This is a genomic window from Paenibacillus sp. 1SOY10, from assembly GCF_056836745.1.
In genome coordinates this window covers 1-57,671 of record NZ_JBXENK010000001.1, presented here as the reverse complement: position 1 = coordinate 57,671, position 57,671 = coordinate 1, and the positions used below count along the sequence as shown (strand labels likewise).

Sequence of the window (57,671 nt, the reverse complement as noted above, 5' to 3'; positions counted from 1 at the left end):
TGCCGATATGCACGAGCTTGGGGTTCCCCCCTTCCGCAAGCTGTTTGTAGCCGGAAGACTTCAGCATATGAAGCACCTTATGCATACCGTCGATATTCTGCTCGGTGACATAGTTAGAGCTTGTTCGCGGATAAGAGATTACCTTATGCCGCTCATAAAGCGCCTGCGCAATGTCCAGCGTCTTCTTGGCCGAATAGCCGTATTTGGCGTTCGACTCCCGTTGCAGCAGGGTCAAATCGTATAGCTTATAAGGATACTCTTTGGTATCCTTAACCTCGTATTCGGTAATCCGTCCCGGGTTCCCTTTTACCTTCTCGGCAATGGCTGCGGCCTTTTCTCCATCTGTCAGCCGTTCCCCTTGCCAGCTTCCTGTATATTTACGGGTCTCCTGCTCAAACTCCGCCTTAATCTCATAGTAAGTCAGAGAATCAAAGTTCTCGATTTCCTTCTGCCGATCATAGATCAAAGCCAGGACCGGGGTCTGTACCCGACCCACGGACAGCAGTGTACGGTGCTTGGTCGTAAACGCCCGCGTGGCGTTCATACCGATGAGCCAATCCGCTTCGCTGCGTGCTCTGGCGGCCATCGTTAAATTGTCGAACTCCGAAGCATCATACAACTCGGCGAAGCCTTTGGCTATACTTTCGCTGGTCAGGTCTGAAATCCACAAGCGTTTGACAGGTTGGGACAACTTCAACTGTTGCTGAATCAAGGCGAAAATATATTGCCCCTCCCTGGCGGCATCACAGGCGTTAACAATGGCACTACAGCGTTTGGCCAAATCACCGATGATCTTCAATTGATCTTTGGTTCTCGGGTTAGGCACAATTTTGAAGCTTTCAGGTAAAATGGGCAAGTCGCCGAAATTCCAGCGCTTGTACTTATCATCGTAAGCATCCGGCTCAGCCAGCTCCAGCAAATGGCCGATCGCCCAAGTAATAATATACCGTTCCCCCTCCAGGTAAGAGCGGTTGTTTTTTGCTTTGGGTTCAATCACCGCAGCAATCGTTCGTCCCATATCCGGTTTCTCGGCAATAACGAGCGTCTTCATGCTTCCATAGTCCCTCTTTCGTTTGTTGCTATGCTTCCATATCCGAAAAAAAAGAGCCGCGCTCTGCGCAGCTCCAGTAAGCTTTATTTGATTATAACACAATGCCCCAAAATGTTCCTGTAAATTACACCAGCACTGTCGAACCCATCAGATATTTATCTACTTCACGAGCCGCAGCCCGGCCCTCATTAATAGCCCATACTACTAGGCTTTGTCCCCGGCGCATATCTCCGGCAGCAAACACCTTGTCAACGTTCGTCTTGAACTGACCGTATTTAGCCTTGACATTGGTCCGGCGATCTCGGTCTAGACCTAACTGATCAACTAAGGTTGATTCAGGACCGTCGAATCCAATAGCAATCAAGGCCATCTGAGCCGGGAAGACCCGCTCGGTTCCTGGAATCGGTTGATACACCTTACGTCCGGTTTCATCCACGATCCGCTGAATTTGCACGGTATGCAATTCCTTTAAGTTCCCTTGCTCACCCCCAACAAAGCGCGTAGTCATAATGGAGAATTCCCGAGGATCGTTGCCAAATAATGCTTTCGCTTCCTCTTGAGCATAGTCCAGGGTGTAGACATTCGGAAATTGTGGCCAAGGATTGTTAAGTGCATCGCGCTCCAGTGGCGCTTGATTATGTGTGCCAAATTGCGTAATGCTGCGGCAACCGTGACGCAGAGCTGTGGCTACGCAGTCGGAGCCGGTATCACCGCCACCAATTACGATCACATCTTTGCCTTCTGCGGACAGATACTGCCCATCGGTAAGATTAGAATCCAGATAACTCTTGATCGTTCCATTAAGGAAAGGCATGGCGTAATGAACCCCATTCAATTGGCTGCCCTCAATATCAAATTGACGTGGCTTTGTTGCCCCACCGCATAATACAACGGCGTCAAACTCTTCAACCAATTGCTCCGCCTTGATATCTCTGCCAATTTCGGTGTTAGTTACAAACTTTACACCTTCTGCTGCGAGCAGATCGACGCGGCGCTGCACGACGTCCTTATCCAGCTTCATCGTTGGAATGCCGTACATCAGAAGGCCGCCGATCCGGTCAGACCGCTCATAGACAGTTACTTCATGTCCAGCTTTATTCAACTGTGCCGCGCAAGCCAAACCCGCAGGGCCGGAGCCAACAACGGCCACTTTGTGGCCTGTCCGTTTCTCCGGAGGCTCAGGAACAACCCAGCCCTCTTCAAAGCCCTTATCGATGATTGCCTGCTCGATTGTCTTAATGGTTACTGGCTGCCCGATCAGACCCACTGTACAGGAGCCTTCACAGGGTGCAGGACACACCCGGCCAGTAAACTCTGGAAAATTATTGGTCTTGTGCAGACGGTCCAAAGCGTCCTTCCACAAATCCCGGTAAATCAAGTTATTCCATTCCGGAATCAAATTGTGTACTGGACAACCCGATGTGCCGCCAAGCATATCAACGCCCACATGACAATAGGGTGTACCGCAGTCCATGCAGCGGGCCCCTTGGTTACGCAAGTCCTCATCGGACATATGTTTATGAAATTCTTCCCAGTCCTTCACCCGTTCGGACGGGCTCCGGTCACCGGGAAGTTCTCGTTTGAACTCCATGAATCCTGTTGGTGTAGACATTGATCAGTTCCCCCATCCGTAATCTAAGCATCCGTGTATCTAGATGTTAGCATTCGGGAAAACTGTTATTAATGGATTAATAATATGATAATTTGCACTTATCCTCATTTTATTAACGACGCGTGTAAGTTAAAAATCGGTAGTTGAAGGGGTTTTTCTCATCTTTGATCCCCTGCTCCTCATGGACTAATGCGAATTCATTCCAGTCAAAATGCGGGAAGAAAACATCCCCCTGAATATCTTCATCAATACGCGTCACCAGTAAACGGTCTGCTAACGGCAAGAAATGCTTGAAGACCCCCGCTCCGCCGATGACCATCAATTCTTCATCTACCGCAATCTTGCGCGCTTCCTCAATCGAATGCACAACCTCTGCCCCTTCGGCTACATAAGAGGTGTCACCCGTCAATACCACGCTATGCCGACCCGGAAGTGGCTTACTGCCCATCGATTCCCATGTTTTGCGTCCCATCAGCATCGTCTTGCCAATCGTTTGCGACTTGAAGAACTTGAGATCAGCAGGCAACCTCCATGGCAATTGGTTGTTCAGACCGATGGCACCATTGCTGGACATAGCCCATATAAGAGTAATTCCCACGTTCACCGCTCCCTTTCCCTTCAGCGCCGTGTTATACAGCTACCGTAGCTTTAATGGTTGGATGATGCTGATAATCGGTAAACTCAAAATCCTCGTAAACGTAATCGAAGATGGAGTCGGGCTTGCGCTTAATCACCAATTTTGGCAATGGATAAGGCTCCCGTTCCAGTTGAGTCTTGACTTGCTCTACATGATTGTTATAAATATGGACATCGCCACCAGACCAGATGAATTCTCCGACTCCCAGACCACACTGCTGCGCAATCATGTGGGTCAAGAGCGAATAGCTGGCAATGTTGAACGGCAGACCAAGAAATGTATCTACAGAACGCATCGTCAACATGCAGGACAATTTGCCGTCCGCCACGTAAAACTGAAATACGAAGTGACATGGTGGCAGCTTCATTTGATCCACCTCAGCCACATTCCAGGCACTAACAAGATGACGACGCGAATCAGGATTTTGTTTGATGGCTTCTACTACAGCAGCGATCTGATCAATCTTCCGGCCGTCAGGAGCCTCCCAGGAACGCCACTGCGAGCCGTAGACCGGGCCTAAATCGCCGTTCTCGTCTGCCCATTCGTCCCAGATACGGACTCCATTTTCTTTGAGATAAGCAATATTCGTATCGCCACGCAAGAACCACAGCAGCTCATGAACCACCGATTTCAAATGAACCCGTTTGGTCGTTACCAGCGGAAATCCTTCATTCAGATCAAAACGCAATTGTCGACCAAATACGGAACGTGTTCCGACCCCGGTGCGGTCTTCCTTCGAGGTTCCGTTATGTAGTACGTCTTCTAGTAAATCCAAGTAATTTCTCATTGTTCTCGAACACCCCGCTACCTTAATCTATTCCTTCCCTATTATAGCCACACTTGTCCATAATGAAAAGGACAGGTAGCGGGAGAAGAGATATTCCTGATCAAACATATGTTCCTCTTTCTATTGACATCCTTAGTATGGAAGGTTATAGTAAAAGAACCAAATCCAAATAGATTCGCGAGTGAAGCACCTCGCAAGATAAGCGATTTTTGAATCGTTTTCTTGCAGGTGCTTTTTTGCGTGTCTGCTGGGTTTCATTAAAAGTGTTAGGAGTGAGTGTAAATGAAGCATAAGTCAATGATACGCTTGAACGTGCTGTTTCTCAGCATACTGCTTCTCATGTCTGCACCAGAGGTCCAGGCCGCCAAAGGCGGAGAGACATGGGATACCGCCTTGAATAGTATCGACGCCCTGTATGACGGACTGACCACTGTGCAAGCCGGTGTCAAGCTGCAAAGTGCAGAAGTTACCGCCTTACGTAAGAGCAATAACGAGAGACTGTCCGCGATCAAAGTAAAAATCAAGGCCATTGACCAGCCGTTGATTACCCGTTTGACCCAGGAAAGTGAAGGACTGCAACGCAAGCATGCTTCCTTGCTGGACCAATATGCCGCTTTAGGCAAGCAGACTACAGCCGCCAGGAAGCGAAAGGACAAGAAAGCAGTAGATCTGCTTGAACTGAGGCGCAACAAGCTAAAGCCTTCGGCAACCGCGGCCTCTTCAGAGATCAAAGCGAAGAAGGCTGCACTTGCGGCCGCCAAAAAAGCCGCTGCATCCAAGGCCAAGATTGTCAAAGATGCCCTCGTACCTGTTCAGAATTTGAAGAAACAAATTACTGCCGAGAATAAGGTCATCGCCGCCGCTCGCAAACGGCTGACCGCGGCTGATAAGCGTTATAAATCCGCGGTCAAATCCGGTGATGCTGTATTGGCTATCGTTGAATTGAAGACGGTCTATGATCAGACCCGTCAGGTTCATACTTCCCTCAAGACGGTCAATGACTGGGAGAGCAAGATTGCTAAATCTCTTACCGCCGCCTCAGCCAAGCTACCATAGTAAGCTTTGTACGCACCCAATTAAATAATCCTTACTTTTTCCGCCAGATGTAAACCTGGGATGATCAGGAGATACAGTCTGGCGGATTTTATATATTGCTATATCGTAATATTAGGATATAATGATTTAAAGAACGAAAAGAGCTGAGGTGCTTGCTGTGAAGAACAATTTTAACACTTATCAAGAAGCGGCCGACATGCTAAAGGCACTTGCTCATCCGGTACGCCTTTGTATCGTCTGTGGTTTGTTGGATAAAGAACAATGCAATGTATCCTACATGCAGGAATGTCTGGACTTGCCTCAATCTACAGTATCCCAGCATTTGCAAAAGTTACGAAACCTGGGTATTGTCGCCGCGGAGCGAAACGGGTTGGAGGTCAACTATCGTCTTGCCAACAAGAAAGTAGCAAAGCTTATACACGCTTTATTAGAGGAGGAACACGGATGAGTAAGAAGGTTCTTATTGTAGGAGGGGTCGCTGGCGGAGCTTCTGCGGCGACCAGACTGCGGAGGCTGGACGAAAATGCCCAAATTATTATATTTGAACGCGGTCCATACATCTCATTTGCCAATTGCGGGCTTCCTTATTACATTGGGGACACCATTCAAGAGCGTTCGAAACTCCTTGTCCAGTCCCCTGAAGGAATGCAGCAGCGCTTCTACATTGACGTGCGAACAGAAACAGAAGTCATCGGTATCGATCCGGTGAACAAAACGATTCAAGTACTTAGCAAAGGACACGACGAGTATGCCGAGAGTTATGATGCTCTCATCCTCTCCCCCGGTGCCCGGCCATTCCGGCCAGATCTGCCGGGAATTGAAAGCAAGCATATTTATAGCTTGCGGAATATTCCTGATACAGACCGAATCAAACAACGGGTAACTACGCAAGGCGCTTCATCCGCCATTGTCATCGGTGGTGGTTTTATCGGGGTTGAAATGGCCGAGAATCTACGTGATCTTGGACTTCAAGTCACCCTCATTGAGGGAGGCACACAAATTCTGCCTCCCTTCGATAGCGAAATAGCGGGTATGCTCGCCAAAGAAATGGAGGAACAAGGCATTACCCTTTTGATGGAGCAAACCGTGAGCCGCTTTGCTGATTTGGCTGATGGCATAGAGGTTTTTACCTCCCAAGGGAAGGCAATACGTGCTGATCTGGCCATTATGGCTATCGGTGTAACTCCTGATACTGAATTCCTTAAGGGCTCAGGGCTGGAACTGGGACAACGTGGGCATATCATTGTTAATGAGCGGATGCAAACCAATGTCGAGGGCATTTATGCTGTAGGTGATGCCGTGGAGATAACGGACTTCATCAATGGAAGCCGAACAGCCATTCCGTTAGCAGGGCCGGCGAATAAGCAGGGACGCATCGCTGCCGATAACCTCGCTGGATTAAATAGCACTTACCCCGGGACACAAGGCACCTCCATTATCAAGGTATTTGGACTCACAGGGGCGGCTACCGGAAATAATGAAAAAACACTACAACGTCTCGGCATACCGTATCAAACCACGGTTATCCATCCTTTGTCTCATGCTGGGTACTACCCTGGTGCCACTCCCATATCCATTAAGCTCCTCTTCTGTAAAGATGGCAAAGTGCTAGGTGCCCAAGCAGTTGGCTATAACGGCGTAGATAAGCGAATTGATGATATTGCCGCCGTGATTCATTTTCAAGGAACCGTGACCGATTTAGCCGAGCTAGAATTAGCCTATGCTCCTCCCTACTCCTCGGCTAAAGATCCCGTGAACATGGCTGGATATACCGCAGAGAATATTCTAGCAGGACGTACCCGAACCTTTGTCCCTAGGGATTTGCAGGAAAGGAATATGCAGTCCACGATGCTGGTTGATGTTCGCTCTAAACTAGAGCATGCCAATGGTCATATTCCCGGTTCACTGCTCATCCCTGTTGACGAGTTGCGTCTTCGTCTAGATGAATTGGATTCGAGTAAGGAGATTTGGGTCTACTGCCAGGTCGGACTGCGTGGATATACCGCCTCATGCATTCTGCAACAGAAAGGATACCAGGTCCGCAATTTGACTGGCGGCTACAAGTATTACCAACTGTGCGCCTATAAGCCGGGCAAGCTCATAGATTTAGACCAGTCGATGCATTCAGAAATCGCCGCTGGAGCCGAGCAAATTCACACCTCTCAGTCTTCGACCGAGTCTCCGCCCCATGCTGATGTGAAACTGGATGCTTGTGGCCTTAGTTGCCCCGGCCCGTTGATTCAGGTTAAACAGTCCATGGATGCACTGGCAGTCGGTCAGATCCTCCATGTTACTGCCTCTGATCCTGGCTTTTATGAGGACGTGCAGGCATGGGCAACCATGTCCAAACACCAATTGATTCAAGTACATCGGCAGGATAACGGTGTGATTGAGGCTTTTGTGTCCAAGGGTCTGCCCGAAAGCAATGTTCAAACAAACAGTTCACAGGCAACAATGCCCGAAGGCACTTCCATGATTGTGTTCAGCGGTGACTTGGATAAAGCAATAGCCTCCTTTATTATTGCCAATGGGGCTGCAGCTAGCGGCAAGAAGGTTACCTTGTTCTTTACCTTCTGGGGACTTAACATATTGCGCAAGCCAGCGAGTATCAAGGTAAATAAAAGCTTGATCGGCCGTATGTTTGGAGTGATGATGCCTCGTGGCAGCCGTAAGCTCCCGCTATCGCGAATGAATATGTTCGGTCTGGGCGCTAAAATGATTCGTGATGTCATGAAGCATAATCAGGTCTCTTCCTTGGAGGAACTGATGGACAGCGCTATGCGTCAAGGCGTTGAGATTGTAGCTTGCCAGATGTCCATGGATGTCATGGGACTTCGCAAGGAAGAATTGATCGATGGTGTCAAAATCGGTGGTGTAGGTTATTACTTAGGTAAAGCAGATCAATCGGGTATCAATCTGTTCATTTAAATTTCAGAGGCTCCTGGCATTATGGCAGGGGTCTTTTTATTTGCTTCCTGGATTCATGTATAATCGGTAATATAATCCTTAAACCTAGATTGACTCTACAAACCTAAAGGAGTGGTTTTAGTTGAACGAACATATCCGTGTTAATAATGTAGAAAGATTTAGCGGGTTTGGCGAACTATATGACCGTAATCGTCCTAAAGCCCCGGAGGAAATCATCAAAATATTAACTATGTATTTAGGCCATCCCCCACGCCTCGTTGCTGATGTGGGTTGTGGAACCGGTCTCTCCTCCTTTATATGGTTACGTCAAGCAGAGAACATCGTTGGTGTTGAGCCCAGTGATGATATGCGGGCCGTCGCTCTGTCGCGCTGGGAACAACAGGACAAGCCGGAAAGTTTAAATTTTGTGCAAGCTCTGTCGCATGCCCTGCCTTTCCAGGATGACACCGTCGATATCATTACCTGCTCCCAATCCTTCCATTGGATGGACCCACAACCCACCCTGCAAGAGTTTGCCCGCGTCCTGCGTCCCGGAGGCTTGTTCGCCGCATACGATTGCGACTGGCCGCCTGTCAGCCTTCCTGAGCTGGAACAAAGCTATGAACGCTTGATTCGGCTTGCGGATGAATGGGCCGTTCAATTGGCCGAGCCCGAGAAGCAGGCCCATAAGTGGCCGAAGGAAGGACACTTGCAACAAATTCGCGAATCAGAATGGTTTGATTTTACACGTGAAATTGTCTTCCACAACTGGGAGGCTTGCGATGCCGAGCGCTACATCAACATCGCCTTCAGCCAAGGGGGACTCCAAACGGCCTTAAAGCTAGGCACCAGTGAACTTCATTCGGATGCTGAACAGTTTCGCAATCAAGTGCAGGACATCTTTGCGGGAGCTACCAGAGACATTATGTTCAGCTACCGTATGCGTCTAGGAAGAAAAAAAGAGCAGGACCGATAATCGGCCCTGCTTTAAATATGCTTAGGAGTTAAATCCTGCTCTCGAAAGAGCGTTTGAACCGCTATTCGATTAGCGAGAGATCACGTGAATAGGATGACCTTCTACCAGTTCTGCTGTTTCCATAACGATTTCGCCCAAGGTTGGGTGAGCATGGACAGTCAGCGAGATATCTTCCAGAGTTGCACTCATCTCGACCGCAAGACCCAACTCAGCGATCAAGTTAGAAGCTTCAATTCCTACGATTTGCGCACCCAGAACCACGTTGTTTTCTTCGTTAGCAACAATTTTGATGAAGCCATCAGGCTGGTTCAGGGAAGTAGCACGGCCGTTGCCCGCAAACGGGAACTTACCAGCTTTAACTTTGAAGCCTTTTTCCTTCGCTTCCTTCTCCGTGTAACCAACGCTTGCACATTCAGGATCCGTGAAGCATACAGCAGGCATTCCTTTGTAATCAACAACAGAAGGTAATCCGGAGATGACTTCTGCTGCAACCTTACCTTCGTAAGAAGCTTTGTGTGCAAGCGCCAGACCTGGCACAATGTCGCCAATAGCGAAGATTTGTGGGTTAGTTGTGCGTCCTTGATGATCCACCTTAACCAATCCACGATCGGTCAATTCAACGCCTGCCAGCTCAAGACCCAGATCACCATCTGTGTTAGGACGACGACCTACAGTTACTAACAAGTAGTCAGCCGTTACTTCTTTAGCTTCACCATTTACCGAATATTTAACAGTTACGTTTTTATCCGTTTGCTCTGCACTTTCCGCTTTGGCATTCGTAATAATTTCGATACCTGTTTTCTCCATGTTCTTGGCAACCAAACGAGTCATATCCTTGTCGAAGCCAGGAAGAACTGCGTCTGCGCCTTCAATGATCGTTACTTTTGTACCGAACTTGGAATACATTTGACCAAGCTCCGCACCAATGTATCCACCACCGATTACAATCAAGCTGGATGGCACTTCTTGCAAGTCTAAGGCTTCTGTTGAAGACAAGATGCGTCCGCCAAATGGGAATGGTTTCAGTTCAATTGGGCGAGAACCTGTGGCAAGAATACAGTTCTTGAACCGGTAACGCGGCGATTCATGATCGTTAAATGCACGAGCTTCTGTGTTGTTAATGAACATCACTTCACCGTGGAAAATTTCGATCTTGTTGCCTTTAAGCAAACCGTTAACACCTTGGGTCATTTTTTTAACGACACCATTTTTGAACTCTTGTGTTTTTGTGAAATCTACTTTCACATTTTCAGCACTAATCCCGAAAGCTTCGCCATGAGAAGCATTTTCAAATTGATGTGCCGCAGCAATCAAAGCTTTGGATGGAATACAACCGCGATTCAAGCACACGCCACCCAGCTCCGATTTATCTACGATAACTACTTTTTGTCCAAGCTGAGCTGCCCGAATTGCAGCTACATAACCACCAGGACCAGCACCTACGACCAATGTATCAATATCAAGAGAAGCGTCTCCTACTACCATTACATTACACCTCCATGACAAGCAGCTCAGGGTTAGCGAGCAGTTGTTTGATGTAGTTCATAAAGTTTTGTGCCGTTGCACCGTCGATCAGACGGTGGTCGAAGCTGAGGGACAGAGCCATTACAGGCGCTACTACAACTTCACCATCGCGTACAACCGGTTTTTCACTAATCCGGCCTGTACCCAGGATAGCTACTTCAGGGTAGTTAATGATCGGTGTGAAGAACATACCGCCCGCAGAGCCGATGTTGGAGATGGAAATGGTGCTGCCTTTCATTTCGTTAGCGCTAAGCTTACCTTCGCGTCCACGAAGTGCCAGGTCAGAGATGGATTCAGCGATCATCCAGATGCTCTTACGATCAGCATCCTTGATTACAGGGACGATCAAGCCGTTATCTGTATCTGTAGCAATACCGATATCATAATGCTTCTTGTACACGATTTCGTTGTTCACTTCATCGATGGAAGCATTCAGCGCCGGGAATTTACGGGAAGCAGCTACCAGTGCCTTCACGATAAACGGCAGGTAAGTTACTTTAATGCCCTTCTTCTCAGCGACTGGTTTCATACGAGTACGGAAGGATACCAGTTCAGTAACATCCACTTCATCCATAATCGTAACATGTGGTGCGGTATAAGCCGATTTAACCATCGCATTGGAGATCGCTTTACGGATACCCTTGAATGGTACGCGTTCTTCGTCCGCTCCTTGCGGGATTTCAGTAGGAGCAGCAGCCGGAGCTGATGTTGTCGTAGCAGCCTCTGCTGCTGGAACTGCCGCGGAAGAAGCTGCCGGAGCACCACCGTTCTTGAAGGCTTCTACATCTTCGCGAGTAATTTTGCCCGCTTTACCCGTGCCAGGAACTTGGGCAATGTCGATGCCTTGCTCACGAGCAAACTTGCGAACGCTTGGTGTAGCCAAGACTTCACGGTCAGAAGCTACCGGAGCTGCCGATGCTGCTGGTGCCGAGGCACTTGCCGCAGGCGCTGCTGCTTCAGTTGGTGCTGGAGCTGCTGCTTCGGGCTCTTCATGTGCCGGTGCATCACCTTGATCAGGAATATCGCCTTCAGCATCGATGACAGCCACTACCTGCCCTACGCGGAAGACTGCTCCATCGGTACCGAGTACTTCTTGTACTGTCCCGTTAACCGGACAAGGTACTTCTACAACCGCTTTATCGTTTTGAACTTCCATGATAATATCTTCATCTGTTACGGTATCACCCGGTTTGATATGCATTTTGATAATTTCGCCTTCATGCAGACCTTCCCCGAGCTCAGGAAACCGGTATTCAAATTTTGCCACAGGAATTACCTCCCATTTTTTGTCTAATTAAAATTCGAGAACTTTATTGACGCCTTCAATAATACGGGCTGGGGACGGGAGCCATTGATCTTCGATTTGCGCGAATGGATAAATCGTATCCGGTGGCGTAATGCGAAGCACAGGAGCTTCCAAATGTAAAATAGCTTTTTCGTTGATTTGAGCAATAATTTCAGCGGCAATACCTGCCGATTTTTGAGCTTCTTGTACGATAATGACGCGATTCGTCTTCTTCACAGAAGCTACAATCGTATCAATATCAAGTGGTACCAGCGTACGCAAGTCGATAACTTCGGCTTTCACACCGTTCTTCTCCAACTCGTCTGCAGCCTTCACTGCCGTGTGAACCATCATACCGTACGAAATAATCGTCACATCAGAACCTTCACGAACGATGTTGGCCTTACCCAATTCAACGGTGTATTCCCCTTCTGGTACTTCATCACGGAAAGCATGATACAAGTTCAAATGCTCCATAAAGAATACTGGATCATTATCGCGGATTGCCGAGATCAGCAAACCTTTAGCATCATAAGGATTTGAAGGGATAACCAGCTTGATCCCTGGCGTTTGAGCAATCAAACCTTCGAGGGCATCAGTATGCAGCTCAGCCGCTTTTACTCCACCACCAAACGGGGTACGGAATACGATTGGTGCATTGTAACGACCACCGGAACGGTAGCGCAAGCGAGCCGCTTGTACCAAAATTTGATCCAGTGCTTCAAAGATAAAGCCTACGAACTGAATTTCTGCAATTGGACGGAATCCTTGAATACCCAGGCCCACAGCCATACCACCGATCGCTGATTCCGCCAGCGGCGTATCCATTACACGCTCTTCACCAAAATCCTTTTGCAAACCTTCTGTAACGCGGAATACCCCGCCGACATTCCCTACGTCTTCACCGAAAATAATAACGTTCGGATCACGTTCCAACTCGACGCGCATTGCATCCCGAATTGCTTCTTTCATATTCATCTGTGCCATTGCTTGTATCCTCCTCTATAGAACGATCAGACTATTTAAATGTTCAGCTTATTTAAAATCGGCTTTTTGCTCTTCCAGATGTTTCGGCGTATGCTCAAACATGCTGTCGATCAGGCCTGGGATTGTCATTTTTTCAGTTTGTTCCGCTTTTTTAATTTGTTCGTTGACTTTCGCCTTGGCTTCATCTTTTACGCGAGCCGTGTCTTCATCCGTCCAGAGGCCTTTCTTATTCAGGTACTTGGCCAGACGATTAATTGGATCTTTCTCGCCCCATTCGCCTTCCTCTTCTTTTGTCCGGTACTTGGAAGTATCGTCAGACAAGGAATGCGGACGGAAACGATAGGTCACAGCTTCGATCAGTGTAGCCCCTTCTCCGTTGCGGCCACGCTCAGCGGCTTCTTGTACAGCGCTGATGACGGCAAATACGTCCATCCCGTCAATCTTCACACCACGGATTCCGGCAGCAACTGCTTTATGAGCAATCGACAAAGCTGCAGTCTGTTTGGAGAATGGTGTCGTAATGGCATAACCATTGTTTTGCACGAAGAAAATAACAGGCAGCTTGTATACTCCAGCAAAGTTCAGTGCTTCGTAGAAGTCGCCTTCGGAGGAACCACCGTCACCGGTATAAGTAATAGCTACTTGTTTTTGTTTCTTCAATTTATAACCCATAGCAATCCCCATCGCATGCAGCACTTGCGCACCGATGATGATTTGTGGCATAAGTACATTAACGCCTTCAGGAATTTCACCGCCGTGTTGATGACCGCGGGAATACAGGAATGCTTGATACAGCGGTAGACCGTGCCATACAAGCTGAGGCATATCGCGATAGCCCGGGCAAACGAAATCGCCTTTGTCCAAAGCAAATTCACTACCCACCATAGTTGCCTCTTGGCCGGATACCGGTGCGTAGAAGCCCAAACGACCTTGACGGCCCAGGTTAATCGCACGTTCGTCCCAAGTACGGGTAAATACCATACGGTACATAAGTTCTTTTAATTGATCGTCGGTCAAAGCCGGGACTTTATCTTTATTCACAATCTCGCCATCTGGGGAAAGCACGGTTAAAGCTTCAACTTCTTCCGTATACACTTCATAAGGAATCTTGCTCATTTTTTTCACCTCGACTAAATATTTGATTATCTTGTGTCTCTGTTATAGAATTATTATACATCTGTTTCACTCAATAAGTCAAAGGATTTCAAGTTAATTGTGTTATATTTTTATTTTTGTTTATGTAACAGTTCGTTCAAATTAGTATAACACCTTCCTTTTTTCAGGGAATGTCTATGACCCATTTCTCACGATAAATTCTATCTGAATCCAGTATCAAAAGCAAAATTTTACGGAACGGAGCGTGTTTGAACCATGACGGATTCACGTTATCTCAAGCGAACCATTATTAAGGAAGAGATCGAAAGCGAGTTTTTAGGAGAAAAGCGCTATCTTCGCGTTTACCTTCCTCCGGGCTACAACGAAATTATCAGCTATCCTGTCGTATATTGTCAGGACGGCGAGGAGTTTTTTAATTTCGGACGAATCGCTACCCATGCCAACCAACTGATATTAGATGAAGGAATCGATCCCTTTATCATCGTTGGTGTAGAGGTGAACACCACTATACGTACAGAGGAATACGCTCCATTTGGCAACCGCTTTGAGGCCTACACAAGCTGTTTTACGGAAGAAATTATTCCCTTCATTGAACAGAAATATCCGGTTCGCCGCGAACCGGGGGAACGGATTTTAGCTGGCGATTCACTGGGAGCGACCGTTTCCCTGCATTTGGCCTTGAAAAGACCGAATTTGTTTGCCAAAATCATCAGCCTATCGGGAGCGTACTATGAGCCTTCACTGAAATTGCTGGCCCAAGAGACCGATCTGTCCGCTCTATCCCTCTTTATGATTGTTGGCCTACAGGAACAGAACTACACGACAGATACGGGAACCTATAACTTTGTTGAACTGAACCGCAAAGCCAAGGCGTTGTTGGAAGAGCGCGGTGCCAAGGTCACTTACCTCGAGAAGGATGGCAAACATTTGTGGGGCTTCTGGCAACAAGAGCTTCCAGATGCGTTAATCCATTTCTTGAAATAGCGCTTACATCTCTTCATCTGAACAAGGCTGTCCTTAAAGCGGTTAGAGCTTGGGACAGCCTTGTTCATTGTTCTATTCTGCCGCTGAAGGAGTTTGTTCCCTCACGACAACCCGTTCTGAGGCCACCTCGGTTAGCCCGGATTCTGTCCCCATATGAATGTTCCCCGTTTCCAAAGACCGACGAGGCAACTTCCATTTGTAGTGCACCGACAGCATACGAAAGAAGACAACGAGAACAAACAAGAGAATGAGTTCGAATGTGGATTGAAACCAACCGAACCCCACTGCTAAACCGGCCATCATTGCCCATACGGCATAGATTTCCTCCCGAAGTACCAGCGGCTTGCGCCCGGCAAGCAAATCGCGAATGATTCCCCCACCGATCCCCGTCAAGACGGCAGCAACCAATACCGCGCTGAGTGGATGCTTCATTTCTGTGGCATAAAGCGCACCTTGGATAGCAAAGGCGGACAAGCCAATGGCATCAAACAGCACCTCCGTCCGTTTCCAATGCCGAATCCATGGCATTGGCAAGATGAAGGCAATCAATACAGACAATACAGCCAATAAAATTAAATCCCCCTGCGCCCATAAGGTAGTGACCGGAACACCGATTAGCACATTGCGGATAATTCCGCCGCCAAAAGCTGTGACTAGGCCCAGCACCACTACCCCGAGAATGTCATACTTCTCCTCCATCGCCACGAATGCGCCAGACATGGCAAAAGCAATGGTTCCGATGATGCTGAAAATATCGAATATGTGCATGTTCCCGTCTTCTCTTCCTCTTTCTGTTAGCTATTTTCTATCAATCCTCATTGTAGGCCCTCAAGATGAAATTGTGCAAGCCTAAAATCTGAATTATACTAATTTAATGAACCGATTTATGTACGAAAGGAAGAATGAAACATGACCAACAATCGGGTACTCATTTTTGCCGGTGGACGTATTGATCCTGCCCTTGTCCAAGAGATTCGTGAAGACGACTACACTATCGGGGCTGACCGGGGAGCCTTGTTCCTGGTGGAGCATGGCGTAAAGCCAAATTTGGCAGTAGGTGACTTCGACTCGGTCAGCGAGGATGAATTGGCAATCATCCGCAAAAACAGCGGAGAACTCACAACCTGCGACGCGTTGGACAAAGACTTGACCGATACCGAACTTGCTTTCGACCTGGCCATTCGTCTTCAGCCGCAAGAAATCATTCTTATCGGAGTCCTCGGCACTCGTATGGACCACACCCTTGCCAACATACATATCTTGCTACGTGCCGTTCAGCATCAGATTGCTTGCAGCATTTGGGATGAATACAATCATATTACGCTGACCGGCACAACTTGCCAGGTTGAAGACCGAGGTTATACATACGTCTCCCTGCTTCCCCTCACTCCGGAAGTTACGGGTATCACCCTAGACGGTTTCCTATACCCTCTGGACAAGGCTACGCTGAAAATGGGACAATCGCTGGCCGTCAGCAACAAACTTATTGCCTCCACAGGTACGGTTAAAGTAGAAAGCGGTTGGCTCCTGATCATACAGAGTCGGGATTAGTTTAATAAATAAAACAAAATTGTAATCATTCAAAAAAAGCCTGTAACTCCTTGTTAATCAAGGGGTTACAGGCTTTTTCACTCATTAGCATTTATCCTTTTCTTAGAAAAAAGCAATTTTTAATCGTTTTTTAATAATCCGCCTCAAAGCTTTGGTAGACAAGGTATTGAGCAATATCTACCAATTTTTAGAAGATTACAAACCTGTTATACTTCATTACGAACCAAATTAACAAAATTTTGGAGGTACTACAACAATATGAATAAACGCAGCATTTTCCAAAAGGTATTGACAGTCGGACTAGCTTCCGCCATCGGATTCGGAACTTTACTTACCAGCGGAGTTGGGACAGTACAAGCAGCAGAATCTGCAGAAAGCACAGCCGTATCGACAGGAACCAGTGTGGTCAACTACGGCAAGAAATTTTTGGGGACACCTTATAAATTTGGAGCTTCCACCTCAACCAGCCGCGTATTCGATTGCTCGTCCTTTATTAAATATATCTTCAAGAAATATGGCGTCAATTTGCCACGTACCGCTTCGGCACAATCAAAATCAGGTTATGCAGTCTCCAAATCCAACCTGAAAACAGGGGATCTCGTCTTCTTCTCCAGTGGCAGCCGAGCTACCGGAAAGAATGTGACCCATGTGGCCGTTTACATGGGGAATGGCAAAATCCTGCATACTTACGGCAAGCCGGGAGTGACTATTTCAAACCTCAACTCCGGTAACTGGAAGAAAACTTATCTCAAGGCCCGCCGCGTCCTGTAAGGGACAGGCTTACTTATCTTAACATATAGCCGGTACCGCGGATCGTATGCAGCAATTTGGGCATACGACCACGGTCCAGCTTTTGACGTAAATGGCGAATATACACATCCACTACATTAGTCCCCGTTGCAAATTCATATCCCCACACCTGCTGCAAAATCATTTCGCGACTGCAAACCTTACCGGCCCTCCTGGCTAAAAATAAGAGCAAATCGAATTCCTTCGATGTCAGCATTATCTCCTCGCCGTCCCGGTAGACCTTGCGGTTGCGAAGCTCCATGCGTAATGGTCCATATCCCAATTCCGTAGCAGAGCCATCGCCAATCTGCTTGTAAAGGGAGAGCAAATGGCCCATTCTAGCATAGAGTTCAGCCATCGGAACTGTAACATTCACACAATCATTTACCCCACTGGCGAAAGCTTGCACCACGATTTCCGAGTTCCACTCATGAAGTAGCAGAATAATGGGAAAGGGAGCGAACCGGCCAATCCGTTCTAAAACTCGCTCCCATTTTTCTTCGGTAAGATCAGTCCCGAGCAAGACCAGCTCCGGCAATTCATCATTTAAGTGATGAATTGCCTCATCCCCGCTTTGGCACCATCCTACCTGATAGCCGACTTCTTCAAGTCCGGCCTTGATTCTAGTCCCTTCCCCTCCATTCTCCAGGACCAGCAGTATATATCTTCGCATCCGTATGACCACCTTACTTGCAATTACCAAGCTGAAAACCTGACCTTTTGAACATGCATTTATAAGATGTTCAATCAGGCTGCAAACCATTCTATGGTACCTCATTCCAACCATCGGCAATTGGCTGCAAAATATCCCTCCCCCGCCGCGGCCTGCTCACTGGAGAACACCTCTTCAATTTGGTAACGACGATCATTCACAGTCGCACAGGACTCCCGCTCGTAATACTTCATCCCCGTTACCGAATCCACAAGGCCAAGAATGACCGAGGAACGAACCAGCCGCCCGCCTCCAAGGGCATAGTTATTATAATAACGATCGCCAACAGGAATTCCTTGTAGAAAAGCAATGATGCCCACATCGTCTAATGTATTGTTCCACTCCTCCTGCGAGATGGTTGGGAGCGTAAAGGTATAGCGCACTCCCAGCCTAGTGGCGTAATCATTATGGAGATGAATAGCCTGCTCCAAATCCCGTTCAATACTATGTACGATTGCAGAGCGACGCACCCCTTCAAATCTGGAATCATCCTGAAGCAAGGAAATGGTAGTCTCATCCTTCAGTTCATCCTGTCTTCCGCTTAACCAGCGCTTCTCAGCCGCATCATACACCGTTACATGGCTATCCAGCGTAAAAGCTATGCTGTTCCCTCGAGTATCGGCATAAACATAGGGCTTCTTGTCTCCCCAACGATGGATTAGAGACGATTCTTGATCGTATTCGGAACCCGGCCTGGCTGCATATACATAATAGCCATCGTAATCAATTACAACCACCGCTGGAATGAATGCAAGCAGGGCCTGTTGGCCTAGTAAATCATCAGCCACATCAAAATTAACATACATCGTTCGCAGGAAAGCGGCTAGAGCTTGTTCCTTGTCAGCCCGCATCCATTTATCTGATCCGTAGCCGTTCTCAAATCTCTGTAGCTCATTTCGATTAAGCGCCTTACCCCCATCCTGCGTCGCTGTCTTCAATGCCGTTGTATAACGGATATCCAGCCTGTTCATCTCCCGTGCATCTTCAATATGTAAGCTTCCCAGCCATAGCATGGGAGTCACCAGAAGTACAAAGATGATCGCCCAGTCAGTAATCTTCATTCAAGACCATTCCTCCATATGTCATTAAGCCAGAAACCTCCGGAGCAGGCCCACCATATAAAAAATCAGAGAAAATATCCATCGGTCCACGTGAATGATCTGTCAAGGTTACCGAGAAATAATCACCTGCCTGAAGCCTGTATTGCCCTTTCTCCTTCGGCATGCCACCCGTATTCTCTGGAAATAACACAGACAAAATCTCGGGGGAATAGTAAGCATCATATACAACACTGAAATCATTCAAGAACGTATTGGGATTAGCTGGATCGCCATATTCGGGGTGATACTTCTTCCGGCGATGCTCCAGTTCCACCTCATGCATTCCTCCGCCTACTTCCAGTTGTTGAATGAATTCTTCGTACATCACAGGGGAGACATACCCCTTGCTTCTGACTGCATCAGCGAATTGAACCATGGCTTGATAGGCCGCCAAATATTGAATGTCCTCCTGCCGCTGAGCCGTCTGCAAGGCTGGATAAGCAAACAATAACAAGACAGCCAGCAGCGCAGCAGTCATCTTGGACAAAATATGGCTCACTCTTTCATCTCCTACCTTTGATAGAACAACGTATTCTGAATGTTTCCATCTGCATAATAAGTCCGTTTAGCAGTGTATTCCGCTTTTAAATCAAGCACATTTAGTGCAATATTGCGGCTTTCCTCCAGTACATCCACCGAGTCCGTAGCACTGCCAGTTGTCAGTGTCCTACCATCTACGATGACCAGTTGTCCCTGGATACACCATTCCTTCAAGCTGTGTATAATCTGTAATCCGGTATACGTATCCAGATCCCCGCTAGCTTTGGCATCCCCATATATAACAGATAATGCCGAGCCTTGAGCCGCCCCCATCCGCGTATACACACTGCGAACGGAGCTATGCGAATTCACAGCGAGGTGATCAATCGCGGAATGCTGGCGTTGATCAAGGGCCAGAGTCAAGCTGGCTGCCGCCAGACAAAAGCTGATAGAGAACAGTAGCCATAGCATTCCCCTTACGTGATTCATAGACATTCGCCCAACAACTGTACAATAACAATCAAGGCATCACCGTGGTCTGAGTAAATACGACCCCACGCACGACGTTTGACTTATCTTTGATTACCCTCGCCTTGAATTTTCCACTTGGGTTGACATATTCATTCAGAATTTCATTCCATGAATTTCCGATATCTGCATTGCTTGGTCCTATGACCGAACCGTATTTCTCCGAACCCTCTGGATCATTCACATTCAGAATGTCACCATACCATTCTCCTACACTGTTCTTCCCCGTCTTCACCAATACACCGAACTGCTGGCGGTCATTAAATTTCCGCAAAGCGTTAGTAACCTGGGAACCGCTAATAGTCGTATCGTCATAAACTGTAAATGAGGCTTGGGACAGTTCCGTTTGAATGTCGGAAAAATGATTTTGCGCGGTTTTCGTTGCCTCCTGCGCTGACACAAACAAAATCACTACAATTGTAATCAAGGCAATAGTCAGAAAAATCCCTGCCGCTACTTTTAATGCGGATGATGCATTGTTCATAATTCATATTCTCCTTTAATTTATAATTTTTGGATTTGTTCAAAATACAAGCCCATCTGCTCAAAGCTCATCCAGATTAGCGGGATAACCAAATACGCAAATACGAGTGAATACATAGGGGCAAACCCAATCATCCGTCCTAGTCCGGCCTTGGTATCCAGCGACTTCTCGTAATCAAGACGACGACGTTCGAAGTGATACGCCATTTCTGTGTCCAAATCATCGAAGGCATCGGCAATAGTTATTTTCTCAGTCGCCAATATTAATTTATCCGCTAAACGCTGAAATTCGTCCAGGACCACCTCGTCCTTCAGCTCCTGCAAAGCTTGCTCAGCCCCATGTCCGTAATTGAGCAAACATCGCTGCAATGGGGTACGGAAAATCACTGCATAAGAGGCAAGCCAATCCAATATCTCTTCTACGGAAATTCGCTCCAACTCACGTAAGATAGCGATCATCGTCTGGAATTGATATACCTCGTGCTTCATGTCCATCAGCCGCATAAAGCGTTGAAAATGCAAGGCCCACAACGGAAAATAATATCCAGTTATCCCGGCCATCATAGCGAGGCCAATTTCCCACCATTTTAGATATTCACCATTCCATCGTTGCAGTTTATCTATGATTCGGTTCGTAGCTGCAACAATGTCATCAGAAGTAACTGCACTGCCTTCTTGTTTTAGCTGTGCCGTCACCGATTGGGCAATGACATCATAAGTCAAATTCTCCTTCATCCCGATTTCCCGCATGACCGCGGCATCCAGTTCGGCCCCTTGTCGTCCGGCTTCCGCCATATCCTGAGGTACGGCTCCGAAAAACACAGTTTCCCGGGGTGGTTCCGTTATAATTCGTTGCTGAGAGATAAAATGCAAGGCTACGGCAAAACCCAGGGCCAAAAGAAAGCACAAGATAAAGCTGCATATTCTTCTTACCTGGAACCATTCCACGCGTATCCGTTCATTTGTATCCTTCATTAGCCTTGCCAAACGGTAATAAGTCATTGAGTCAGGAGATGGGACAAAGCAGCGCCATATCCAGGCTAATCTGCTATACTCCAGCACAACCGCTTCCCATGGCTTATTCTCGGGTTCTGCCCGGTAAGAGGTCTCCACCTCACTCTTCAGCTTTTGTAGCAGCATATAACAGAGCAAAATAATCAAAAAGATGCCTAGCTTAATCAAAATTCCAGCTTTGCTCAAATAGAACTGATCCATTAACGGAAAATTCCCTCTGGCCCAAATTTCGATAGGCTTGGTGAAAAATACTGGCAACAAGGCAATGATATGTAGTCCCTTAAGCAAATAATCAAGCCGGTTCTTACGAATAAGCTCAAGTTGTATTTCTCCCGTCAAACTGCTGATTCCACGTAAGTAGAGTGAGCCACGTTCACGCTTGCGGTCCCCGTACTCTAATACCAACCGGGAGATGCCCGAGAAGGCCTTAAGAAAACGGTTAGGCGCCGTTTCGTAGTATTTGTCCAATGCCTCATCCGGACGGGCATTCTCTAGCGCTTCACTAATCAAATGAGCATGTACCCCAACCTCATGCCCCGTCTCTTCGCCCGCTTCTTCAATAGCATCTGCCACCATCCCATGCCGGTGGTAGGCATGTCTGACAGCAGTAAAAAAATCAAGCATTTGTTCCAATAGCTTCTTCTCCAGTTGATTGACATAACCATCCAGCAGCAAGCCCTGAATGACCGTAGCGGCAATCAATAATAATAGAAAGAAACTCCAGCTTGGATTTAAGAGCATTAACAATAGAATTCCAAGGCTAAATGAACCGATGGTTCCATAGACAAACTTCATGGTTTGCCGCCTGAGCTCAAATTCGTTATAACGATGAATAATGGCTAGCCGAGTGCGAACCTTCCAAATATAAAGCTTAATGGGCGGGCACTTCATGCCTAACGCATAAGACTTTAACAAGAAGGACGAAAGGACTGTACCAAGCCAGCGCAGAGACTGTATCTCTGCGGTATCAGCCGCTACCGGTCCATCTGCCCAGAGAGATTGCTCCTTCCTTCCCGCATACCGTCCAGCAAGATAAAGCAATAGGCCACCAATTAAAGACAGCATGAGGATAAACAACAGCAACGTCTTAAGCTCCAATCGTCTCCCCCCAATACGTGCTGGCGAATTGGCCGAAAGCAGCCGCGTCCTCGGGCAGCATTTCTCTTATCATCGCTTGTCGGCAACGGCTTGAAATAGGCTGCACAGCCACATATCCTCCTTCACGATACTCAACGATGATTCGTTCAGCATATCCATGGCGAGTTGCGCCTTCAACTACCTTACCGCCTGCTTCCTCTGTAACCTCACTATCGATAGCTGCTTCACTCGGATCTAATCGATAACATTCGGTAATCCGTTCAATATATCGGTTGCCCGCCATATCCCGGCGAAGGTGTATATCGAAATCAATAACGGAGGCCACCTGGAGTTCGGCAATGTTCTCATCCCTGAATACACCCGTCTTAAGTAATGAATTGCGTAACGACTCGATCAAATCCCTGAACGTTTTGGCGTGATGTGTGAAAATCGTAAACAAGCTTGCGACCTGAGCCATCTGCACCATCCAAGCCGCCACCTCATCCGTAGCCACTTCCCCCAAAATATTGACGGTCCCGTCTGTTTTCTTCTGCAAATCCAATCCCGCTTGGCCGCTTACATAGTCCGTTTCCCGAAAGCTTAAAATATTTCGTCCGCTGTATAAACGTCGTAAGTTAAGCTCGAAGGACATCTCTTGTACACGCAAGGTATACGCGGCATAAATGTGCTTGACCATGGCCATCAGCAATGTAGTTTTGCCTGATCCTTGCGACCCTGTAATTGAAGTAATTCGACTGCCCTTCATCAAATATTTAAGCAACTGTACCGGGAGCCCCGCATTATTGCCCTGAATTAATTGTTCAAGAGCAGCGTTCTGTACATCAAATTTGCGAACGAAGAAAGCCCAGGTCTCGGCAAAGGGTGGCCTTACTACCACAACTCGCGAACCATCCTTCATTTCATTGACCTTAAATCCGTTTGCTTCGGATAGTTGTCCGGGTAAATTGAACTTATAAATATTTTGACAGACCCGCTTTAACTCAGCTTCACTGCCAAAGGACAGAAAGGATAAACGAAGGCTTTTACCCTTATAGAAAATCCAGATACTCTCCCAGAAGTGGACAACCCGCTCTCCATCCTCATCCAATGGAAAATCCGGGACGGAATGCATCCATGTATCCTGTGGCTGATCCTCTTCTGAAATGCCGCCCGAAACTCCGCTTACCCCTCCGCTAACGCCATCAATCCGCATTTCTCTAAGCTCATCAATGACTGAAAACCCCTTATATCCTTGATATACACGCTGCACCACAATATCCAGCTTCTCCTGGAAGGAGAGTGAGCGGTACTCCAAATAAAATACCCGGTCCACATCTTCTCCGTTGATTTCATAAACCGGGGTACCATCCCCCGCCTTAGGCCGCTTGGCTTCATCTAGAGCATAGTCTTCGATCATTCGACACAAGCCTTCTGTGCCATGGCGCAAACGGTAAAGATAAAGGATGATATCAAACCGATCCTGAGGTGTGAGCAAATCACGACGCTGAAAAGGAATGATGTTATCTATATTTCCTTCATGAATACCGCAGCTTCCGGTCAAGATATCTCGGATAAATGACTTGACATAACGTTTATCCCGCAGGTCTCCGTAGGTGCAACCCCTTAGTGCTTGCCGCAGTTCTGTTCGGGCCTTGAGCCGTCGATTCCACGCATCCTCACCAATTCCCCAATCGTTGCTATGCGGTCGGCTCAGTTCGTGCAAGCTCTCCTTCACCTGATCAATCAGCACTGGCATACTATAGGGGTCCTGATCACTTCTTCCTTGCCCTATCCGGCCAGACGAAGTGCGGACCTTTAGCCAAAGGTATAGCAGAACAAGCAGCAATATCAGCGCAATCATTAAACCATTGGTCAATCTGTTCAATTCCTCAGGCCCCCTTCTCATGCCTTGAACCGTTGTGGGCCTTAACCTCCGCAAGCTTGAGCAGCTTGCCGCCAAGACGATAAAATTGGTCCAACAACTGCTGATGAGCATATTTGGGCTTGGGTACCCATTTGTATTTACGGAAAAAGGTTAAGATGTCCTGATCATTCCAGGTATCACTGAACTCCGAATGATACGGTATGCCAACTATGGGCAAGCTGGATTTAAATCGGCGTTGAATATTGGCCAGACTCCAATGGGAGTTTGCATCAAATGATGAGATAACTACACATACGCCTGGTTGTTGTCTAGCCAGGTACGGAGCCACATCGGTGAAGAGCATCTCCAACTGTGCTCTCCGCTGCGGAATTACCGCAATCAAAATATCCCCTTCCCGCCGTGAACGCAGGGCCTCACTCAATCGTCGACGGCCTTGAAGGTGCAGCACAACCAAATCGTAAGCCTGTTCGGCCATTTGCAACATAGCCGCGACCTCATGATCTCCCTCCCCAGCCAGAGCCAACCCGCCATGTTGTAGCCCGCCAGCCAAATCAAGCCTTCCCCGCAACAGAGGGAGCGTGTAGTCTGCGAAATTCTCGGGCCTTAGCCTCCCGCTGGCCGCCATACGTAATAAGGCATCCATTCCGAATTCAGCCAATGTCTTATCGGCCAGCCCGGCCTGATGACGCAGTATGGATTGCCTTAATCCCTCCTCAGGCCCGCTTGAGATCCGGCCTTGATTAAGCAGCAACACCCGCTGAGGATAATGCAGTCCCAGCATGATCGCACAGGACGTGGCGATTTCAGCGGCTATGCCCTGACCTCCGTCCCAGAATAACAGCCGGCTCATGCCTGTCTCCTTTCCGCCTGACGCAGCGCTTTTCTGGCCACTGTCGACTCCCAGCCCGCCAATTCATGCAATAGCTGACGTAGAGCTCTTTTGTAAGAACGAGACAGATGGGTAAGACGCAAGCGGCCTGCATGCTCGTTCTCCAACTGAACCGCTAGATTCAACTCGTTCCAAGGGATGCGGATCGCCTCCTCACGCCATTCCAAAGCAAGTCCGTCCATAAAGCTCATAATATAGTCACTGTTCAGGTAGCAGTCCACCGTACGGATATACACCGGACGAATAGTCATCCCCCGCAACTGGGGCCACAAATGCAACAAATTACGGAACCACTGTGCACTAGCCTCTACCTCATAACGGTCATACGAGGTTACCCATACGACCTCATCCGCAGTGGCAAACCACTCAGGGCCAAGACCACTTAATGACTCCAGATCATACAACTCGTAATCATAACCATTATTGATTTTCCCATCTGACTTCTTCATAGAAGCCTGCGCGGCCGTCAGCGGGCCTGCAATAACATCGAAGCCGCAAAATTCAGTCACAGCTAACCGGGAATCATTCCCCCCCAGCGCATATCGGTACTTTCCGTTCTCAGTACCATCCGCCAACAATACCTTTAAGCCCGTTGCTGCCAATGCACTGCATAGATACAGCAACAAATCACGTTTATCACTTTTGCCTACAAACAACCAACGTTTCACATCATGGCCTCCTTTATTTCACCCTATTTCGCCGCATTCAATTGGAAGCTGTCTTCTGCCGCTATCTCTCCCGATCCTACTGAGCCTGATTCAAGGGCTGAGCTCGAAGGGGTACCCGATGTTTGGGTTTGACGGCTGGAGAATTCGGCCGCACGTTGCGGCGACATCGTTAACAGATCACTTTCCAGTCCCTTGCGCGCGTTGGCGCTAAGCACCGCTTCTGCTTGCTGTACGATGTTAGGGTCCTTCTTGATCAGTTGCATGACAGCCTCGTTGGATGGATAGGTTGGTACGGGCTTCTTCTGCAAATAGGGCTCAACATAAGCGAGCGCGTAAATTGATGCTTTATGTAAGTAAGCGTCTACTATGGCACTGGAGAGCGATAAGATTTCTGCTTCTCCAACCGTAAGGGTGACCGTTCCCGAAGCTAACTCTTCAACCTTCTTCTTGGATAGCAGAATATAATCCTGACCCGTCGGGAACTGAATCCGTATATCCACCACATCGCTTCTCTCCAATAGTCCCGGTAGCAGTACAAAGGACATTTCCCTCCATCGCAAGTCATCGGGTGTAGGCTCTTCCTCATACAGCAGCGTTTCCGTTAACAGCGTACGGGGCTGCAAGGAGACCTTTGCATATTTGCCTGAGACCTGCTTCTGTGCACTCAGGACATCAGCCGGAATACTATCTATCGGCAGCTTGACCAGCTTCAAATCCTCCTGCTTGACCGGATGACCGGCTACAATTTCACGAGTGACCACCCAACCTTCCGCTGTCTCCTTAAGAGCAACCTCCCTTAAGTCTTCAAGCTGTTCCTCGTAGGCTTGGGTCAACGCTTGCCTGTCTGCACGTTCTCCCCTTTCCTGAATCAGAGCGTATCCGGTGAACAGGGCCCCGACAGCAGCGGCTCCAATAAATCCAGCAATAAGCATTTGCTTTGTTTTTTGCCTAAGTCTTGGCATATTTCAGCTTCCTTCCTTACCTTTTCGGCTTAATCAAATAACTTGACCTATGCATGATGCGTTGCAGGGCCGTTCCTGTAGTACCACCATAGCGAGGCAACAAATCAGAGCAGATTATTTCCATTACCGCAGAGCTATCCGCTCCCGGCTCAAAGGGCTCCTGCTCGGGAGGCAGACTGTAGACATTTTTGGTGTGCAGCAATTTGCCCAAACGACGGATTGTCGATGGCGAAGCGAAAGGAATGCAAAATCGCAAGTCCAGGGGGAGTTTTCCCCCGACCTTCATCGCTTCTGCGAACCGTGTTAATTCTTCGCTTCTCCAAACCGCGCCAGACCCTACCACAATGGACAAGTCCGCACGCTGGAACTCTTCCAACAGCTCGCTCCCCCTTGCAGCCCCCAAATCGCAGACCACGCAATCCAGACCCTGAGTTAACAAGTCAATAAACTCGGAACGAGCGCATGGTTTGGCGTAAACCACACCAGAGATGCAAAACGTACTGCTTGAAGTAGACCTGGTCGATAACCGATCTTCCTCACTCATATGAGCAAGACGTTGAAACGCCGTTGCTTTGGGGTCCATCTCTGCCATCGCTACCCGCTTGAAATGCCTCGATAGCACGTGGGCCAATGAAATGGCTGTACTTGTCGTGCCCACGCCGGAAGATGCCCCCATCAGAGCTACGACGAGCGTACGTCCGTTGCGAGGATGAACAGCAGAGCTTGCTTGATTTGGCCTACTAGGGTTCTCCATGTAGTTGTTTGAATCGCCGGGCACCGCCTCCCGTAACGCCGCGATTACCATTTCTGCTGAAGCATACCTGTCTTCAGGATTTTGCATAAGCAAGCGACTTACAATAGAAAGCAAAGGGCCGTGTCCCTGAGTACGAAATATACTCGCTGCCTCCTGCGACCAAACGCTAAAGCGGCAGCCGCTCCCCAAATAGAGCATTACAGCCCCAAGCGAGTACAAATCAGAACGAGGATCGCTCTGCCTGCCACCATATTGTTCTGGTGCAGCAAACCCTACCGTTCCAAGCTGTACAGTATCCTCCGTTTTGTTCTCCGCGAACATACGAGCAATGCCAAAATCCACAAATCTTAGCTCGCCCTTGCCGTCAACCAGCACATTGGATGGTTTGACATCCCGGTGAATGATCGGTGGCTGATGGTTATGCAAGTATTGCAATCCCTCCAGCATCTGCAAGCCAAACCGGGCTAACTCTTCCACCTTGAGTCCTTCAGTTCTTGCGCTCACATAGCGGTCCAAATGAACGCCTTCCATAAAATCCATCACGATATACGAATACCCATCCTGGTCAGCGTCCATAAAATCTACGATTCGGGGTAACCGATAATGGTTTAGAGAAATGAGTAACTCCGCCTCCCGAGCCACTAGCAGGGGCTCCCCCGGACGGGTGAGACATTCCTTCACAGCCCAGACCTTCCCGCGCAGCTTCAAATCTGTGGCCAGATAGACCCTGCTCATTCCACCCTGCCCCAGCAGTCGCTCCACCCGGTAACGCCCGGTGAGTACCTTTCCCGGAGCCAGCTTGGAAACGAAGCGCATCTGTTAACCTCCTTCCTGACCGCACGCAAAAAAGGGAAAGCCCTCATATCATCGCTTTGGCCGTTAGGCCAGAAACAATGACATGGGATGCTTTCCCTTTGTACGGTCGATGTATAATTTTGGAATCAGTATAAAACAACTGGGTAGTAAATGTAAAGCTCTTTTTTTGTAAAGCTCTTCTCTACTCATAATTAATGTCATTAATATTTAATCATATATAGTGTGATTTCATCGCGATTATGGAACAATTGCTTGGCTTGCTGGACTTGCAATCTGGCCTCCTGGAACATTCCGGTCACTTCTTGAATCAAAGCCATCGGCTTTTTGGTCAGCAGCTTGACGGTCACAACGACTGTTCCGCCTGGTGCCAGAGCATACAGCAGCTCCGTAACCAATCTGGCCGTCAGCTTCGGACTCCAACTCATATCGCAGACTAGCAGATCGAACTGATTTTCCTTGAACTTCACGTTGTTCGCGTTCCGCTGCAAGAAGGTCAACTTTGGTGAAGACAATAATGATGCATCCAATTTAGCGGTATCTACTGCCGTAACTTTGAGCCCCCGTTCTAGTAGAAATGAGGTCCATCCCCCCGGAGCCGCGCCGATGTCTAACGCTTCATGGAATGAAGCAAACGGAATGCCAAAGGCAACCTCTGCCTCTAATAACTTGAATTTAGCTCGGGATATTTGTCCGTCCTCCTTACGGAAACGGATCGCTCCACCGTTCCAATCCGACAAGTTATCCTGAGGATGAGATACCCCTGCGTATATACTATCTCCGGAAGCAAACAACGAGATGATCCAATCGGCCTCTCGCACGACAAATTCAGCTCCCGCTACATCCTTCAATTCTTCCTGCAAGCGGTCTCTGAGTTCCGCTGCAGATCCTGGCCATAGTGATTGTTCTGATTTCCTGGCCTGTATCGCTATCTTGGCTGCCGGTAAGCGAAAATCAGCCATCAGATATTTACGCAGTGGAACAAGCCAGCTCTCCTCTTGGCTGCTCTCATGCTCTGCCGGAGACCACTCCCAATCCACCAGGAACGTATGACGTAAAAAGACTGGCGGCGTTTGGACTAACCGATGATGGACATCCTCCGGTATAGCCTGCAATGTCGCGATAAACACTTCACCAGGCACCAGCATCGTGCTCTTGACACTGCCGAAGGTGCGGCGCAATTCCTCCTGCGCATAGGGGGCAAAACCGTGATTTGCGGTACAAATCCACTTGGATTCAGGTGGCACCTTGCAGTTCTTGGCAATGTCCTCCAGACGCTCAAATGGTATCGGTCCATTATGCAGCTTCACCTGTGGCGGAAGGTTTGGATATAAAATTTCGTACATGCTCTTTTTGCCTGCCATGCTGGAGGTATGCAGATAAATTTCGCGCGGGAATTTTCCTTCCCGAACCAGGGCTGCTGCCATTTCCGTTCCTGTCGGTTCACCTAGTCCCATATCATAATCAAGCGATAAAATATCAACCTCCGTCAAGCGGAACAGTTCCAGACACTCTTCGACGGTGCGCGCTAACGTAAATCCTTGCGGACACCTGCGAAAATCGTCCATATATACATGAATCAATAGTGTTCTTCCTTTCCCGCGGTATTCAGCACCAGGCTTCCACCCACCGCCTCACTCGCTCCAAATCCTCTCTATAGGTCCCGTCTTTCCCGGTTTCGCTCTCCATAATTAGTGGCGAATTCCGGATGGCATCCATCTGGAGAAGCCAGCGGAAGCCGTCTTCTCCAATGTAGCCTTGACCGACACGGGCATGACGGTCCTTACGTGAAGATACCGGATATTTTGAATCGTTTAAATGAACCACGCATAAACCATCCCAATAGCCAAGCAGCTCAGCTTTGTCAGCAAATTTCTTATCCTCAGCGCCCTGCCACATCCCTGCAGCAAAGGCATGACAAGTATCCAAGCAAAAGCCAATGTGCTGTTGATTGTCGCATAGCTTGCGGATCTGCACTAATTCCTCAAGCGTCATCCCCATGGAACCATGATCTCCTGCCTGGTTTTCAATTAACAGCTTTGCCGATCCTTTCCAGTTAGAGAGTACATCATTTATACATTGTATAATATTTTGGTAACCTTGTAAGGGGCTACCTTGCTTAAATGTGCCAAAATGAACAACGATCCCAATTGAACCGCAGGCCTCAGCAATCTCCAAATCATTACGCAGCGAGTCCACAACCTGGCGATATAACATCGGCTCTGTCTCTGAGCTAACCGCCAAATTGCTGGGATACGGTGTATGTGCGACGGAGACCAGGCCTTGAGTGTAGCAGAAGTTCCGGCAGCTTTCAGCATCCTTTGAGTCAAAGGATTTGAGCTTCAGGCTACGTGGATTTTTGGGAAAAAACTGAAACGCTCCCGCCCCCATGTGAAGGGCCGACTTTGCGGCACTGAGATAACCGTCCCGAATGCTGACATGGCCGCCTAATTGCAGCTCATCGGTCATGCTGGCAGCCCGGGCTGTAGAACACCTTGCGCCCGTTCATCTCACCTTTGACGATGCGGTCCCCGCATCGCGGACAAATCTCTCCCTCCCGGTCATATACCCGACACCACTCATTCGCTCCCCCGGTCAGTTTGTCCTCGGGAGTTAACGGCATTTCCATGTATCCACCCACCTCTGTCGCCTCCATAAGCACCTCACGAACCGCTTGGTACAGGTGGGAGAAGTCTTCATCGCTTAGATTTTGAAGCTTGACTGTTGGTAATAGGCCAGCGGCAAAGGCGATTTCATCCGCATAACAATTACCGATACCGGCTACTACGTCCTGGTTCACCAGTGTCGTCTTCAAGCTGCCGCGCCGTTTGCGCAGAAGGGCTGTGAAGCGGGCTTCATTCATCCTCCGGTCCAACAGTTCCGGCCCTAAATGAGCCAATAAATCCTCGGCCTCCTTGGCACTATGTAAATGCAAATATCCAAGTCGCAATCCAATAAAATAAAGCACCAAATCATCGCCAAAAGTAATTTCAATCTGGGTCGTCCGATCGGGATGGTCTTCCTTGCTGCTTAAATAGAGCAGTCCGCCAAGCATCAGATGAAGCAGCAGTCTTTTTCCGTTATCGAGGTGAAATAGCAGATGCTTCGCCCGCCGCTCAACGAAAATGACCTGTCTCCCCGTCAGTTCCCGGATAAAAATATCGGCGTCCACATTGACGGACTTCTCCCGATTAACTACTACCTTACTTATAGGCGTATCCAGAATTTGTTGTGATAGCTTTATTCGGTAATTTTCCATCTCCGGCAATTCCGGCATGGTTCATCGTTCCCTTCATTCATGAGAGTAATGTATTAGTGGCTGCTCTGCTTAATTTGCTCCGCAACCTCTTCCAGCGTATGACAGACGACATCCGGATGTACGCCACTGGATTCAATATAGCCAGGCAAATTATCAACCGTCGTCACCCCGGTTAGTGCCAAAATTGTACCGCAACCAGCACGAACCCCTGCGGCGATATCGGTATGCATATTGTCCCCAATTACGGCCACCTCTGCCGCCGTTAATCCCAGACGAGCAATGGCATAATTCATTAGCGGTGCTTCGGGCTTGCCAATGATGACCGGTTTCACCCCTGTTGCTGCCTGAATGGCCGCACCTAGCGTACCAGCCCCCGGCATCAAGCCGTCTTGTGAAGGCAGCAGCAAATCGGGATTCGTCAGCACATACCCGGCGCCGCCGCGAATCCAGCGTGCCGCACGAGTCAATGTCTCATATGTAAATTGCCGGTCGATGCCCTGCACTACAACTTCCGGCTGCTCGTCATCCAGCGTAAGCCCGGCTTGCCGGACCGCCTCCAGCAGCCCATTCTCGCCTATCACCGCGACACGTGGCTGCGCCATCTCCGCAGCGATGTATTCTGCAGCCGCGACTGCCGAAGTACAAACCTCCTCCGGCTTTGCCGGGATTCCCATCCTTTGCAAATGGTCGGCCACCTCTACTGGGGTACGGGAGGAATTGTTGGTTACGAACAGAAAGGGAATAGCCCTGCTTCTCAGCAAAGAAATCAGGTCATCCGCTCCCGGTATCATTGTCGGCCCATGGTATAACGTACCATCCAAGTCAATCAGAAAGGCCTTCCAAAGTTGTGGCAATATGTTCATCCTTCCCATGATGCAATGTCTCTATTATTGTACCTAGTATACATACGCTCAGGCAAACTTTTCCGTTGCGCTTTATTGAGGGGTGAAAAATATCCCTCAGGAATAGCGCGTATTCGCCAAGCCTTCCGTCGAACTCTCCCGAACGCTTGCAATGCCCTGTCATTTCCTGCGCTTTCCCGGAAAATAATTATTAAACTCGTCTCAGCACGGGATACAGCACATGCTCCTGAGCCAATACCACACCGGGGAATACCCCCTCTGCTTCTTGCTGCAAACGAAGCAACTGATCATCGGATTTGTAGCGGGAGCTGAAATGAGTGAGCAGCAACCCCTTGGCACCGGCCTCCTTAGCCGCAAGCGCCGCTTGATAAGCCGTACTATGATGATACTCATGGGCCGTCTCCGCAAGCTCCTGCAAAAAAGTGGACTCGTGAACAAGCATATCCGCGTTTTGTGCAAGTTCCTCTACGGCTGTGCAAGGACGGGTGTCTCCAAGAATTGTGACGATCCGTCCTGCCTTGGGTGCTCCAAGTACATCTCGAGCTTGCAAGACATAGCCATCGGGAGTTGTAATGCTCTCCCCCTTCTTCAGTTGTCCATATAAGGGACCTGGGCGAACTCCGTGCCGAGCCAATACAGCCGCATCCAACTTACCCGGCAAATCCTTCTCAATAACCCGGTAGCCATAGCTATCGATGCGATGCTCCAGCAAAGCCGACTCCACCCGAAAGGTATCATCCTCGAAGATAACGCCCCCGTCATGCTCCACGATATCCAGCTTGTAGCTAATTCGGGATTCACTTAGGGCAAGCACTGTTTCTACGAATTTCTTCAAACCCTTTGGCCCGTATATGACCAGCGGCGTATCTCCGCCTTGATAAGCACGGCTGGAGATCAACCCGGGCAAGCCGAATAAATGGTCACCGTGCAAATGAGTAATAAAGATACGCTCCAGTCTGCTCAGTTTGAGCGGGGAGCGCAAAATTTGATGCTGCGTGCCTTCGCCGCAATCGAACAGCCAGAGGGAACGTCTTTCTTCAAGCAGGCGTAAAGCCACTGAGGTCACATTCCGCTCTAACGACGGAACACCTGCATTAGTCCCCAAAAAGTAAAGTTCCATGCCGATCGTCCTTCCGCTTGATAAATTAAACCGCTGAAACCCTCCGAGTTGCGGAGGGTTTCCAAAAAGTATACTTAAGCTTTCTCTACATTAAAGTATTGAGCCTCTGGATGAGCAAACACCATGGCCGAGACCGAGGCCTCCGGCTCCATCATAAAGCCCTCAGTTAACGTAATGCCAATATCCTGCGGCTGCATTAATTCAAATAGCGGTCCTTGATCCTCCAGATCCGGACATGCCGGATAACCAAAGGATACGCGGATGCCTTGATAACGTGCCCCATGGCGCTGCTTCATCGTCATGGTTGCCGGGTCGGGGAATCCCCAGGTATCGCGCATCATATGATGGACCCGTTCTGCGAGCGCCTCGGCAACCTCCAAGGCAACGGCTTGCAGTACGTGGGAGCGCAGATATTCTCCCTGCTCCTTCCACTTCTCCGACAACTCACGTATGCCCTGACCTGCCGTAACGACCAGAAAGCCCACATAATCCATCACACCGCTATCCACCGGCTTCAGGAAATCCGCCAAACATAAGAACGGCTCCGCCTTTTGCCGGGGGAAGCTGAATTTCTTCAGCACTTTACTGGTATCCGCCGGATCGTAAATAAGAATATCATTACCAGATGACTGCGCCGGGAAGAAACGATACATCGCTTGTGTGCGTACGATACCGTCCATCATGGCCTCCAGCAAAATCTGATCCACCGTTTCCTTAAGCTGCACCGCCTTTGCATCTGCTGTGGCCAGCAGTTGCTCCACAGACCCCCGTAAGCCAAGATGGTGCCCCAGCAGCATTTGCATATTAATGTAAGGGGTAATATGACCAATAGGATATTCCCGCAGGACGTGCCGATCTAGATCGGGCGGAAGATATACAGGACCATCCGCTGAAATCTTGGATCGCTCAACGCGGGTTAATACAGGCAGTGGCTTGGCAACAGCCACGACGCTATCCGCTTCCTTCTCCGCTTCCATATCCAGACGCATTTTCTCACGGGCAGCCGGATCCATCAGCTTGTTAGCCAGATCCAGACCGTCCATCGCATCCTTGGCATACACAACCATCCCGTTATATTCCGGACGGATTCGCGTCTTGGTAAATTTGCGTGTCAGGGCTGCGCCTCCCACCATGATAGGCACATCGATGCCGGCATTGCGCAAATCCTGCGCAGTCGTAATCATTTGCTGAGCCGATTTCACCAGCAATCCGGAAAGGCCAATAGCATCCGCCTTCTCTTCCCGGTAAGCTTCAATAATGCGCTCCGGTGGTACTTTTATACCCAAATTCACAATATGGTAACCATTATTGGACAAGATGATCTCCACCAGATTCTTGCCGATATCATGCACATCGCCCTTCACCGTTGCCAGCAGTATTTTCCCTTTTACACTGCTTTCGTTCTTCTCCATAAATGGTTCCAGGTAAGCAACCGAAGCCTTCATCACCTCGGCGCTTTGCAAGACCTCCGCTACGATCAATTCGTTATTGTTGAATAGACGGCCAACTTCTTCCATCCCGGCCATCAAAGGGCCGTTAATGACCTCTAGCGCAGTGTAGCGGTTCAGCGCCTCCTGCAAATCAGGAATAAGCCCTTCCTTGGTGCCCTCGACCACATAGGAGGCCAGACGTTCTTCCAACGTCAAGTTCACAGCCTTTTCAACCTTCTCCACTTTCTTGTTACGGAAAGCCGCGACAAAGGCAGCCAGCGTCTCGTCGTTGGTGTTATAGATCAGTTCCTCCGCCAAGCGGCGTTCTTCCTCAGAGATCCTGGCATAACGCTCCAATTTCTCCGTATTCACAATAGCGTAATCCAGCCCGGCCTTCGTGCACTCGTACAGAAATACCGAGTTCAACACCTCACGACCCGCCTCCGGCAAGCCAAACGATACGTTGCTGACACCCAGCACGGTATGCACTTGGGGCATGGCTTCCTTAATGAGGCGGATGCCTTCAATCGTCTCCCTGGCAGATCCGATATATTGCTCGTCTCCTGTCCCCACCGGGAAAACAAGCGGGTCAAAAATCAAATCCTCCGCGTTTAGTCCATATTTATGAACCAGCAGATCATGAGAGCGCTTGGCTACCTCAAGCTTGTCCTCCCGAGTAATGGCTTGTCCACGCTCATCAATCGTCCCGACAACGACGGCACCGCCATATTTATGAAGAATCGGCGTTACCTGCTCGAACTTCTCCTCACCGTCCTCCAGGTTAATGGAGTTAATGATCGATTTGCCCTGGCAATATTGCAAGGCTAAATCAAGCACCTTCGGATCGGTAGTGTCGATCATCAGCGGTACCTTAACCTTCTTGACCACAAGTTCGAGGAATTTCTCAATATCCTCCGCCTCATCACGATCCGGGTCTTGCACGCAGACATCAACGACCTGAGCACCATTTTTGACCTGGGCACGGGCAATTTCAGAGGCTTCTTCATATTTGCCTTCCACAATCAGGCGTTTGAATTTCCTTGATCCCAGAACATTCGTTCTCTCACCGACAAGGTAAGGACGATTGGCCGATTCAATGTATACGGGCTCGATGCCCGACAAGGCCGGTAAATGATCTCCGTCCAACTCACGCGGACGATATTCACCAAGCGTTCTAGCCAGAGCTTCGATATGAGCCGGGGTTGTTCCGCAGCAGCCGCCGGCAATGTTCAACCAACCGGATTCGGCAAAAGCCGACATTTTGCGAGCAAGCGAATCCGGTGATTCATGATAATGTCCGTTCTCGTCGGGAAGCCCCGCATTAGGATGACAGCTTACCGCAGCTTTAGCAATACTGGACAATGTACGGATATGATCGCGCATAAATTCCGGTCCGGTCGCGCAATTGAGGCCAATGGAAATCGGCTTCAGATGCTCCAGCGAAATATAAAAGGCCTCAATATTTTGTCCGGCCAGCGTTGTGCCCATCGGCTCAATTGTGCCCGATATCATGAGCGGCAGAGTGATCCCCGTCTTGGCAAAAGCCCGCGTAATCGCGATACTCCCCGCCTTCACATTAAGTGTGTCCTGCGAGGTCTCCAGCATAAGCGCATCTACCCCGGCTTCGATCAGAGCAATAACCTGCTCCTCGTAGCTGTCCGTCAAGCCATCAAAGGTAACTCCACCGGTAACAGACAAAGTCTTGGTTGTGGGTCCCAAAATCCCTACCACATAACGTGGATGCTCCGGTGTGCTATACTTTTCTGCAGCTTCAATCGCCAGCTTGGCGGCTGCCAGATTAATTTCGCGGGCCCTATCCGATATATCGTATTCAGCCAGCACGACAGATGCCGCGCCAAACGTATTAGTCTCAATCAAGTCGGCTCCAGCCGCCAGGTACTTCTCGTGAATTCCCCGTATAATGTCCGGACGGGTGAGCACGAGCATTTCATTGCAACCATCCAGGTCTTCTCCACCGAAATCGGCAGGAGCCAGGTTTTCCTGCTGAATCATAGTGCCCATCGCACCATCAAGGATTAAAATTCTTTCTTTTATTCTCTCAAGCAGGCTTGGTTTACTCATGATCATGTCCCTCCCGTAAAACGTTAAGATTTAGTTTAACAGAATGAAGCGTTGAAGAAAAGAGGTCCGGCCTCATCACTTCGGGAGAATTCATGTGCTCTGCTCCGGTCTGCTCATTCGTGTTGGCTTTGCGTTTTGCGCCCAACCTACTATAATGTAATAGCACATGCTCTACCATTGAACTGAACCATAAGAAAGCCAGGTGATTTGATTGATCAGCATCATTATGGTGGCCCTTGTAGCCATCGAGCATATTTATATTCTTATTATGGAAATGTTCCTCTGGACCAGTCCACGTACAATGAAGACTTTCGGCACCACACCGGAACTTGCCCACGCCACCAAGCCATTAGCTGCCAACCAAGGACTCTATAATGGCTTTCTTGCTGCTGGGCTCATCTGGGGGCTGCTTCATCCTCATGCACAGTTCGCCACCCAGATTCAAATCTTCTTTCTTGTATGTATCGTGATTGCTGCGCTATATGGCGGGGCTACAGCTTCACGGTCCATTATTCTGAAGCAAGGAGCACCGGCGTTGATTGCCTTGCTGCTGGCGATCTTCTCCTAATTATCGGCTCAGCCAAAGTAGCCAGGTAGTCAAACAACAACGGCGGTGCAGGATCATTTTATCCTGCACCGCCGTTTATTTATTAGGATTATTTAAATTATTGGACCGTAAATGACTTCGAAGGCATTGAGTGTTGATCCCGAGCTGTCACATGAGAGATTACTTTGTAGGTACCCGGCCCATCAAACGATTGCTCCAGCACATAAGTGCCATTCCCAGCAGAGGTTACGGTAACTTGACCGTGCTCCCCTTCAGTATCATCTTCACGCCAGAATTCAAAAGTCACCTCGTCGGCATCGTCTACCTTTTGCTCTTGATGGGTAACCGTAGCCGTGAAGGTCACCGTCTCCCCAATTTGTACAGGATCAGGGGTTACTTCGAGTTGAACCTTGATCGGTGCCAGAGAGAAATTCTCCATGGCCGTTGATTCCGTACGCGCACAACCGCCAAGTAAAGTCAGCGTCAGGATAAAAGCGGCCAGTAACCACCCGCTTCTCTTCATGAACGATTCCCCTCTCTACGATCGCCTATGCTTTTCAGGTGCGGTATCTTGAAGTTGATCTGTTATTTTAGCCCGGCGATAATATCGTATAGCTCCGTTAAACGGGCAATTTCATAATTAGGTACAATCTCATCATTGCGTGATTTATGCTCGCGGTTCACCCAAACTGCGGTCATGCCAACACTGAGAGATCCCTTGATATCCGTCGTCAGCTTGTCTCCGACCATAAGCCCTTCACTTGGCTTAATGTCCAACAATTCCATGGCATGCTGAAAAATAGATGGGTCGGGCTTCCCCTTCCCAAAGCTGCCAGAAATCAGGATCTCATCGAAATAAGGCGCCAGCTCCGGCACCCCGTCAAGCTTCTCCTGCTGGAGTGCTGGACAACCATTTGTCAACAGCAGCAGCTTAACCTTCCCTTGTAACTCCTTAAGCACCTCAAAGGTTTCTTCATAAATGTGAGGACGGGAGCGACGCTCACGCCCAAACTGTTCTGCCAGTTCCGCCGCCAGCTCCTCATCCTCAACCCCAAGGGCCAGCAGTCCTCTTCTCCATGACTCTTTGCGGTACACGGGAGCCAGTTGCTCCAACTGACGAAACTCCGGTTGTTCACCAGCAGAGAATGTAGCCCATAATCCCTCAAACGGGTTGATTCCAATCATGGTCGTGAACGGGTAGGTCTCATAGGATTCATACAACCCTCTCGCCTCACGTCGAACAGCTTCTTCAAGCTGCTCGGCGTGAAAGCCTGCGCCGGCCTTCTTCACCGCATTTTCACAGGTTGCCGCGAAGGCCTCCTTCACACTGCGGTCATCCCAAAGCAATGTGTCATCCAAGTCAAAACAAACCGCTTTGATCGTCATCTGTTCCTTGTCACCCTCTCGGTCCTGTAAACCTTATATATAGAAGACTATTCTCTCTCAAGCTTGACATGATGCGTATTAGCGTATAACTCCAGCCGTGCGGCCATCGCTTCAACGTCAAACCGGTTACGATTCCGGTAAAATACCCATTTAGGCTCACGCGTCTTCGGTTCGATTACAATTTTGTTTGCGCTAACCTTGATTTTATTAATGTTCCCTGCGTCCAGCATTTTGTCACGGTTGAATTTCGACGTATACAGCCAGCTCTTGTTAATTCGCAGATACGGCTTGCGAAGATAAAGGGCAACGGCAAGCACCATGTACAAAATGATGGTCGTCCAATACAAGAATGAGCTTACTTGTTCGGGTCCACTCATCAGACCCACTGTAGCGTACATCAAGGCTAACAAGAACAACACAACAGGTAAAATAATGTTGCGCCCCTTGAAGACATCCCCATCCCCATTTGCTCCCAAAGAGCTTCGGGAACCTGGATTGCTTTGTCCACGTCCTACATTCGGCCCCTTTCCTTTCTTACTCATTTTCACTCGATTCCGCTCTACTTTGCGGTCAAACGAAGCCATCTACGTTTCCTCCCTATTTATCTACAATCTCAATGGAATCAAGCTGCTGCCGAAAGTTCTTGCGCACGTTCTGCAGGTAGGTTTCCCGAAGTTGGGCCCTTTCCAACACCTCGTCCTGCGTCAGTCCTTCCGTTTTATGCTTGCGAGCCAGTTCATTGATTCGTTGTACCAAAGCATCAATATCCATAAATTCCTCCTGCTTGTTTGTTTGCGGTATTTCCCTTGCAACGTTCAAAATACACTAGGTACTTTGATATTATATAGGGCATTAATTCCTACTTTGACATGAGAAAAAGAGCTTGTCAAGGCGCCCAGGTTCACCACCAGGACTCTCTCCTACAAGCTCCTAACTATAGATGTATACTCCAGATGTATATCCCTGCCAGAATCCATTTTGTTCCATACTATCTGACTTACCTTCTGAATAATACCAATGGCCTTATCGGGCAGGCAGCAGAAGAACATCTCCCGCTTGAATTCTACTGGTCCCCAGTCCGTTGATCTGCTTCAACTTCTCTACATAGATTCGCGTATCCTGATTAGCAGGTTTATGTTCTACAGCGATCTCCCATAGCGTGTCTCCCGACATAACAATCACTTGGGCAAGCTCAGTCTCTGCTAACTTATCATCCGATGAAGCGGCTAACGCTGTTACGACACCGGTGCAAGTGACAACCAAAATGACCAGTAAAGTAATCATCTGGAAGAATCGGCGCTTAGGCCAGGTGCTCTTATGTAAAATTCGCTCGACGACGGGACGACGGAAGGAAGGCTGCTCATAGATGCTTTGATAGGAACTATATTTCAACATAAACTCATACCCCCAAACAAATGTTCTCATTTCATAATTCGACTATATCACGAACGTTTGTTTGATTCAATAGTTTATTGCGAACATTTGTTCTTTTTTTTATTTTCATCCCATGTTAGAACTAATGTTTGTACGAACGGAAGTTCTATGTTATAATTTTTCCAAACGTTACTAAATGGGGTTGATCCGAAAATGTCAAAGGTATCAAGCCGTCAGCAGGCTATTCTTGAATTTATAAGAAATGAAGTGCGGGCTAAGGGATATCCTCCTTCCGTCCGAGAGATCGGTGAAGCTGTTGGACTGGCCTCCAGTTCAACCGTTCATGGACATCTGGACCGGTTGGAGAAGAAGGGCTTTATTCGGCGCGATCCGACGAAGCCTCGGGCCATTGAGCTTCTGGGACAGGATGTCTCGGAGAATTACAACCTGTTCTCTCATAGCGTTGCGCGTGTTCCCGTCGTAGGGAAAGTCACCGCCGGGATGCCAATTACAGCAACAGAGAATATTGAGGATTACTTCCCACTCCCCGAGCATTATGCGGGTGGCGCAGAGATCTTTATGCTTTCCGTCGTCGGCGATAGCATGATCGAAGCAGGCATACATAGCGGAGATTACGTCATTGTCCGCCAGCAGCAAACGGCTAACAACGGAGAGATCGTTGTAGCTATGACGGAAGAAGACGAAGCTACCGTCAAGACCTTCTATAAAGAGAAGGACCACATTCGTCTCCAGCCGGAGAACTCCACGATGGAACCACTGCGGTTGAAGCATGTTACAATTCTGGGCAAGGTCGTCGGATTGTTCCGCGATTTGCATTGAATAACAAATAGGACAAAACGTGATGCTCTATCCGTTTTGTCCTATTTGTTATAGTACGCATACAGCCTCATCCTATGGCCGTCCTCTCCATATTCATTCATCCCAGCGGAGATCCAGCATCTGGGGCGTATACCCCGTTTTTTCTCGACGTCCTCTTGTACTCCATCCCAGGCCAGAGCGTTCCGATATCCACCATAACTTCAATCTGGAGCGCCGCCGTTGGTATCTCTTCAATTCACTTATCGCCATAGCCACAACCTCCTTGGCTATAAGTTGCCCATCTTTGAATAAATCATGTAAACATTTAGTATTTTCAGAAATCAAAAATTTACCTGTACACACTAAAACTTAACCTTCCCTTACAATAATAGCTTCTCGAACAAAAAACCCTTGAGGACCATATCCAGGCCCTCAAGGGTTTTTCCCAATTTTAGTACAATGTCATATATTGATCGCGTTCCCAAGCGTGAACTTGAGTACGGAAGATATCCCACTCGATTTCCTTCAACTCGTAGAAGTGAGTCAAAGCATGTTCGCCGAGCGCTTCGCTTACTACTTCACTGCGCAGCATTTCGCCAAGTGCTTCCTTCAGATCCGATGGCAAGCTAGGAATTCCTTCCTCTACGCGTTCCTCTTCGGACATGATGTAAATGTTCCGGTCTACGGGTTCAACCAATGGAAGCTCTTTGCGGATACCGTCAAGCCCTGCTTTGAGCATAACAGCCAGTGCCAGATACGGGTTGGCCGCCGGGTCCGGGTTACGAACCTCAACGCGAGTGCTAAGGCCGCGGGAAGCCGGAATACGAATCATCGGGCTACGATTGCTGGAGGACCAAGCCACGTAGCAAGGGGCTTCATAACCAGGAACCAGACGTTTGAAAGAATTGACCGTCGGATTTGTAATCGCCGCCATGGCACGGGCATGCTTCAGGATACCAGCCATGTAATAACGGGCTTCTTCGCTAAGACCAAGCTCATCGCTCTCGTCATAAAAGGCATTGACATTATCTCTGAACAGGGATTGGTGACAGTGCATTCCGGAACCGTTCACGCCAAACAACGGCTTAGGCATAAATGTCGCATGCAATCCATGATGGCGAGCTACCGTTTTAACTACCAATTTGAAGGTTTGAATTTGGTCAGCCGCTTTGATCGCACTGGCATATTTGAAGTCAATCTCATGCTGGCCTGGAGCTACCTCATGGTGAGAAGCCTCAATTTCAAAGCCCATTTCCTCCAAAGTCAATACGATTTCGCGGCGGCAGTTCTCACCCAAATCGGTTGGTGCCAAATCGAAATAACCACCTTGGTCGTTAAGTTCAGTAGTTGGGTTCCCCTTCTCATCCGTCTTGAACAGGAAGAACTCAGGTTCTGGACCTACGTTCATCGACGTGTATCCCATCTCTTCAGCTTCCTTCAAGACGCGCTTCAGAATACCGCGCGGGTCACCAGCAAACGGTGTACCATCAGGCATGTACACATCGCAAATCAGACGAGCCACACGATCTTCAGTAACCCAAGGGAAGATAACCCAGGTATCCAGATCCGGGAAAAGATACATATCGGATTCTTCAATCCGGACATAACCTTCGATGGAAGAGCCGTCAAACATCATTTTATTATCCAAAGCTTTCTCCAATTGGCTTACCGGGATTTCCACATTCTTGATGGTCCCTAGCAAATCCGTAAACTGCAGGCGGATAAAGCGTACATTCTCTTCTTTGGCAATGCGTAAAATGTCTTCTTTGGTGTACTTCGAATAACTCACACGAACCTCTCCCAACATTTAAATTATTTTTTGAAAAAACGGGACAATTCTCCCTGAATCAGAGACACCTGACCATGCTTGCTTCCTGTAACCAATTGCTGCTTTAGCATACGATAGATTTGTGAGTCCGTCATCTCCCGACGTTTCTCTTCCGTATCCTTCGTAATCACGGTTGCTTCCTGAGACTCCCGGGACATCGGGTTCATCACCTGCTTAATGCCTGCGATATTGACACCTTTATCGATGAGTCCTTTTATTTCAAGCAAGCGTTCCACGTCATTCAGGGAAAACATCCGCTGATTCCCCGACGTGCGGGCAGGCACGATAAGCTCATGCTGCTCATAGTATCTAATTTGTCTTGCGGTTAAATCCGTAAGCTTCATCACAATACCAATAGGAAACAAGGCCATATTTCTGCGAATTTCCTCACTCATCGCTATCAACCTTCCAGTTAAGTTATCATGAACCTATCATATGTCAGTTATCCTGACATGTCAATAGATGTGTTAGGATAACTTACAACAAGTTGCGGTCCTTCATGGTCTGCAGCGCAGTGAGTAAGCCAAATTTGACATGCGAATAGGTTAACCCGCCTTGCATATATGCAATGTATGGAGCACGAATGGGAGCATCTGCCGAAAGCTCCAGGCTTCCTCCCTGAACAAAGGTCCCGGCGGCCATGATGACCGGATGCTCATACCCAGGCATGTCCCACGGCTCTGGAACCACATGACCGTCTACCGCTGCCGCCCGCTGAATCCCTTGGACAAAGGCAATCAATTGCTCGGATTTGTTAAAGGCAATGGCCTGAATTAAATCCGTCCGCGCATCCTTCCATCCTGGTCTGCTCTCAAAGCCCGCCCGCTCGAACAGGGCCGCCGCCAGTACGCTACCTTTGATTGCTTGTCCCACAATGGTCGGGGCCAGAAATAACCCCTGATAGATTCCACGCGTGGTTCCAAGCATCGCCCCTACCTCGCCGCCGATCCCCGGCGCTGTCAGGCGGTAAGCAGCAAGCTGTACAAGCTGGCTACGGCCGCAAATGTATCCCCCGGTCTCAGCCAGACCTCCGCCTGGATTTTTGATCAATGATCCGGCGATCAAGTCGGCGCCAACCTGTGTAGGCTCCCGCTCCTCCGTAAATTCGCCGTAGCAGTTATCGACGAATACAATCAGATCGGATTTAATAGCTTTTACCCGTTCCACCATCTCGCCAATCTGTGCTACCGTAAAGGAGTTACGCCAGTCATACCCCCGGGACCGCTGAATACCGACAACCTTGGTCCGGTCATTTATATTCGCTTGAACAGTGTCCCAATCTACTTCTCCAGTAGGCAACAGGGCCGTCTCGCTATAAGTAATGCCAAAATCCTGAAGCGAACCGCTGCCATCGCCGGGTACGCCTATCACCTTATGTAACGTATCATACGGGCGTCCTGTAATATAAAGCAATTCATCACCAGGGCGCAACACGCCAAACAAAGCGGTGGCTATTGTATGTGTCCCTGAGGCGAAATGCGGCCGGACCAGCGCCGCCTCGGCGCCAAATACGTCCGCATATACCAGATCCAGCACCTCACGTCCGCGATCATTATAGGCATACCCCGTAGAGCCTGCAAAATGGTAGTCGCTAACCTGATGGCGCTGGAAAGCCTCTATTACCTTCCATTGATTCTGATCAACGATCCGGTCAACATCCCGAAAACGGGATTCTACCTGACGTTCCGCGGCTTCCAGCCAATGTACGATTTCTTCTGCAAATACTGCCATGCTTAAGTTACCTCTCCCTCAACCGGTTCGTTCGTGTTGCTTTTGTTTCGTTCACAATATGGGGTTTGATGATCCATTTTTCTTATCCAGCTTCATATCCTCGGTACGGATAGTCATCAGTTCCAGTCTTCCCGGAGAGCCACCTGCATACTGGTTCAACAGTCGTACCGCTTGCTGCCGAACAGAGCGCTCTATGACATTACGAACATAGCGAGCATTGCTGAATATCTGCTCGCTTTCACATTTCTCCCGTAGCAAATGCTGCTTTAGCTTGAGTATCGCCTGTGGCATCAGAATATAGTCGCGTTCCTTGGCCATCCCTTCGGCAATTTGGATAAGCTGATCAATAGTGTAATCAGGAAAATCCATTTGAATCGGAAAGCGGGAAGGCAGACCCGGATTAGTCGACAGGAAAAAGTCCATCTCATCCGAATAACCGGCCAAGATCAAAATGAACTGATTCTTATGGTCCTCCATGGCTTTGACAAGTGTATCAATCGCTTCCTTACCAAAATCCTTCTCCCCACCGCGCGCCAGGCTGTACGCTTCATCAATAAACAAGATACCGCCGAGCGCCTTCTTCACCAGGTCACGCGTCTTCTGCGCCGTATGGCCGATATATTCGCCCACCAAGTCCGCTCGTTCCACTTCAATTAAATGGCCCTTGCTAAGCACCCCCAGGCGCTGAAACATCTTGGCGACGATACGTGCCACCGTGGTTTTGCCCGTTCCCGGATTCCCCTTGAATACCATATGATAAACCTGCGTCCCGGACAGCAGTCCAGCGTCCGAGCGCATTGATGCAATTTGTAACAAGGCATAAATTTCATACATCAGGTCTTTAATATGGTCCAGGCCAATCAATTGATCCAATTCTTTTTGAATTTCTGCAAAAAGACTTTGTTGTGGCGAGGGCTTTGCTGCAGGCTGTGGTTCACTGTCAGGAACTGCTTGGGAAACGACCGGCGGTTCGCTGCTGCGCAGGATGACATTAATCTGCCGGGAAGGTCTCTCCTCAGGGGAGCCGCTTCTGGCCATAACACGCCCAGACATAGGTAATCACCTCTTTATAAGGGTAGGGCTGAATAAATTCAGTATAGGTACTACTTAAGAAGCACACTTTTAAATGTATTCTCTCTCCCTGTCCGTTATTAGAAGTTTTGCTATTTCAGGCCAACTACCAGCGCCAGTTGATCCAGCTTCCACTTGGAATAGGCCAGCACCTCTCTGAACGTGTTGGGGAACGGCTTTAACACCCGGGATTCAATCACAGACATCTTAGGATTGGCGTAATCCAGTGCGTTGGCTACTTCCAGCGCCCGATTCCCGTGAAAGGTATGCGTGATGATCAAAGCCGATGAGAAGCCTTGTTCCTTCATGATCTCCTGACTGAACTTAAGGTTTTCATAGGTGCTGGTAGCTTCATTCTCCAGCAGCATCTTCTCTCTCGGCACACCTTGCTGCTCCAGATAATTGGCCATCCCCTCCGCCTCCGTAAAGTTGGACTCCGGGGTGTCCAGACCGCCAGTCAACACAAATAACTTGAACCTGCCTGCTTCATAATCCTTCAGGCTTTGATCAAGACGCTCTTTCAAACCGGGGCTAGGCACGTCTCCCCACAGCGAGGCTCCAAGAACAATACCCACATCTGCGGGTTCGGTAAGCTGCGAATTCACGGCCGAATTACGTTCAATACTACCGATTTGCGCCAAGACAAATAATATCCAGCAGATGCCCAGCACCAGCACGAGCAATGCCCAGCGAAGCAGACGCTTACGCTTGCCGCCTCCCCGCCTTCCGGTGGGAGCCATGGAATATTCCATGCTCAGCCTTTTTCCCCGCATCATAGACTTCCTCCCGGCTCAAAAGGTTCTGAAGTCATAAAGCCGCTGCGATAATGCTCCAGAGACAGGTCGAAATACGGAAAGCGCTGATTCTTAATCGCATGAAGCAAACGCTCTGCGGTCTCGGTAGCCAGATCATAATCCTTAACGGTAATCAACCCTTTGGTTAGTGCCTCATCCAGCTCATCCTCGTCCAGCAGGAAGGTTTCACGATTCTTCAGGACGACAATGTCCAGATACAGATCGTCAAACCATGGCACGCCTTGATCCGTAATCCCTTGCGTCTTGCAGATATCAATGTACCATTCCACGATGTCTCCATGATCATCAAACATAGCCGTAACAATGAAATGCTCGCCTTTCGGATAGTACTGCAGCCAAGTAAAGCCCTTGTCTGCGATACGAAATGTATGTCCTCCGTATGTCTTCCATAATGGATCCCGCAAGGCGGTGATGCTGTATAACGTCACGTGACCCGTGAATATGCCGCTCTCCACGTATCTGGATTTGAATTGACGCTGGGTCACACGGCGCCAATTTGCGCGGTCTCCGAATTTTCGCTTCATACATATTACCCTTTCAACACAGTGTAATATCAGCTTACCATATTTGAAAAAGAGTCACAAAAAACATTTTTCACGGCATTTTGCAGCAGAAAGACCCCCGGCTGCACCTTACGTGCCACCAGGGGTCTCGTTATAACCTCTTCACCTTAACAGGCCAGGCGTTTAGCCACCATTTCCGGTAGGAGTATTCAGAACTTCGCCCTGAATGCTTCCTCCATCAACTTCGCCTCCAGGGGGCGGCAGGCTCTCCCCATCGTCTCCATCCATCGGATCGGAATCATTCCCGGCTCCGTTCTCAGACCCGTTCCCTTGACTGCCGTTGCCGCCATGGTTCGGGTCTCCCTGACCGTCACCACCGGTGCCACCTGGATTGTCTCCATTACCAGGAGTTGTGCCATGGTTGCCCTCACCGTTATTTTGGCCCCCATCACCGTTCCCTGGATAACCGGGCGTTTCTGGAGGTTCCTGACCGGGATCAATCGGTTCTTCACCTTCCGGTGGACCCTCGGCTTCAATCAAGACCTGAGCGCTATTGGACGGCTCGCTCTCCACAGCATTAATGGGATCATAGGCCGTCACATAGTAGATATAGCCCGTACCCGAAATAACGCTAATATCCTCGGCTTCCGTCGTAACAGAATCCATAACCGGACTGAACTGCTCCTCCGTGGCTTCACGACGGTATATGCGATAGACGACATCCGCCTGCTCCACAGGATTCCAACTCAGCGATACTACGCCCGTATCTGTATTATAGGAAGCAGTTAAACCTGTAGGTGCTGTTGATTCAGGTTCTTCCTCTTTTTCCGGCTGCAAATTATCAGGAACCGGGAATGACTTCGTCGGTACCCCTTTTAGCGCTTCATTCATGACGGCAGCGAACAAAGCTGCAGTCTGACCACTGCTACCGTTCAGCAAATGGTTCTTATCCGCCGTATCATAGCCCATCCATACGGCCCCGGTCCATTCCGGTGTATAGCCGACGAACCAGACATCACGGTTTTTACTACTCTTAAGTCCCGGAATACCGTGCTGCGTCGTTCCCGTCTTACCGGCAACCGGACGATCCAGCTTGGCACGTTTCCCGGTTCCCTCATTAACGACATTTTGCATCATCGAAGTCATGTAGTAAGCGGTCTGCTCACTAAGCACGCGCTTGGGCTTCGGTGCATTATATTTATATTTCTCCACCCCGTTGTGGTCAACGATCGTCTTGATGGAATACGCCGGGTTATAAGAGCCACCATTGGCGAAGACACTGAAGGCTCCCGCCATTTCAAGCGTATTGGTCCCATGGGTCAAGCCACCAAGAGCAATCGCTAAATTGCGATCATCCTTATCCATGGTAATGCCCATCTCTTTGGCATATTTCACACCGGTGCCCACGCCAACCTCATTCAGCAGCCACACCGCCGGAATATTTTCCGATTTGGTCAGAGCCAAACTTAAATTAATACTCTTGGAATAGCCATGCAAATTCTTCGGACAGTAGTCGCCGAAGCACTGCTGCTCGTTACTAATCTGCGAATTCGGCGTGAATTTGCCGGATTCAAGGGCCGGAGCATAGGACACAATCGGTTTGAATGCCGAACCTGGCTGACGACGGCTGTCCAGACGACTGAAGCCTTTACGTTGGTAGTCACGTCCACCAAGCAGGGCCACCAGGCTACCGTTCTCATGGTTCATGATGACCATAGATGCCTGCACCTGCTGCTCGTCCTTGCTCTTCTCAAAGAAATCATCATTATCAAATGCCTTCTCCAGCGCCTTCTGCGCCTTAGCATCCATCGTTGTATAGATTTTGTAGCCTCCACGGTTCAGTTCATCTTCCGTCAGGCCAAACTTCTCTTCTGCTTCTTCAACAACATAATCTATGAACGCAAGATAGCTTTGATTTCTTGCCGGAGGCTCATAATTATAATCCACGGCCTTAGCGTGATCCCGCTCTTCGGCGGTAATATAGCCCTCTTGATACATCAACTCAAGCACGACAGCCCGCCGTTCCTTGGACAAATCTGGATTCTTGAGCGGATTATAGCGCGAAGGTGCCTTAGGCATCGCCGCCAGTGTGGCCATTTCCCATAATTCCAGCTTATTCAGATCGCTCTCCCCAAAATAACGAATGGAGGCAGCCTTAATGCCATAAACAGTTCCCCCAAAGTTAATACGATTGAGATACATGGTAAGAATGTCCTCTTTGGTCTCATGCCGTTCAAGCGCCATCGCAATCGACATTTCCGTCGCTTTACGGAAGAATGTTTTATCGGCACTTAAGAAGATATTCTTCGCCAATTGCTGGGTAATCGTACTACCACCTTCGACCAGAGAACGAGCTACGATATCCTTAACCGCTGCACGGCCGATGGACCATAAGTCCACTCCGTTATGCTCAAAGAACCGCCGATCTTCCGTAGCAACAAACGCTTCCCGAAGCAGTTCAGGTATTTGCTCATGGTCCACGGGCTCACTCTTGTCAATCGAGAGTTCTCCCATCAGGACGCCGGTTCGATCATAAACCTTGGTGGTTTCATATACCGTCAATTTATCCTGGTTCTCCAGTAAAATCTTCTCGCCGCTGACCGTGATATACATGTAACCCGCAATCGCACAAAATATCGCAAACGCAATCGTAAAAAACGAAGTCCATAATACCTTTCTAACCGATAGCCTTCTCTTTTTCTTCGCCTTTGGTGATTTTGACGAATTTGGCTTTTTCTCGGTGTGACCGCTTCTTTGCAGTCTTGAAGGATCTTTACTAGACATGTTTCTGACTCCCTTCCTGCCAATCTGCCTATCCAAGGTTGTTCAAAAAGTGCTAGTCAATGATGAATCTACAAATAGCTACCGTTACTTGGGTAATGCAACTTTTTGAACTTCACTTAAAGGCTTACGCTTATTCAGGTGCATGGAAAGAAAAGAACAACCCGAATCAGGTTGCTCCTTTCTTACCTATACTTTTAACGTATTGAAATCAAAAAAGTTTCAGCTCAGCTTAGTCCTCGCTCGGCTGCTCCTGCATCAGCGATACATTACGCTGCGGCTGGAAGGTCGAGATTGCGTGCTTGTACACCATTTGCTGGCGTCCATCGCTATCAATTACGATGGTGAAATTGTCAAATGCCTTGATTGTCCCTCTGATCTGGAAGCCGTTTGTCAAAAATACGGTGACCGGAATGCTCTCTTTGCGTAGTTGATTTAGAAATGTATCCTGGATGTTAATGGTCTTATTCATAGCCGTACCCCCAATAGGAATCAATTAGTGTTTTGAATTATATTCAAGATCAGCGGGAAACTTTCCTGCTATTATAGCATGGGCCTCCGCTAAAATCCCGGAAAAATTTTCACCATCGCCGACGTCAATCCAGGCAATATCCTTCATATGGCGGAACCAGGATAGCTGCCTTTTGGCAAAACGGCGGGTGTCTCGCTTCAATTTCTCCACAGCCAGTTCGAGCGGCAGACCGTCTTCCAAGTGCTCGATGATTTCTTTATAACCGAGTCCCTGCATTGAGACCAGTTCGCGGGTATACCCCTTAGCGAGCAATCCGCGCACCTCATGGACCAGCCCCAGTCGCAGCATCTCGTCAATTCGCTGTTCAATACGGTTATAAAGCATTTGACGGTCCATTGTCAAACCGATGATGCAGAGCTCGTAGGGCGATTGCTTGTTTTGTCCCTCCAATTGAGACGATAAAGTGCCGCCCGTCAGATGATGTATCTCCAAGGCCCGAATGACACGCCGCACATCGTTGGGATGAAGCCGGGTCGCCGACTTCGGATCTACGGCCGCAAGCCTGGCATGCAGGGCTTCCGCTCCCTGCTCGTCGGCATACGCCTGCTGGCTGGTGCGAAACTCCTCGTCCGCCCCTGCATCCGTAAATTGAAACTCATAACAGACCGATTCCACGTACAGACCCGTCCCGCCAACGATAAAAGGCAAATGTCCCCGCGTTGTAATCTCTGGAATGAGCTCCCGGCACCACTCTTGAAACATAGCGACAGAAAAGGGTTCATCCGGTCTCAGCACATCGATAAGATGATGAGGGACCCCGCCCATCTCTGCCTGGCTGATTTTGGCTGTACCGATGTCCATTTCTCGGTATACCTGCATGGAATCTCCGGAGATAATCTCGCAGGACAGGAACTTGGCCAGTTCAATGCTCAGCTTCGTCTTGCCCACGGCGGTAGGTCCCACCAGCACAAGCAGTTTAGGTTTTTGAGGTTGAGTCAAGGGAAATCACTCCGTAAGCTATTTTAGAATGGGCACGGGTACAGGGAGTAAAGCCCAGACGGTCAAACTCGCCGCTGGCCTTCTGCTCCTTAAGAACGACTGTTTTGCGCGCTACCCGGCAGGCTTCCTTCACCGCCTCGGCATCCAGCTGGTTCGAATTGGCGAAGGAGCGCAAGGGAGACAGGGAAGATGATTCCGCAATCGGATCGCGGAACATCGGATCGAAGTAGACAATATCGAAGCTATCATCAGGCATAGCCTGCAAAGCCTCCAGATGGTGGACTTGCCGAGTCTCAATGCGTCTAAGTGCCTCATTGAAGGGAACAATCCTGGATATGTATCGCTGCAAGCCCTCATACAGCAAAGCCCAGAGCGGAAGCGAATCCTCTAGCGCCACTACACGACCTTCCTGACCTACCGCAAGCGAGAATACCATCGCATCGGAGCCCAGCCCGGCTGTGGCATCAATTACCGTATCGCCGGGCATCACTCTGGCGGCCTCCAGCATCGCATCTCCTTCACCTTTAAGTAGACGCTTCGCCCGCACAAAGGCCATGCTGGGATGAAATACCATAGGCTCCTGCCCGGTACGATGCAGACGGACCCCCTGCTCCAGAATGACCAGAATATCAGCATCGCCGTAGCGCTCCGCCAGCTTGGGTAGTGCGGTTCGGCTTCTAGACACATAAGGTTGATTAGACAGCTTCGCCAGTTCCCGCGCCCGCTGCACGGTACCAGGAGTTTCGTGGTCCCCCGTTGTAATGATCAACATTTAATTCCAATCCCTTCGTTTATGGCCACCCGCTATCGTTACATGACCCGTTTGAACAGCTTTTCTAAATCGTAGGTAGAGAAGGAGACAAGAATGGGACGTCCGTGCGGACAGGTATAAGGCTGTTTGCAGGCGGCAAGCCGCTGGATCAGCGTGTTAGCTTCCTCCGGCGTCAGCTTCTGGTTCGCCTTGATGGACGCTTTGCAGGATACCAAAGTGGATGATTTCTCGCGCAGCTTGGACAGATCGATCGTCCGTTCGCTTAGCACCCATTCGGCCATCTCTTCAATAATCTCGGCTTCCTCCCCTTGGGGGAACCAATACGGATGAGCCACCACACGGAAGGTGCTGCCTCCGAAATGCTCCAGAATGACCCCTGCTTGCTCGAACCAATGCAGGCGTTCTTGCAGCTTGGCTCCGTCTGATGGTGTAAATTCCAGCGTGATCGGTAACAGCAGCTCCTGTGAGGCATCCGCTGGATGTCCAAACTTCTCATAGTAATATTCATAGTTGACCCGCTCATGCGCAGCATGCTGGTCGATCAGGTATAAACCCTGCTCGTTCTGGGCGATCAGGTAAGTGCCATGATGCTGTCCAATCAAGGACAGCTCGGGGAAGGCCGGAAGCTCCGGCGCCGCCTCAGGCGAGCTGCCGTACAGCGCTTCCGGCATCTCTTGCAGCCGCGCTGGCGGTAGCGGCTGCTGCGCCGGTGCGCCGCCGCCATACGCAGCAGCGGCGGCATTGCCTTGGCCAAGCCCGCCTTGCGGCTTGGCCGAACCCGGCCCAGGCGACGGCGCCGAGCCCGTCGCCCCTGGCCGCGCGGCGCCGTACGCGTCGGCGCCGCCAGGGGCGCGTTCCCGCAGCGGCGGCAAGCCTTCGGCCGCTGCGGGAACGCCATAGCCCGCGGGGCGGGCGGCGTGAGCGCCGCCGCCGTCTGCACGCGGGCGAGACGCCGCCTCGCCAGGGCTTGGCGGGCGCTCAGCCTGGGCCGCCGATGCCGCTGGCCCGGCGGCCCCATTCCCCGCGCCTGAACCCGGCGCGGAGAAGTGGAACTGCTCCTGAATTACGGAGCCGCTTCCTCCCTTGCCGATGTTCTGCCGCACCACCTGCGGAATCAACACCTGCCCGGACAGCACCGTACGAATGCTGTTCTCCACAAACCCGTTCAGCTCCGGCTCCTTGCTGAATCGCACCTCCAGCTTCGCCGGATGTACGTTAACGTCCACCAGCGATGGATGCATGTCCAGCATCAGTACTGCAATCGGATAACGGTTGATCGGCAGCAGCGTATGATAGGCCCGCAGCATGGCCTGATGCAGTCCATGGTTGCGAATGTATCGACCATTGACGATCGTCGACATGCCGTTGCGGTTTGAGCGAGCCAGATCAGGACGTCCGATAAATCCGGTCAGCTTATAATCCAGGTCCTCCGCCTCAATCGGCACCATCCCTTTGGAGGTGTTAATCCCATAGATAGCGGCGATGACTTGAAGCAAATCGCCCCCGCCCGGAGTTTGCAGCAACGTATTGCCATTATGCCGCAGCGTAAAGGCAATTTCGGGATGCGCCAGCGCCTGACGGTACATCACATCGGAAATATGTCCCAGCTCCGTTTGGATGGTTCTCATATATTTCAGCCTTGCCGGAGTATTGTAAAATAATTCCTTAACCTGAATATCCGTTCCTTGCGGAGCCGCCTCGTCGTCCTGCTTCTTCAAGGTACCGCCCTCAATCTCAATCATTCGGCCAAGTCCTGTATCGCTGTTAGCCGAGACAAGACGGACTTTGGACACGGCGGCGATACTTGCCAGCGCCTCGCCCCGGAACCCCAGCGTGCGAATCTGATACAAATCCCGTCCAGTCGCAATCTTGCTGGTCGCATGTCGGAAAAAAGCCGTCTCGCAATCCTCGGGATCCATGCCCGATCCGTTATCGGTCACCCGGATCAATTGCAATCCGCCCTCATCCACCGCAACTTCGACTTTCGTCGCTCCCGCGTCCACGGCGTTCTCTACCAATTCCTTCACCACGGAAGCCGGGCGTTCCACAACTTCCCCGGCTGCGATCTGGTTAGCAATATGCTCGTCCAGTATTGCGATTTTTGCCATTTCCTTGTCCTCCCGTCTAATAAGTCCGGTTCACGGTACACGGTCAGAAGCTTATAGCTCCCTGGCCTTCATCTTCAAATCGTTGACTAGCTGCATCGCTTGCAGTGGCGTCATATTCATCAAATCAATTTCTTTAATGAGATTAACGATCTGTCGCATCCCTGGATCTTCCGGCGCCTGGGCGGCCTTCTGCTTCCGCTTCGGTTCCTCGTCACCAAAGATTGACAGTTGCACAACCTCTCTGACTTCTTCACCGCTCAAGGCCGGTTCATCATCAGCTTCTCCCGCAGCGGCTTCGAGTACCGCCAGTCTGGCGCCCGACAAACCCTCAGAATGTTGTTCCAATTTGCCATCCCGCCGCTCTCCAGCCTTGATCTGCCTGCTGTCGGCTTCATGTGCATAGGCCGTAGTTCCTTCACTAATGACGGAAGACACAGTCCCGCTCTCTTCCAGACCATGCAGCAACCCGTAGGCCCGACCGATGATTTCATCCGGCAATCCGGCTAAACGAGCACAGTAAATGCCGTAGCTGGTGTCAGCCGCTCCCGGAATCAGCTTGCGCAAGAAGTGCACCTTGTCTCCGCTCTCCTGCACTGCCATGCTATAGTTGCACAATCCGCGCAGACTTTGCTCCAGATGAGCCAATTCGTGAAAATGAGTCGATACAAGCGCTTTGCAGCCAATGCGGTCGTGCACGTACTCAATAACAGCCTGGGCGATAGCCATTCCTTCGCTGGTTGAGGTGCCACGACCCAACTCATCTATGATGATCAAGCTTCGCGGGGTCGCTTTTTCCGTCATAATTTGAATATCAGCCATCTCCACCATGAAGGTGCTCTGGCCCCCGATCAAGTCGTCCGCCGCTCCAATTCGCGTAAAGATGCGGTCCACCAGTGGCATTTCCGCCTGATTAGCCGGAACGAAGCTGCCGATTTGCGCCATAATTGAAATAAGGGCTACCTGCCGCATATACGTACTTTTGCCCGCCATATTCGGGCCTGTGATCAGCAGGATGCTGGCATCTTCCTTACGTAAGGCTGTACCATTAGCGATAAATGAGGAATCATGCATAACCGACTCCACGACCGGATGCCGACCTTGCTCCACCCTGAGATCATAACCATCCGTCAATTGTGGCTTAACAAAGCGGTTGTCTGATGCCACGGCTGCCAAAGCCCGCAACACGTCGATACCGGCAATTTGCTCGGCCAGCTTTTGCAATCGAGGGATGTTGTCAGCAATCTGCTCGCGCAGTTCGTTAAACAGCGCATATTCGAGGTCGACCATTTTCTCCTCGGCTTCCAGAATCAGCGCTTCCTTCTCTTTCAACTCGGGGGTGACAAACCGCTCCGCATTGGCCAGCGTCTGCTTGCGTTCATACCGCCCTTCTGGCAAGGAAGCCAGGTTCGCACGGGTAACTTCAATGTAGTAGCCAAATACTTTGTTGTAGCCAATCTTCAGCGATTTAATCCCGGTAGCTTGGCGTTCTGCCGCTTCCAACTCGGCGATCCAGCGTTTCCCGTTCGCTCCCGCTTCCCGCAGCTCGTCCAATCTTGCATGATAGCCAGCTTTGATGATGCCGCCATCCCGTACCGATACCGGAGGATCGTCAGCAACCGCCGTATCGATCATGTCCGCCAGGTCTTTAGCCTCATCCATTGAGGCCGCAATCCCCTGTAATGTGGATGACCCTGAACCCGCGCACAGTTCCTTGATTTGTGGCACCTGACGCAAAGAGGTTTTCAAGGCCACCATATCCCTGCCGTTGGCATTACCAAAGGCGACGCGTCCAACCAGCCGCTCCAAATCATAGATTTCCTGCAAGGAGGTACGCAGATCCTCACGCAAAATAAACGCGCCATGCAAATGTCCTACCGCTTCCAATCGTTCCTCAATACGCCCCTTCTGTAACAGCGGCTTATCGATCCACCGACGCAACAGTCTTGAGCCCATGGAAGTCTCGGTCTTGTCAAGCAGCCATAACAAGGAGCCTTTCTTGGACCGTTCGCGAACCGTCTCTACCAGCTCCAGATTGCGCCGGGTGAAAGGATCGAGAATCATAAAATGCTCAGGCTCATACGTGGATATTTTCGTTAATTGTCCGAGAGAACGCTTCTGGGTTTCACTCAAATAGCCAATCAGCAAAGCGATATTATCACAGCGCTCTGGCTCCAGGCGAGTCCATTCCGCTTCTCCAAACAATGTGCGTCCCGTATCCTCTCTTGATTTGGTCCAAGGGGTATACACAACAGGTTTGCTGAGCGGCGCGGCTTGTCCGTTAACCCATTCCAGTAGCTCGGCATCACCAATCATTTCCGCCGGATCGTACAGACCGATCTCATCACGAAGCCACTCCTTGTTGGACGGCGCCGAGGTCGCATATAGTTCTCCAGTAGACAGATCACAAGCGGACAAGGACATCGTGCCTTGCTGCTCGGTAATACATACGATGTAATTATTGACCCGCTCGCTAACCGTTTTGCCTTCCATAATCGTGCCCGGAGTAATTACTCGTACGATTTCGCGTCTAACGACGCCTTTGGCGACCGAGGGGTCCTCCAGTTGCTCGCATATCGCAACTTTATAACCCTTCTCAATCAGCCGGTGTATGTAGTTGTCCGCCGAATGGTAGGGAACCCCGCACATCGGAATTTTTTCCTTCGTGCCCCCATCCCGTCCGGTTAATGTAATTTCCAGTTCTTTTGAGGCCAAAATGGCATCGTCAAAGAACATTTCATAAAAATCGCCTAGCCGGAAAAAGAGAAACGCATCCTGCGCCTCTGCCTTGACCCGCAAGTATTGTTCAATCATTGGCGTGTAGGTAGCCATGATCCCCCTCCACCTTGTCCTCTTTTAGTTGAAGCTTGTTAAGCTTGCTTTTGATCACGATGTTAATTGTAGAAGCTTGCCAAGTCTTTCTTCCACAGATTTCTATTATACCAGAAAGGGACGTGTGGTTACGAGAGGTTTTGCAGCTTCGAAAGAGCAAGCACTTTACGAAAACCGACGTGGATTCATCCAACAGAGCCGCATCCGTCCACAACATGAGTTTTCCTTAATGCGAGTCCATACTAGTGGGAAATT

53 protein-coding genes (1 of these 53 running past the window's edge) are annotated in these 57,671 nt (G+C 49.5%); 9 read left to right on the top strand and 44 right to left on the bottom strand.

Annotation, left to right across the window (positions count from 1 at the left end; translation table 11 throughout):
• The 4 genes from AC1VOR_RS00265 to thyA form a co-directional block, all read right to left on the bottom strand.
• Nucleotides 1-1,051: the beginning of a type IA DNA topoisomerase gene (locus AC1VOR_RS00265; protein WP_482614999.1), read on the bottom strand. It extends 1,226 nt beyond the left edge of the window; only the first 1,051 of its 2,277 coding nucleotides appear in the window; the start codon lies at nt 1,049-1,051; its stop codon lies beyond the left edge, outside the window.
• Between the two features lie 124 nt (nt 1,052-1,175).
• Nucleotides 1,176-2,663 carry a glutamate synthase subunit beta gene (locus AC1VOR_RS00260; RefSeq protein ID WP_482614997.1) on the bottom strand — a complete coding sequence of 496 codons (1,488 nt, stop codon included), beginning with the start codon at nt 2,661-2,663 and terminating at the stop codon, nt 1,176-1,178.
• Between the two features lie 112 nt (nt 2,664-2,775).
• Nucleotides 2,776-3,261, bottom strand: a complete 486-nt coding sequence (locus AC1VOR_RS00255; protein ID WP_482614996.1) for a dihydrofolate reductase — start codon at nt 3,259-3,261, stop codon at nt 2,776-2,778.
• 31 nt (nt 3,262-3,292) lie between these two features.
• On the bottom strand, nt 3,293-4,087 hold the full coding sequence (gene thyA, locus AC1VOR_RS00250) for a thymidylate synthase (protein WP_482614994.1): 795 nt from the start codon (nt 4,085-4,087) through the stop codon (nt 3,293-3,295).
• A 282-nt stretch (nt 4,088-4,369) separates the two neighbouring features.
• Between thyA and AC1VOR_RS00245 the strand changes: the two genes are divergently transcribed.
• The 4 genes from AC1VOR_RS00245 (at nt 4,370) to AC1VOR_RS00230 (ending at nt 9,026) form a co-directional block, all read left to right on the top strand.
• Nucleotides 4,370-5,143, top strand: a complete 774-nt coding sequence (locus tag AC1VOR_RS00245) for a hypothetical protein (RefSeq protein ID WP_482614993.1) — start codon at nt 4,370-4,372, stop codon at nt 5,141-5,143.
• A 157-nt stretch (nt 5,144-5,300) separates the two neighbouring features.
• Nucleotides 5,301-5,591, top strand: a complete 291-nt coding sequence (locus tag AC1VOR_RS00240) for an ArsR/SmtB family transcription factor (protein WP_482614991.1) — start codon at nt 5,301-5,303, stop codon at nt 5,589-5,591.
• Entirely contained in the window at nt 5,588-8,071 is a 2,484-nt protein-coding gene (locus tag AC1VOR_RS00235) for an FAD-dependent oxidoreductase (RefSeq protein ID WP_482614989.1), read from the top strand. The genes AC1VOR_RS00240 and AC1VOR_RS00235 overlap by 4 nt, the downstream gene beginning before the upstream one ends.
• 121 nt (nt 8,072-8,192) lie before the next feature.
• Nucleotides 8,193-9,026 carry a class I SAM-dependent methyltransferase gene (locus AC1VOR_RS00230; protein ID WP_482614988.1) on the top strand — a complete coding sequence of 278 codons (834 nt, stop codon included), beginning with the start codon at nt 8,193-8,195 and terminating at the stop codon, nt 9,024-9,026.
• Between the two features lie 69 nt (nt 9,027-9,095).
• Here the strand turns inward: AC1VOR_RS00230 and lpdA are convergent, their stop codons facing one another.
• The 4 genes from lpdA to pdhA are packed head-to-tail and all read right to left on the bottom strand — an operon-like array spanning nt 9,096 to nt 13,938.
• On the bottom strand, nt 9,096-10,511 hold the full coding sequence (lpdA, locus tag AC1VOR_RS00225) for a dihydrolipoyl dehydrogenase (protein WP_482614987.1): 1,416 nt from the start codon (nt 10,509-10,511) through the stop codon (nt 9,096-9,098).
• A gap of 4 nt (nt 10,512-10,515) precedes the next feature.
• Entirely contained in the window at nt 10,516-11,817 is a 1,302-nt protein-coding gene (locus AC1VOR_RS00220) for a dihydrolipoamide acetyltransferase family protein (protein ID WP_482614985.1), read from the bottom strand.
• A gap of 27 nt (nt 11,818-11,844) precedes the next feature.
• A complete protein-coding gene (locus AC1VOR_RS00215; protein WP_482614984.1) occupies nt 11,845-12,822 on the bottom strand; it encodes an alpha-ketoacid dehydrogenase subunit beta in 978 nt (325 codons plus the stop codon).
• 48 nt (nt 12,823-12,870) lie between these two features.
• Nucleotides 12,871-13,938 (bottom strand): pyruvate dehydrogenase (acetyl-transferring) E1 component subunit alpha, encoded by a 1,068-nt coding sequence (pdhA, locus tag AC1VOR_RS00210; RefSeq protein WP_482614982.1) that lies wholly within the window; start codon nt 13,936-13,938, stop codon nt 12,871-12,873.
• A 255-nt stretch (nt 13,939-14,193) separates the two neighbouring features.
• On the opposite strand from pdhA, the gene AC1VOR_RS00205 reads away from it, so the two are divergent.
• Nucleotides 14,194-14,922 (top strand): alpha/beta hydrolase, encoded by a 729-nt coding sequence (locus AC1VOR_RS00205; RefSeq protein WP_482614981.1) that lies wholly within the window; start codon nt 14,194-14,196, stop codon nt 14,920-14,922.
• A gap of 72 nt (nt 14,923-14,994) precedes the next feature.
• Here the strand turns inward: AC1VOR_RS00205 and AC1VOR_RS00200 are convergent, their stop codons facing one another.
• Nucleotides 14,995-15,690 carry a trimeric intracellular cation channel family protein gene (locus AC1VOR_RS00200; protein WP_482614979.1) on the bottom strand — a complete coding sequence of 232 codons (696 nt, stop codon included), beginning with the start codon at nt 15,688-15,690 and terminating at the stop codon, nt 14,995-14,997.
• A gap of 141 nt (nt 15,691-15,831) precedes the next feature.
• Here AC1VOR_RS00200 and AC1VOR_RS00195 point away from each other — a divergent pair, with 141 nt between their 5' ends.
• The gene (locus AC1VOR_RS00195; protein ID WP_482614977.1) at nt 15,832-16,473 is read left to right on the top strand and encodes a thiamine diphosphokinase; all 642 of its coding nucleotides are present in this window, start codon (nt 15,832-15,834) and stop codon (nt 16,471-16,473) included.
• A gap of 258 nt (nt 16,474-16,731) precedes the next feature.
• Nucleotides 16,732-17,244 carry a C40 family peptidase gene (locus AC1VOR_RS00190; RefSeq protein WP_482614975.1) on the top strand — a complete coding sequence of 171 codons (513 nt, stop codon included), beginning with the start codon at nt 16,732-16,734 and terminating at the stop codon, nt 17,242-17,244.
• 13 nt (nt 17,245-17,257) lie between these two features.
• On the opposite strand, the gene AC1VOR_RS00185 is transcribed toward AC1VOR_RS00190, so the two are convergent.
• From AC1VOR_RS00185 to metH, 17 genes are all read right to left on the bottom strand, one after another.
• The gene (locus tag AC1VOR_RS00185; RefSeq protein WP_482614972.1) at nt 17,258-17,935 is read right to left on the bottom strand and encodes a winged helix-turn-helix transcriptional regulator; all 678 of its coding nucleotides are present in this window, start codon (nt 17,933-17,935) and stop codon (nt 17,258-17,260) included.
• Between the two features lie 101 nt (nt 17,936-18,036).
• Nucleotides 18,037-19,035: a hypothetical protein gene (locus AC1VOR_RS00180; protein ID WP_482614970.1), complete on the bottom strand. Its 999-nt coding sequence runs from the start codon at nt 19,033-19,035 to the stop codon at nt 18,037-18,039.
• Complete coding sequence (locus AC1VOR_RS00175) at nt 19,022-19,573, bottom strand: hypothetical protein (protein ID WP_482614969.1); 552 nt, start codon at nt 19,571-19,573, stop codon at nt 19,022-19,024. Before AC1VOR_RS00175 ends, AC1VOR_RS00180 begins: the two co-directional genes overlap by 14 nt.
• A gap of 11 nt (nt 19,574-19,584) precedes the next feature.
• Nucleotides 19,585-20,043 (bottom strand): hypothetical protein, encoded by a 459-nt coding sequence (locus AC1VOR_RS00170; RefSeq protein ID WP_482614968.1) that lies wholly within the window; start codon nt 20,041-20,043, stop codon nt 19,585-19,587.
• 31 nt (nt 20,044-20,074) lie between these two features.
• Nucleotides 20,075-20,566: an ABC transporter permease gene (locus AC1VOR_RS00165; RefSeq protein ID WP_482614966.1), complete on the bottom strand. Its 492-nt coding sequence runs from the start codon at nt 20,564-20,566 to the stop codon at nt 20,075-20,077.
• Nucleotides 20,567-20,586: 20 nt separating this feature from the next.
• A complete protein-coding gene (locus AC1VOR_RS00160; RefSeq protein WP_482614965.1) occupies nt 20,587-22,677 on the bottom strand; it encodes a hypothetical protein in 2,091 nt (696 codons plus the stop codon).
• Nucleotides 22,667-24,562, bottom strand: coding sequence for a pilus assembly protein CpaF (locus AC1VOR_RS00155; protein ID WP_482614963.1), 1,896 nt, complete (start codon nt 24,560-24,562; stop codon nt 22,667-22,669). The genes AC1VOR_RS00160 and AC1VOR_RS00155 overlap by 11 nt, the downstream gene beginning before the upstream one ends.
• Nucleotides 24,546-25,391 (bottom strand): hypothetical protein, encoded by an 846-nt coding sequence (locus AC1VOR_RS00150; protein ID WP_482614962.1) that lies wholly within the window; start codon nt 25,389-25,391, stop codon nt 24,546-24,548. Before AC1VOR_RS00150 ends, AC1VOR_RS00155 begins: the two co-directional genes overlap by 17 nt.
• Complete coding sequence (locus AC1VOR_RS00145; protein WP_482614960.1) at nt 25,388-26,098, bottom strand: hypothetical protein; 711 nt, start codon at nt 26,096-26,098, stop codon at nt 25,388-25,390. The genes AC1VOR_RS00150 and AC1VOR_RS00145 overlap by 4 nt, the downstream gene beginning before the upstream one ends.
• A 23-nt stretch (nt 26,099-26,121) precedes the next feature.
• Nucleotides 26,122-27,060: an SAF domain-containing protein gene (locus tag AC1VOR_RS00140; RefSeq protein ID WP_482614958.1), complete on the bottom strand. Its 939-nt coding sequence runs from the start codon at nt 27,058-27,060 to the stop codon at nt 26,122-26,124.
• A 16-nt stretch (nt 27,061-27,076) separates the two neighbouring features.
• Nucleotides 27,077-28,630, bottom strand: a complete 1,554-nt coding sequence (locus AC1VOR_RS00135; RefSeq protein WP_482614956.1) for a protein kinase domain-containing protein — start codon at nt 28,628-28,630, stop codon at nt 27,077-27,079.
• Nucleotides 28,631-28,830: 200 nt separating this feature from the next.
• Nucleotides 28,831-30,210 carry a cyclic-phosphate processing receiver domain-containing protein gene (locus tag AC1VOR_RS00130; RefSeq protein ID WP_482614954.1) on the bottom strand — a complete coding sequence of 460 codons (1,380 nt, stop codon included), beginning with the start codon at nt 30,208-30,210 and terminating at the stop codon, nt 28,831-28,833.
• 25 nt (nt 30,211-30,235) lie between these two features.
• Nucleotides 30,236-31,096, bottom strand: coding sequence for a deoxyribonuclease IV (locus tag AC1VOR_RS00125; RefSeq protein ID WP_482614952.1), 861 nt, complete (start codon nt 31,094-31,096; stop codon nt 30,236-30,238).
• Nucleotides 31,086-31,904, bottom strand: coding sequence for an Fpg/Nei family DNA glycosylase (locus AC1VOR_RS00120; RefSeq protein WP_482614950.1), 819 nt, complete (start codon nt 31,902-31,904; stop codon nt 31,086-31,088). Before AC1VOR_RS00120 ends, AC1VOR_RS00125 begins: the two co-directional genes overlap by 11 nt.
• 35 nt (nt 31,905-31,939) lie before the next feature.
• The gene (locus tag AC1VOR_RS00115; protein WP_482616354.1) at nt 31,940-32,749 is read right to left on the bottom strand and encodes a TIGR01457 family HAD-type hydrolase; all 810 of its coding nucleotides are present in this window, start codon (nt 32,747-32,749) and stop codon (nt 31,940-31,942) included.
• 190 nt (nt 32,750-32,939) lie between these two features.
• Complete coding sequence (gene rnz / locus AC1VOR_RS00110; protein ID WP_482614949.1) at nt 32,940-33,869, bottom strand: ribonuclease Z; 930 nt, start codon at nt 33,867-33,869, stop codon at nt 32,940-32,942.
• A 74-nt stretch (nt 33,870-33,943) separates the two neighbouring features.
• A complete protein-coding gene (gene metH / locus AC1VOR_RS00105) occupies nt 33,944-37,381 on the bottom strand; it encodes a methionine synthase (RefSeq protein ID WP_482614948.1) in 3,438 nt (1,145 codons plus the stop codon).
• 226 nt (nt 37,382-37,607) lie between these two features.
• On the opposite strand from metH, the gene AC1VOR_RS00100 reads away from it, so the two are divergent.
• A complete protein-coding gene (locus AC1VOR_RS00100; RefSeq protein ID WP_482616352.1) occupies nt 37,608-37,949 on the top strand; it encodes a DUF1304 domain-containing protein in 342 nt (113 codons plus the stop codon).
• Nucleotides 37,950-38,046: 97 nt separating this feature from the next.
• Here AC1VOR_RS00100 and AC1VOR_RS00095 read toward each other — a convergent pair whose 3' ends face one another.
• The 5 genes from AC1VOR_RS00095 to AC1VOR_RS00075 form a co-directional block, all read right to left on the bottom strand.
• Nucleotides 38,047-38,451 carry a FixH family protein gene (locus AC1VOR_RS00095; RefSeq protein ID WP_482614947.1) on the bottom strand — a complete coding sequence of 135 codons (405 nt, stop codon included), beginning with the start codon at nt 38,449-38,451 and terminating at the stop codon, nt 38,047-38,049.
• A 62-nt stretch (nt 38,452-38,513) separates the two neighbouring features.
• Nucleotides 38,514-39,314, bottom strand: a complete 801-nt coding sequence (locus tag AC1VOR_RS00090; protein ID WP_482614945.1) for an HAD family hydrolase — start codon at nt 39,312-39,314, stop codon at nt 38,514-38,516.
• 47 nt (nt 39,315-39,361) lie between these two features.
• Entirely contained in the window at nt 39,362-39,898 is a 537-nt protein-coding gene (locus AC1VOR_RS00085; RefSeq protein ID WP_482614943.1) for a hypothetical protein, read from the bottom strand.
• A 13-nt stretch (nt 39,899-39,911) separates the two neighbouring features.
• Nucleotides 39,912-40,085 (bottom strand): DUF896 domain-containing protein, encoded by a 174-nt coding sequence (locus tag AC1VOR_RS00080; protein WP_082673137.1) that lies wholly within the window; start codon nt 40,083-40,085, stop codon nt 39,912-39,914.
• Between the two features lie 252 nt (nt 40,086-40,337).
• On the bottom strand, nt 40,338-40,709 hold the full coding sequence (locus AC1VOR_RS00075) for a LysM peptidoglycan-binding domain-containing protein (RefSeq protein ID WP_482614942.1): 372 nt from the start codon (nt 40,707-40,709) through the stop codon (nt 40,338-40,340).
• Between the two features lie 192 nt (nt 40,710-40,901).
• On the opposite strand from AC1VOR_RS00075, the gene lexA reads away from it, so the two are divergent.
• Nucleotides 40,902-41,528, top strand: a complete 627-nt coding sequence (lexA, locus tag AC1VOR_RS00070; RefSeq protein WP_482614941.1) for a transcriptional repressor LexA — start codon at nt 40,902-40,904, stop codon at nt 41,526-41,528.
• A gap of 93 nt (nt 41,529-41,621) precedes the next feature.
• Here the strand turns inward: lexA and AC1VOR_RS00065 are convergent, their stop codons facing one another.
• The 13 genes from AC1VOR_RS00065 to mutS all read right to left on the bottom strand — a co-directional run bounded on the left by AC1VOR_RS00065 (nt 41,622) and on the right by mutS (nt 57,416).
• Nucleotides 41,622-41,777 carry a hypothetical protein gene (locus tag AC1VOR_RS00065; RefSeq protein ID WP_482614939.1) on the bottom strand — a complete coding sequence of 52 codons (156 nt, stop codon included), beginning with the start codon at nt 41,775-41,777 and terminating at the stop codon, nt 41,622-41,624.
• 181 nt (nt 41,778-41,958) lie between these two features.
• Entirely contained in the window at nt 41,959-43,314 is a 1,356-nt protein-coding gene (glnA, locus tag AC1VOR_RS00060; RefSeq protein WP_482614937.1) for a type I glutamate--ammonia ligase, read from the bottom strand.
• 5 nt (nt 43,315-43,319) lie between these two features.
• Nucleotides 43,320-43,730, bottom strand: coding sequence for a MerR family transcriptional regulator (locus AC1VOR_RS00055; protein WP_482614936.1), 411 nt, complete (start codon nt 43,728-43,730; stop codon nt 43,320-43,322).
• Nucleotides 43,731-43,812: 82 nt separating this feature from the next.
• Nucleotides 43,813-45,066: a methionine gamma-lyase family protein gene (locus tag AC1VOR_RS00050; protein WP_482614934.1), complete on the bottom strand. Its 1,254-nt coding sequence runs from the start codon at nt 45,064-45,066 to the stop codon at nt 43,813-43,815.
• Nucleotides 45,067-45,117: 51 nt separating this feature from the next.
• A complete protein-coding gene (locus tag AC1VOR_RS00045; RefSeq protein WP_482614932.1) occupies nt 45,118-46,119 on the bottom strand; it encodes an AAA family ATPase in 1,002 nt (333 codons plus the stop codon).
• A 110-nt stretch (nt 46,120-46,229) separates the two neighbouring features.
• Nucleotides 46,230-46,913, bottom strand: coding sequence for a YdcF family protein (locus AC1VOR_RS00040; protein ID WP_482614931.1), 684 nt, complete (start codon nt 46,911-46,913; stop codon nt 46,230-46,232).
• Nucleotides 46,910-47,476, bottom strand: coding sequence for a ribonuclease FAU-1 family protein (locus tag AC1VOR_RS00035; RefSeq protein WP_482614930.1), 567 nt, complete (start codon nt 47,474-47,476; stop codon nt 46,910-46,912). Before AC1VOR_RS00035 ends, AC1VOR_RS00040 begins: the two co-directional genes overlap by 4 nt.
• Before the next feature lie 162 nt (nt 47,477-47,638).
• Nucleotides 47,639-50,239, bottom strand: coding sequence for a transglycosylase domain-containing protein (locus AC1VOR_RS00030; protein WP_482614928.1), 2,601 nt, complete (start codon nt 50,237-50,239; stop codon nt 47,639-47,641).
• Nucleotides 50,240-50,468: 229 nt separating this feature from the next.
• Nucleotides 50,469-50,708, bottom strand: a complete 240-nt coding sequence (gene hfq, locus AC1VOR_RS00025) for an RNA chaperone Hfq (RefSeq protein WP_059052940.1) — start codon at nt 50,706-50,708, stop codon at nt 50,469-50,471.
• A 24-nt stretch (nt 50,709-50,732) separates the two neighbouring features.
• A complete protein-coding gene (gene miaA, locus AC1VOR_RS00020) occupies nt 50,733-51,707 on the bottom strand; it encodes a tRNA (adenosine(37)-N6)-dimethylallyltransferase MiaA (RefSeq protein WP_482614925.1) in 975 nt (324 codons plus the stop codon).
• A complete protein-coding gene (locus AC1VOR_RS00015; RefSeq protein ID WP_482616350.1) occupies nt 51,685-52,476 on the bottom strand; it encodes a class I SAM-dependent methyltransferase in 792 nt (263 codons plus the stop codon). Before AC1VOR_RS00015 ends, miaA begins: the two co-directional genes overlap by 23 nt.
• A 41-nt stretch (nt 52,477-52,517) precedes the next feature.
• Entirely contained in the window at nt 52,518-54,587 is a 2,070-nt protein-coding gene (mutL, locus tag AC1VOR_RS00010) for a DNA mismatch repair endonuclease MutL (protein ID WP_482614924.1), read from the bottom strand.
• Between the two features lie 51 nt (nt 54,588-54,638).
• A complete protein-coding gene (mutS, locus tag AC1VOR_RS00005) occupies nt 54,639-57,416 on the bottom strand; it encodes a DNA mismatch repair protein MutS (RefSeq protein WP_482614923.1) in 2,778 nt (925 codons plus the stop codon).
• Nucleotides 57,417-57,671: the final 255 nt, after the last annotated feature.

What these genes read in the sequence shown, in the direction of transcription:
- AC1VOR_RS00260 (WP_482614997.1), bottom strand. Translation starts at nt 2,663, where the DNA reads ATGTCTACACCAACAGGATTCATGGAGTTCAAACGAGAACTTCCCGGT.
- thyA (WP_482614994.1), bottom strand. Translation starts at nt 4,087, where the DNA reads ATGAGAAATTACTTGGATTTACTAGAAGACGTACTACATAACGGAACC.
- AC1VOR_RS00245 (WP_482614993.1), top strand. Translation starts at nt 4,370, where the DNA reads ATGAAGCATAAGTCAATGATACGCTTGAACGTGCTGTTTCTCAGCATA.
- AC1VOR_RS00235 (WP_482614989.1), top strand. Translation starts at nt 5,588, where the DNA reads ATGAGTAAGAAGGTTCTTATTGTAGGAGGGGTCGCTGGCGGAGCTTCT.
- lpdA (WP_482614987.1), bottom strand. Translation starts at nt 10,511, where the DNA reads ATGGTAGTAGGAGACGCTTCTCTTGATATTGATACATTGGTCGTAGGT.
- AC1VOR_RS00215 (WP_482614984.1), bottom strand. Translation starts at nt 12,822, where the DNA reads ATGGCACAGATGAATATGAAAGAAGCAATTCGGGATGCAATGCGCGTC.
- pdhA (WP_482614982.1), bottom strand. Translation starts at nt 13,938, where the DNA reads ATGAGCAAGATTCCTTATGAAGTGTATACGGAAGAAGTTGAAGCTTTA.
- AC1VOR_RS00205 (WP_482614981.1), top strand. Translation starts at nt 14,194, where the DNA reads ATGACGGATTCACGTTATCTCAAGCGAACCATTATTAAGGAAGAGATC.
- AC1VOR_RS00200 (WP_482614979.1), bottom strand. Translation starts at nt 15,690, where the DNA reads ATGCACATATTCGATATTTTCAGCATCATCGGAACCATTGCTTTTGCC.
- AC1VOR_RS00195 (WP_482614977.1), top strand. Translation starts at nt 15,832, where the DNA reads ATGACCAACAATCGGGTACTCATTTTTGCCGGTGGACGTATTGATCCT.
- AC1VOR_RS00190 (WP_482614975.1), top strand. Translation starts at nt 16,732, where the DNA reads ATGAATAAACGCAGCATTTTCCAAAAGGTATTGACAGTCGGACTAGCT.
- AC1VOR_RS00185 (WP_482614972.1), bottom strand. Translation starts at nt 17,935, where the DNA reads ATGCGAAGATATATACTGCTGGTCCTGGAGAATGGAGGGGAAGGGACT.
- AC1VOR_RS00180 (WP_482614970.1), bottom strand. Translation starts at nt 19,035, where the DNA reads ATGAAGATTACTGACTGGGCGATCATCTTTGTACTTCTGGTGACTCCC.
- AC1VOR_RS00170 (WP_482614968.1), bottom strand. Translation starts at nt 20,043, where the DNA reads ATGAATCACGTAAGGGGAATGCTATGGCTACTGTTCTCTATCAGCTTT.
- AC1VOR_RS00165 (WP_482614966.1), bottom strand. Translation starts at nt 20,566, where the DNA reads ATGAACAATGCATCATCCGCATTAAAAGTAGCGGCAGGGATTTTTCTG.
- AC1VOR_RS00155 (WP_482614963.1), bottom strand. Translation starts at nt 24,562, where the DNA reads ATGAGAAGGGGGCCTGAGGAATTGAACAGATTGACCAATGGTTTAATG.
- AC1VOR_RS00150 (WP_482614962.1), bottom strand. Translation starts at nt 25,391, where the DNA reads ATGAGCCGGCTGTTATTCTGGGACGGAGGTCAGGGCATAGCCGCTGAA.
- AC1VOR_RS00140 (WP_482614958.1), bottom strand. Translation starts at nt 27,060, where the DNA reads ATGCCAAGACTTAGGCAAAAAACAAAGCAAATGCTTATTGCTGGATTT.
- AC1VOR_RS00135 (WP_482614956.1), bottom strand. Translation starts at nt 28,630, where the DNA reads ATGCGCTTCGTTTCCAAGCTGGCTCCGGGAAAGGTACTCACCGGGCGT.
- AC1VOR_RS00125 (WP_482614952.1), bottom strand. Translation starts at nt 31,096, where the DNA reads ATGACCGATGAGCTGCAATTAGGCGGCCATGTCAGCATTCGGGACGGT.
- AC1VOR_RS00120 (WP_482614950.1), bottom strand. Translation starts at nt 31,904, where the DNA reads ATGCCGGAATTGCCGGAGATGGAAAATTACCGAATAAAGCTATCACAA.
- AC1VOR_RS00115 (WP_482616354.1), bottom strand. Translation starts at nt 32,749, where the DNA reads ATGAACATATTGCCACAACTTTGGAAGGCCTTTCTGATTGACTTGGAT.
- rnz (WP_482614949.1), bottom strand. Translation starts at nt 33,869, where the DNA reads ATGGAACTTTACTTTTTGGGGACTAATGCAGGTGTTCCGTCGTTAGAG.
- metH (WP_482614948.1), bottom strand. Translation starts at nt 37,381, where the DNA reads ATGAGTAAACCAAGCCTGCTTGAGAGAATAAAAGAAAGAATTTTAATC.
- AC1VOR_RS00100 (WP_482616352.1), top strand. Translation starts at nt 37,608, where the DNA reads ATGGTGGCCCTTGTAGCCATCGAGCATATTTATATTCTTATTATGGAA.
- AC1VOR_RS00095 (WP_482614947.1), bottom strand. Translation starts at nt 38,451, where the DNA reads ATGAAGAGAAGCGGGTGGTTACTGGCCGCTTTTATCCTGACGCTGACT.
- AC1VOR_RS00090 (WP_482614945.1), bottom strand. Translation starts at nt 39,314, where the DNA reads ATGACGATCAAAGCGGTTTGTTTTGACTTGGATGACACATTGCTTTGG.
- AC1VOR_RS00085 (WP_482614943.1), bottom strand. Translation starts at nt 39,898, where the DNA reads ATGGCTTCGTTTGACCGCAAAGTAGAGCGGAATCGAGTGAAAATGAGT.
- AC1VOR_RS00080 (WP_082673137.1), bottom strand. Translation starts at nt 40,085, where the DNA reads ATGGATATTGATGCTTTGGTACAACGAATCAATGAACTGGCTCGCAAG.
- AC1VOR_RS00075 (WP_482614942.1), bottom strand. Translation starts at nt 40,709, where the DNA reads ATGTTGAAATATAGTTCCTATCAAAGCATCTATGAGCAGCCTTCCTTC.
- lexA (WP_482614941.1), top strand. Translation starts at nt 40,902, where the DNA reads ATGTCAAAGGTATCAAGCCGTCAGCAGGCTATTCTTGAATTTATAAGA.
- AC1VOR_RS00065 (WP_482614939.1), bottom strand. Translation starts at nt 41,777, where the DNA reads ATGGCGATAAGTGAATTGAAGAGATACCAACGGCGGCGCTCCAGATTG.
- glnA (WP_482614937.1), bottom strand. Translation starts at nt 43,314, where the DNA reads ATGTTGGGAGAGGTTCGTGTGAGTTATTCGAAGTACACCAAAGAAGAC.
- AC1VOR_RS00055 (WP_482614936.1), bottom strand. Translation starts at nt 43,730, where the DNA reads ATGAGTGAGGAAATTCGCAGAAATATGGCCTTGTTTCCTATTGGTATT.
- AC1VOR_RS00050 (WP_482614934.1), bottom strand. Translation starts at nt 45,066, where the DNA reads ATGGCAGTATTTGCAGAAGAAATCGTACATTGGCTGGAAGCCGCGGAA.
- AC1VOR_RS00045 (WP_482614932.1), bottom strand. Translation starts at nt 46,119, where the DNA reads ATGTCTGGGCGTGTTATGGCCAGAAGCGGCTCCCCTGAGGAGAGACCT.
- AC1VOR_RS00040 (WP_482614931.1), bottom strand. Translation starts at nt 46,913, where the DNA reads ATGATGCGGGGAAAAAGGCTGAGCATGGAATATTCCATGGCTCCCACC.
- AC1VOR_RS00035 (WP_482614930.1), bottom strand. Translation starts at nt 47,476, where the DNA reads ATGAAGCGAAAATTCGGAGACCGCGCAAATTGGCGCCGTGTGACCCAG.
- AC1VOR_RS00030 (WP_482614928.1), bottom strand. Translation starts at nt 50,239, where the DNA reads ATGTCTAGTAAAGATCCTTCAAGACTGCAAAGAAGCGGTCACACCGAG.
- hfq (WP_059052940.1), bottom strand. Translation starts at nt 50,708, where the DNA reads ATGAATAAGACCATTAACATCCAGGATACATTTCTAAATCAACTACGC.
- mutL (WP_482614924.1), bottom strand. Translation starts at nt 54,587, where the DNA reads ATGGCAAAAATCGCAATACTGGACGAGCATATTGCTAACCAGATCGCA.
- mutS (WP_482614923.1), bottom strand. Translation starts at nt 57,416, where the DNA reads ATGGCTACCTACACGCCAATGATTGAACAATACTTGCGGGTCAAGGCA.